This window comes from Oceanobacillus caeni (assembly GCF_019037185.1).
Lineage (GTDB): Bacteria > Bacillota > Bacilli > Bacillales > Amphibacillaceae > Oceanobacillus > Oceanobacillus caeni.
Genome location: NZ_JAHHXM010000026.1, coordinates 1 through 51,061, shown reverse-complemented (window position 1 = coordinate 51,061; position 51,061 = coordinate 1). Strand labels below are relative to the sequence as shown.

Below are 51,061 nucleotides of genomic sequence, written 5' to 3'. Positions count from 1 at the left end.
TTATATTCCTTTTCAGTTGGTTCCGGAGAAGTAAGGCCCACTCCTTCTTCCTCCATCTGATCTCGGATCTCCGTCTCATACTTTTTTATCCACTTTCTTAAAGTATCAGGATGAACTCCCGCAGCCTTAGCTGTACTTGTATACTTATTTGTTTCAAGAGCCATTCTCACGTATTTCCTCTTTAGATCCTCAAATATTTCTATGTTTTTTCTAGCCATCATTTCACCCCTTTCCCAAGTGGTACACGATTAAAAGTATTGTACTTTTTATATATTTACGTGTCCAATGGATTAAGGGGGCTTAAAAGCTCGCACTCCATTTATCAGTAATCTCCTTCCATTTATCAGCACTCAACCTCATATATCAGCAATCATCTTCCATTTATCAGCACTCAATCTCATATATCAGTAATCACCTTCCATTTATCAGCATTCGCGCCACAGAACAAATAAAACAGCTACCCATCCCACTCTACAGTCAAGATAGATAGCTTTCTTCATCTATTTCCTCGCCCTAATCATTGCCCTTACTACTTCCGGATTAGGGCCGCCTGTTATTTTTCTTCTTTCAACAAAGCACATAGGGTCTACGATTGCTGCCCAATCTTCATTCGTTAATTGGATATCTTCTAACCACTCATTCACTTGGCGAACAGATAGATCATATAATTGCTTTCCTTCCGCATTCGTCCTCTTTGCAATGACACTAGCCTTTGAATGGGCTTTTCGAAAAGGGACCCCATAATCTCTTGTAAGAACATCTGCAAGTTCCGTGATGGTAATCATATTTTCCCTAGCTTGTTGATAAGCCCGATCCGTATGAATTTCCATCGTTAGAATTACCGCTCTCATTAAACACAAGACTCGATTTGCCTTTTTATAGCCAGTATAAAGGTGTGGCTGCAGATCATCTTCCGTATCATTGATATCCCCGTATGGCGTATTATGAATCATATGAATCACTGCCATTCCTTCCGCTGCTGCACTACTACTAATTGCTCGTGAGTGTTCGATGGAAACAGGATTTCTTTTTTGTGGCATGATACTACTAATTTGTACATAAGCATCAGAAACCTGGATTAAACCAACTTCCTTTGACGCCATTCGCAATAATTCTTGAATCCACCGGCCCATGTTTGTCATTAAACTTACTAATACCTGTGCTGCTTCAATTAGATAATCTCCAGTAGCAATAGCATCGTAAGAATTTTCTACCAATCCATCAAAGCCAAGGAGCTCAGCAACCCGCATTCGATTAATGGGAAAACCAGTAGTCGTAATAGCCACCGCCCCCATTGGAGATTGATTCACTGTTTTATATGCTTCCTTTAACCTTTGGATATCTCTTCGCAGATTATCATGAATTGCGACGAAATAATGTCCAAACGTTGTGGGCTGTGCTGGTTGAGTATGTGTATGCGCGGGCATAACGGAATCAACATGTTGCTCTGCCTGATAAAGAATTGTCTCTGCTAACTTTTCCGCATTGTCAATGGTTTGCTTTAAATAATCACGAATAACAATTCGATACATAGCTTCGCCCATATCATTTCTACTTTTTGCGATATGCATTTTCCCCGCCAAATCATCACCAATCCGTTCTCCTATACGAGACTCTACTAGGAAAAATAAATCTTCGTATTCAGGTGAATACTCTATTTCTCCACGGTCCATTAATTCTACATGTTTCACCCCATCTAGAATTTTTTTCGCTTCCTCTTCTGTTAAAATCCCTTGTTCTTTAAGCATGGTCGTATGGGCTTTATGAATCAAAAACATGGAATCAAATAGATGTTCTTTTTGATCATAGAATACGGGTTTTAATAATGCTTCTACATATGTTTTTCCAGGGAACTTTTTTCCATCAACAGATTCAAACTGTTTCTTTGTCGTAACCATGAACTATGCACCTCAATCCAAGTTATAAAGCATTATCCGCCTTTACCTTAAAGAATTTACTCGAAATAATCATGACGATAGCAATTAGTCCAACCTGAATCATTCCGTATGCCGCTGCCTGCCCCATATTAAACATTCTCAGCTGATTCATGATTTCAATAGATATCGGTCGATTTCCTAATGTATAAAGAAGGACAGAGGTTGGAAATTCCCCAACTGCTTGCACAAATGCTAACAATGTTCCACTTAATACCCCCGGCATAATAATGGGGATAACTACCCTTCTAAAGGTATAAAACCATTTGGCACCTAAATTCTGTGCTGCCTCCTCAATCGAATCATCCATTTGTTCAAGGACAGCTGTTGTGGAACGGACGACTAATGGAATAAATCGAACAAAATAAGCAAGTGGTAATATCCAAAATGTACCGACTAAAATATGACCAAAAGAAAATATAGAGGCTTTGTTGAAGGCCAATATCATGTTCATCCCTACTACTGTTGCCGGTAACACCCATGGAATCATCACAAGTATATCTAATAAATTTTTACCAACAAACTTACGCTTTACCAAAGCATAAGAAGTAATAATGCCAAAAACAAATACACCAATACAAGCAATAAAGGACATGATTAAACTATTTCTAACAGGATCCCAAATATTTGGATCATCAAACAATAATCGGTAATTATCTAAATTAAAGATTTGAGGATACGTTTGCCAAGTCCATCCGCCTTCTGGAACAAGAGATAGAATAAATAAAGTAGCATGTGGTAACAGCAGAATAATCATGGCTAAAATTCCAATTGTCACCATACACCATTTTAAAAATGGATTATTGACCTCACTACGATGCGCGCCAATCCCTTTACTTGCCATCCTGTAATCTCGTCTGTTTTGATACCATCGCATAAACAGTAGGAAGGATATAGACACAACAGTTAGAATGATAGACTGTGTTGCCGCCATTTCTAGATCGCCATTCATTTTAGAAAAGTAGATTTGTAAGCTTAATACTCGGAATCCACCAGCTAATAGAAATGGTGCACTGAATGATGCCATGGAAACCATAAAGACAAGTAAGGAAGCTGCTACCAAACCAGGGGTTAATAAAGGAAAAGTAATCTTCCAGAATACTTCAAAGCGGTTTGCGCCAAGATTATAGGCGGACTCCTCCAGAGAAGGATCAATATTATTTAGTGCAGATGAAGTCGTCATATAAAAATATGGATACATCGTATAGGCGTGAACAATGAGGATACCGCTAATCCCACCGATACTAAAGGGAACCTCTGATAAACGAAATAAGTCCTTAATCATGTTAGGAATCAATCCTGCTTCTCCATATAAATACATGAATGCCATAACCCCTACAAGAGATGGTAAAACGATCGGCATAATTGCAATACTCGAGAAGAATTTCCTCCCTGGAAAATCATAGCGGTTAAAAATATAAGCTAACGGTATTCCGATTAACGCACTAAAAAACACAGATAATAAAGAAATCCAAACCGAATTCCATAAAGCCTCTAAATTGGCATTAGCCTTTTCACCAAAGAAATCTTGATAGTTTTCTAAAGAAAAGGTACCATTCCTTTTAAAACTTTCAATCATTGTTTCAATAGATGGATAAAGTACATAGCCAACTAATACGAGAATAATTGGTATCAATAAAAGAATCGTTTTTCTTTTTTGTGCATTTAACATGTGTTCTTCACATCCTTGCCTTTGGAATCACACGTATTTGATTAGCTGGTAATTGTACATTTACTTTCTTACCTTCCTGTAGATATATACTAGGGCCTTTATTCAAATCTGTTGTTCTAATGGTTACTCCATTTTCTAGTGTTACATAAGTATGAACAGAGGCACCTGTGAACTGTACTAAGGATACTTCCCCTCGAAGAATGTTTTCCCCTTCTTTCTCCTCTCCCACAATTTGAACCGCTTCCGGCCGAATGGACATGACAAGTTCATCCGAATCTTTATAATTGGCAATATGAGGTTTCTCATCTACTACATAAATCGAAACATCTAAATCTTGTGTTCGATATACTCTTTGCTTATCCGCTTGTTCTTCAAAAATGACTGGGAGTAGATTAGTCTCTCCAATAAATTCCGCTACGAAATCATTAACCGGCTCGTTATAAATCTCTATCGGACTACCAATTTGCTGACAGACCCCCATATTAAAAACAGCAATCCGGTCACTCATTGTCAACGCCTCTACCTGATCATGCGTAACATAAATGGTGGTTATCGCATAATCTCTCTGTAGACGTAAAATTTCATTTCGCATTTCATCTCGTAACCTAGCATCTAAGTTACTTAATGGTTCATCAAGCAAAAGAATATCTGGCTCAATTACCAAAGCCCGAGCCAATGCAACGCGTTGTTGTTGACCACCGCTTAGTTGACTTACTTGTCTATCCATATATTGCTCCAAACGAACTTTCTTTAGCACTTCTTCTACTCGCTTTTTCATTTCCGTTCTATTTAACTTTCTTACCTTTAGCCCAAAGGCGACATTTTCAAAAACAGTCATATGTGGAAATAAGGCATAGTTTTGAAAAACCATGCCTGTATTCCTTTTCTCCGGTGGTACGGCAGTCATATCCTTATCATTAAACAAAACTTTACCTTTCGTAGGATAGTAGAAACCTGCGATCATACGAAGAGTTGTTGTCTTACCACATCCACTCGGACCTAGAAAAGTAAAAAATTCACCTTCATTTATTAACAGATCTAGATTTTTCACAGCTGTTACACTACCAAATTGCTTTGTTATTTTAGATAAATTGACAGTTGACATACCAACAACTCCCTTTAATCTGTCATAAAGTAGACTTCATCAATGGGGGGTTTACCTTCATCCCCCTCTTCAAGTTTTTGTTAGTAAATTAAGTGGTGGAAGTATTTATTCTTCGCTTAAATCTTTCTCTGTATTTTTAATATTATTATCCCAGTATTCCATCCATTCGGATTGCTTCTCATCAAATAATTCCCAATCAATGTCCATTGGTTTAATTTCTGTTTCCGTAATCCATTCTGGAAGTTCTTCTATATCATCACGCGTCGGAATACGATAATATTTTTCTGCCAAGAGTTTTGCCGCTTCCTTTGTATTAACGAATTCATAGAAAGCCTCAGCCGCTTTAGGATGTGGCGCATCTTTTAAAATAGCAATTCCCTCCGTTAAAACTGGTGTACCGCTTTCAGGGATAACATAACCAAATGGATAGTCCTTCTCTTCTGCTAACATAACAGTATCTGGCATATTCCATACAGATAGACTACCTACCCCCTTGGCCACTTGGTTATACATTATTTCTGGGTTAGCCGAATATTCTTTGGTATTATGATCAAATTTCTCCAACCATTCATAACCTTTTTGTGGATCTTCCGTGTCTTTATAAGTTCTATAAATCATAGCTGAATAAATAGTGCGCATTGTTCCAGATGCTAATGGGTACCGAACGATAATTTCATCTTCCCATTTTGGATCAAGTAAATCATCCCAATCTTTCGGAACTTCATCTTCTGATATTTCATTTGTGTTATATAGAATTACTTCTGGTGTAATGGATGTTCCAGTCCACATAAAGTCCTCATCATAATACATTTCATCTAAAGTATCTGCATAAGATGGTTTATATTCCGCTAGTAAACCATCGGCCTTAGCCTGATCAAAATTTAATTGAGGTGCTCCCCACCAAACGTCTGCTTGAACATTATTAGCTTCCGAACGAACACGGTCCAAAATCTCTTGGGATCCCATATCTAAAAATTGCATATCAATCCCATACTCTTCCTCAAATAATTTTTCAAATTCACCAAGTATATCGCTTCCATGCGGAGAATAAACAACAACCGTATCCTCTAAATCACCGGACTTTTCCCCAGCTTTATCATTTGTTTCCGCTTCACCAGAATCACCACTTGTATGATCTGATTCTCCTGCCATACAACCGGCAAGGAATATAAATAGTCCAAGTACCATCAGATATAGCCAACTTTTTCTCATACTTCTCAAAAAAAGTCTCCCCCTTCAATCAAATGTTTAACACACTGTCATACTCCCGTAAAAACAAAGCGACAGCACCAATGACCCCTGCCTCCTCACCAAAAGTAGTTTGCACTACATCACATTTTCTTGGCGTGAATCGTTGTATGATGTCTTGCATCTTATTGCTTATGACATGGTACGATTCACTGACACCACCCCCTAAAATAATTAACTCAGGGTCTAACAAGGAAATATAATTAGCAATGCCTAATGACAAATTCTCAATCGCAATATCAATAACCTTCATAGCATCATGATCCTTTTTTAGGTAAAGCTCAAATGCCTCTTTTGCTTCTACCTTTCTCCCTAACCGTTTGGACAGCTGTTCTCCAATAGATAATCCACCAGAAACACTTTCTAAAAAGCCATATCCATCAAAAACAGGGTGATAATTTTTAGCTAATGTTCTATCGGTGACCATATAGCCGATTTCTCCAGCAGCATAAGATTTCCCACGATACAGATCACCATTAATCATGATGCCGCTGCCAATTCCAGTTCCAATAGCAATATAGATTAAATTGTCCTTTTTTCTACCAATTCCCTTCCAATGTTCCCCAAGAACACTAATATTGACATCATTGTCAACGAAAATAGGAAGGTTAAATCTACTTCTAAGCACGTCAAGTATGGGGTAATTGTTCCACTCAAGTGCAGGTGCTTCGATTACTGTCCCACTTTCTACATTAACAATTCCAGGAACACCTACCCCCATCCCCATCAATTTAGATTCGCTGATTTGTAGGCGCTCTCTAATTTGTTCCATTTCAGTTTTAATTTCATCAAATAACCGCTCCCCTTTTATTTTCTTTGTAGGGAACACCGTCATATCATAAACCTTCCCACTTAAATCAGTGATTCCAACCGCTACCTTCGTCCCACCAATATCTACACCAATAATGTAACCTTTTTGAGGATTGAATCTTAAGTTTACGGGGCGTCTACCTCCTTTTTTAGGAACCTCACCAACTCCTGTTTCATAAACCCATTCCTCCTCTAATAACTGGTCAACGATAGTAGACACAGTAGGTTTAGATATAGACAATTTTTTTGAAATAGATGCACGTGAAATAAGATCTTCTTCCATAATGCACTTTAAAATTAATTTTTTATTCATTTGCTGTATGTAAGTAGAATTAGCTGAGTTTCCCTTTAGCATTTCATAGGCCCCTTACTTATCATTTGGAATTAAGTAAGTAAAGTTTACTTACCTAATTCCATATCAACTTTTATATTAAGTGATTGGACAAACGTTTGTAAAGTACAAATTTTCGGAATTATTAGTAATAATTAGGACCTTCCTAATATTTACATTTCTGACTCATATGTTATTTTGTTTATGAAGCAGTAAATCGGCCTAGCATGTTAGTTAGTAAAACTTACTAACAACATCTAAGGAAAGGAGGAAATATTCATACAGGCCTACTTAATTAAGGATAGGAGGAGTAACAATTATGAAAAAGGGGTTCTATTTGCTTCTTTCTATTGTCCTCATCACAGCTTATTTTCCTATAACAGCATTTGCAAACAATAGCAAAGAACAAGACGTTGAACTTTGGAATGTAGTAAAACCTCTAGATACAACAATAACTTTCTTAAATACCGGAGCACATCCTGACGATGAAAGGAGTGATTTTCTCGCTTATCTTTCTAGAGGTCTTGGAGTAAAAACTGCAAGTATGATTGCAAACCGTGGAGAAGGTGGGCAAAATGAAATTGGTAGTGAATTAGGAAGTGCATTAGGTATCATTCGCTCCAATGAAATGATAGAAGCCGCAAAAATTACCGGCGTTAAAGCTTACCATTTAAGCGAAACAACAGATGATACCATTTATGACTTTGGTTTCTCGAAATCTCCAGAAGAAACCCTTGAAAAATGGGGAGAAGAAGTAACATATGAGCGGTTAATTAAATTTATTCGAACTTTTCAACCAGATATAGTGATGCCATCTTTCAGAAACGTAAATAGTCAACATGGTCACCACAGAATAATGACTATCTTAAGTGAACGTGCATTTACAGATGCCGCAGATCCAAATGTTTTCCCAGAACAGTTGGAAAATGGATTGTCTGTATGGCAAATAAAGAAACTTTACCTACCAGCTGAATCAGAAGAAACAGCTACTACATCCATAGAAATTGGTGACATGGACCCAATTTATCAGATGACCTACCCACAACTTGGGGAAGAATCTAGAATGATGCATAAGAGTCAGGGGATGGGAAAGGAAGTCCCAGCAGAACCTAGGCAATTTCATCTAGAACTTATGAACTCCTCATCTTCAGAGAAAAACACAGATCTATTCGCAGGTATTCCATATGATTTCAAAGAATGGTCAGAAGCTATTCAAAATAAGGAACTTCAAGGAAAACTAGCAAATTTACAAGAAAAGCTAGACCACATTATAGAACTTTATCCTAACCGAGAAGCCATTCTACCAGAGTCCCAACAAGCATTAAAACAAGTGCAAAAGATTTATCATTCAGTAGAGAAAGCAAAAATAGACGATGATGTAAAAAATGATCTTCTTCATAAATTAGAAATAAAAGAAGAACAACTGCAACAAGTAAGTTTTGTATCATCTAGCCTCAAGGTTGAAACGTCTATGGAAAGCTACACATTAACACGAGGAGAACAAGCAAATATTACGATGGAAATCACTAATAATGGAAAGGAGAAAATTCAACATATTAATTCATCATTAGTCACACCGGACAATTGGAAAGTGAGCGGAGATGGAAACATCAAGCACTTAAAACCGGGAGAATCGAAATCCGTAACATACACTGTCAACATTCCAGATGATGCAGAATACTTTAACCCCTATGAAGAACCCATTATTCAAACAAAAATTACATTCAAAGAAAATGGTGTAGAATCAACAAAAATACTAGATTTAGATAATACAGTTGCAGTACTGCCAGAAATTAGTATTAGTGCCGAACCTAAGAATCTGTTCGTAAATACCGATGAGATTCAGGATCAAATCCCTGTAAAGGTTAAAGTGAAAAACTATGTAAAAGGTGAAAATAAAGCCACTGTTTCATTAAATCTCCCTGAAGGCTGGAATAGTGAGCCTAAACAAAAGGAAATTAAATTTACGGAACGAATGGAGGAAAATGAGGTTTCCTTTACTTTAACACCACCTTCTAACATAGAAGAGGGAGAGATAAACATGGAAACAATCGCAGAAGCAAATGGAAAACAGTACAACACAACCATACAAGAAATTTCATATGATCACATTCGTAATTCTTACTATGCCTATAAATCCGTCATTGATGGAGAGGCATTTGAGCTATTAAAACCTGAAAAATTAAAAGTAGGATATATTGAAAGTGGTTTTGATGAAGTGAGTAATTACTTAAAAAACGCCGGATTTGATATTACCAATCTTCAAGAGGAAGACTTAGCCTCTGGTGACCTTTCTCAATACGATACAATTATAACTGGAATTAGAGCTAATCTATCACGAGAAGACCTTGTCCATCATAATGATCGCTTACTAGAATATGTTAAAAACGGCGGGCATTTGGTTGTGCAATACCACAAACCAGGAGATAACTGGGATATTGAAAAGTCAGCACCATACCCATTGGAGATAGGAAATCCATCTATAGAGTGGCGTGTAACAGATGAAAACGCCAAAGTTACCGTAACCAAACCAGATCATAAACTATTCCATTACCCGAACAAAATTACAGATAATGACTGGGATAACTGGGTACAGGAAAGAGGACTTTATTTTCCTATGAAATGGGATGATCACTACGAAACATTCGTAAAAATGAATGACCCTGGTGAGGAACCATTTGATAGTGGAATACTTTTAGCTGAATACGGTGAAGGAACCTATCTATACACCAACCTCGTATTCTATCGACAAATCGACAACCAAGTACCGGGTGCCTATAGAATCTTTACTAACCTTATTAGCTATGGTGTAGAGTAGGTTAGATAAAAAGACAGTAGACTAGCAAAACTGGTCTACTGTTTTATAGCATTATATAAAAATATACGTTGAATTTCATAGAACTATATTTATTATGAAAAAAACTTATGTACAAAAAGATTTATATCCAGAGTGACAGTCAAATGTCCCTCTTCTTCACCTTATCCAAACAATCGATTTTCACCGAACTCCCTTTAATTCTTGCATAGCACGATAAATAGAATCTTCTTTCCCAAATGCACCAGCTTTCGTTACCGCGAAATATTCCTTTTCAGTTCCAATTAAAGATCCTAATGGAATTCCCGCTTCTATCTGTTTCACCAACTGAAAACCGATACCACCCAATTGACGAGAAATATCTTTTGCCGTATCCCCACCTGTAAGTACAAAACCAGTGAGTTGCTCCGCTTCTTCCGCTACTCTAACAGTAAGTTCTCCTAATGCGTGAGATATCTTTTCCCCAATTTGGTTACCAGTTAGCTCTAAACTGTTTCCAACCTGTTTCACTACTTGTCGAATCGTTTCATTCGAAGGCACGAAAAGAACAATATCATTTCCTTGGCGTAATCCAGTTAGACATTCTTTTATATAGTGATTCTTATGTATATCCCATTCTTCAGTAAATATTTCTACCGTATTTACCTCAACAGCCGTGATATTAGATTGCTTCGCAGCATATTTGACTTGATTTTGTGTTACTTGCGACAGGCTACCACAAACGGTCATAACTTGTTGAGATATTGAAAATTCTTGCTCCCCAACCTGTTGACCGAATCCCAGTACTTCTGGAAGCACTTCTGCTAACCCAGCAGATCCTGCCCATATCACATTTTTGGATATGGAGGCGATACGTTTTGCAGCCATTCGTAAATCATCCTGTGTTTCCGCATCGCAAACAATATACGTTACGCCACGATCTTTCCAAGACTTTAGCTTTTCTTGAAATTTGGACGAGTCTTTCTCATAGTCCGCCCTTGTTAATTGACCAATTGGCTCTTTCGTTTCATTTTCAAGTAAAGCTGGAATAAAAGAAGTTGTAACAGGGTGTTTTGGATCCTTGGAAAATTCCGTATCCACTATTTTCTCCCCATTTACATAATGTATTCCATCCTTTGTTGTTCGACCAAGCGCCGGAAACGCCGGAGCAACAACAACATATTCAGGATCAAAAACTTCCCTAATTGCCTTTAACTCTAACCCTGTATGTCCTCTTAATGTAGAATCCATTTTTTTATAAATATGGTTATATCCAGCTTCTTTTAAAAACAAGGAAGCGTGTTTCGCAGCGGAAACAGCTTCTTCCTTTAATAACGCTCGAGAATTCGTGTCAATCACAATCCCACTTGATAAATGATGATGATGAGTTGGAATTTCAAAGTAAACCGATGTATGGATTCCCTTCATCGTTAATTGAATTCCACTATCATTTGCACCTGTCAAATCATCCGCAATAATTCCTATCGGTCTATCCATGTTGTTCCATCACCCTCAGCTTTTATGAATTACTTATCGACCACATAATCATCTGGCACTCGAATACCTTTTTTCTCCAGTCTTTTCACAAGAAATCCAAGATAAATAGGTAGTAAAATGGCCGTTGTCACTACAGATGCAGCAACTTGAACAGTTGCAAGTTCAACATTTGCAGCAAATGCAGAGCTAGCTGCAGCGATAGCAGCAGGTGTTGCTACAGCATTACCAGCTGTGGATCCTTCAGCAACGCCAGCAATCGGATTCCATTTCATAGCTTTAAATACAAAGTAACCCGCAGTACCAGTAACAAATACAGTTAATAAACCAACTATAATACCGGATAATCCACCTTCGATAATGCTCTCAAAGTTAATTCCCATTCCTAATGCAAATGCAAAAAATGGAATTAGTACAGAACTTCCTTGATTAAAGAAGTCGCGCATATCCTCGTCTAGATTACCTAAAACCATACCAATAACGATTGGTAATAATACGGAAATAAAGGAAACAATGGAGAACATACCATCAACAAATCCCATTGCGCCAAAAATAGCTAATGCAACCATCGTTAAAAACGGACCGTCATTTAATGCCAATAAAGAATACGCCGCACGGTCTGTCTTATCTCCGTACTGTCCAACTAACGCAACATATAAACCACCATTACTATTGGTCATCGCAGCAATAATGGCAATTGGTGCAAGTCCCAACCATAGTCCATCATCACCAGCAAACATAAACGCAATTAAACCAACAATTGCACCAACAACCCATTTCGTTAATAAGAGGGTTGCCCCTTTCCCAAGACTAACCCCTACGTTTTTTAGGTTAATTTGTGCACCTGTAAATAGTAAGAACAAAGCGATTAATGTACTTGCTCCATCCACAAATAACGCTTCTGTAAAGTTTCCTATCCTTAATAAATCCGGCGCAAACGTATTGATTGTTGCAGCAAGCAACAATGGAACAACCATCATACCACCTGGAATCTTTTCTAATGTAGCTTTAATTTTCATAAATATCTCCCCTTTTATACGAATCGTTTAATTATGTAACGATTATTATTTTATTAAGCGTTTGCATAAGCAATTCTATACTAAAAATATATATATTGCAACACTATTTATAAAAAACGAACCTATTGAATGATCTCAATAAAGATATTTTCGTTACATTTTTAAACAAATAAAAAAGGAGACAGTCTCCCATCTCTTCTTTTTATTGCTCTATGAATTTAATTTTCTCCATAATGTCGTTCGACTAATCCCTAGTCGTTTCGCCGCTTTGGTTTGATTATGATTCTCTTCTTCAAGCACTTTTCTAATAACCACTTTTTCTATTTCTTCTAATGTTTGGTTACTTGGTACATTTTCTTCAACAGTATCTCCTGTTTCTAAATGTGACAGAACGTCTATTACATGATTCAGTTCTATATATAAATCTGAAGTCGTCATACTTAATTCATTAATCACATTTTTCAACTGGGTAAAGTTCCCTGGCCAATCAAATTGTTTCAAATAATCCATCGCTTCTTTTTTCATACCTAATGTTTCATTTCCACTTTCTGCATGAAAATCGGATAGAAAATAGCCTATAAATGTTGCGATATCCCCTTTCCTTTCTCTTAATGGAACTACGTACAAAGGAAGGTTAGATAGTTTTTCATATAATTCCTTAAGAAATTGTCCTTGTTGAACCTTGGAATCCAAGGCATAATTTACTAAAGAGATTACTTTTATTTTTCCTGGAATTTGATTTAAAAGATCCAATAATTTATACTGTGTTTGTTTGGAAAGTTCTTCTATGTTCTTGATAAGAAGAGTCCCTTTCTGTATCTTGAACAATGTACGGTTGAGCTCTTCCCACTCCAAATCATTTAAACGGTTCCCCCACACAAAAACAATGGGATGATCCTGTCCAAATCGTTCAAAATGTATAGCCTGAGCTATCGTGCTTTTCCCTGTTCCGGCTTCGCCCACAATCATAATAGGGACATCCGTCAATGCATATTTATTTAAATTACTCCGCAAACTTTCCGCCTGACGACTGTCACCAATAATTGGTAAACGAGCAGAACAGTGATTGATTTGATAACTTTTCTTAACTAATTTAAAGGAGGAGTGTACAATAATTCCTGCCATCAATTTCTCTTTAACAGGAAAAACCTGTACCACATATCCTTTAGATTCCCCTTCTATTTCAGCCCATTCATTTTGTCCACGTTCTAAAACACGCTTCACAACTTTCCAAACATCAGGAATCAACACATTATGTTGAAGGAGTTCATTATCAAATAAACTATTTTTATCCAAAATTTCTTTCTCATTATTAACTAAAACAAACGGGAATGGCAGGGATTGTAAGATATGATGATATTCATTTATTTGTCTTGTTACACCTTTAAATAAACGGTATAACCGCCTAGCCTCATCATACGCATCCATAACAGCTTCTTTTCCAGACGTAATTAATATCCCCCGTAAACCTATTTTTTCCGCTTCCTGTATCGTAATCGTATCTCCTAGTACAACGGTAAATCCTTGGTTCTTCAACTTTTCCAATGTTGGGACCACGTCATTGCTATTTTTCACAGTAACCACTTGGACATCGTATTCCATTATATTACACAATATCCCAGCACCTCGGGTAATGTTTTCAAACCCTACAAGTGCCACCCCTTCATTCATTTCCCGAATAAACGTAAAAACACGAAGCAAATCATACCCACTAATATCGACATGAATAACTGGAATGGATACAATTTCCTGAATCAGCGAGGCGGTACCACCACGACTTATGATTATGTCATACTTGTCCTTTTCGGCACGTTCAGCAATATCAATCGCATCTTCTAGGTTAGCAACCTCAACATCTATATCAAAATCATTAGGAACATTGGTCTTTTTAACCGTTTCCGCTAACCCTGTATAGGGAGCAATAAAAAGTGCTTTTATCATCAGAACACACCTCGTTTGTTGCATTTTTAAACAGTGGTTTTATTATCCCATAGAACGGGAGGAGACACAAGCATAGTACGCTCCCCCCAAAAGTTAGAGTAGACATCTAACTTTTGGGTGTATTACAGATTTACTTCTGTTCCAAAGTGACATGACCAACATGACTACATGCATGCAATAAACCATCATTTTATTGATTTAAACACCATTAGTTTTTGTGATTGTTCTAACATCCATTTATTATTTTGGTGTTATAATCAATATTCTAATAAAGGGTGTGTATGATGTGAGAAGTGAATGATCACGGCACGATTAAATGGACAGCTATCGCACATTCAGGGGAATTACAGCTGCTTGTCGGTACATTTCCTAGATTTCAGCAATCAAAATATAATAGTGAAATTAAAGGTCAATTCCCTTTATACGGAATTGACCTCTTTAATCTTTCAACCTATTTTCCCAAAATCCTTTTATATCGCCGTTCAACACTAATGGCAGTCCTCCCCATTTGTTCCCCAATTTCTTTATAAGATAACCCCTTCTCACGTAACTTTATAAGTAAGGTTTCCTCTTTCGTTGTCCATTTTTGATAACGCCTTTTCTTCGTAGTACACTTATCCTTCCTTCTTTCGTTCTCTACCCATTCCGGTTCAGGGGGGATGCTGTGGGGATCAATATCGGAAAATTGAACTTTATCTTTATGTTGCTCTGCCCATTCCCAAAAATCAGACGGATCTACAAAATAGAAATATTTACGTGCTCTTGTGGCTTTTTTGAAGTATGGTAAGTTATGATTCTCCGCCCAGCCCTTGACAGTATTTCGATCTACCTTTAAAAGTGTAGCCAATTCGTGAAATGTGAGATAACCCGTCTGTGATTTTGTATTTGATAGATAAATTCTCGTCATCTTAACCCTCACAGATTCATAAGAACGATCTAGATTTTGGGCAATCGTTGTAAGTTTATATAAACCTACATTATCTTTTAAATATGTAATTTCATCCGAAGTCCAACTTCTTCTCACTCTTCTCACCAACACCTTTCTAAATAAATATTTTTTATATGAACTTTTACACCCTCCAACTGGAATTCCATGGAAAAAATTCATTCTAAAACACTATAACATAGGACAATGGGATTATGTAAGGGGATAAAATTAAAAACACAGGTATATAGACCTACAAACTTATCCGTTATTATCAAGACATGGAATCTGGCTCCGTGACTTTAATGAAACCTCTTCTTCTTTCAATCGTATGTATAGTAGGAAAACTAGGGGGAATTTTATGAAAAAAACATTTGGATTTCTTTTTATAGCCATGGCCACACTTCTTTTTCCATTACAAGTATTCGCAGTTGATTTTTCCATCAACCAATCCGATATTCATGCCTATCTAAAAGAGAATGGTAGTGTACAAGTAAGGGAGACTCACACATATGAATTTGACGGAAAGTTTAATGGAATCATACGTAGTCTTATTCCACAGGATGGAACTTCCATCACGAATTTTGAAGCCACAGAAAATGGATCACCTTTAAAGATGGAACAAGAAGGAGAAACATATAAGATTTACCGTACCGGGAAAAATGAAATGATAACGATTGAGCTTTCCTATTTGATTGAGAATGGGATCGAAGTATATTCTGATATGGCTCAATTTTATTGGCCCTTCTTTGATACGAGTAATGAGTCAGATTACGAAAATCTAACCATCTATGTTCACCCACCTCAAGAAACCGATGATGCCATTGCCATAGGTTATGACGAAGCAGAAGGCACGGAACATATGGAGGATAATGGAACGGTAATTTTTCAAATGGGAATGGTAGATAATGGCGAAAAAGGAGATATCCGTGTCGCCTATGATCAGGAATTATTTCCAACTGCCCCTGTACACAATAACGTTCCGATTCGTGAAAAACTATTATTAGAAAAACAAGCAATGATTGACAAACAAGTAGCCTTCGAAAATCGAAAAGAAGGGCTAAGTAGGATAGCTCCTTACCTATTCACGGCTTTCACACTCTATTTGTTGGTTTTATTATTCTCTGCTTGGAGGAAACGCCAACACATTGCTCTAGAAGCACAACGTAAAAATTCCTTTTATTCCTTTGTCCCTAAACAAGTAATGAGTATGCCAGCAACGGTTTACTTTTATCGAAATAATTCTATTCCATATGCAGAAATGCTAACAGTAGGGCTAATGGACCTTGTGAGAAAGGGAAATATACAAAAGAAAAAAGAGGATAATTATCATTTATTCAATCCAATGACAGACTACCATCATGAGGACCACCTTATCCACTTCTTATTTGATAAAGTGGGAAAAAACGGTGTATTTACATTCGAAAAATTGGATGAGTATGTTAATAAAGGTAAAAATCAACAAAGCCTCCAAAATCAAATACGGCATTGGCTAACGCTAGTAAAAGAAGAGATTCACTCTCACGGCTTAACTGAGAAAAAGTTAAAACTCCGTTGGTTGACAGGAATAGTTGGCTTCTTATGTATTTCAATAATGATTATCTTCATTATTCATGAATTATATATGTGGTTTTTCTTATTTGCTATATTAATGGGAGCGTTATTTATGTTTTCGATCACCTATCGCCCAATGACAGTAAAGGGATATACCATTAAAAATCAATGGAAACAGTTAAAGGAGAAATTTGAAACAACAACATCACACACTTGGGACACATGGCCAGATGATGACAAAGAGCGTGCGCTTATCTTTTGCACGGGATTAAATGATAATAAATTAATAGAAAAAAACAAATCGTTGATCTATGCGATGAATGACTCTTTGGCTAGTCCAACAAACATGTTCTTACTTTTGGCCATATCTAGTTCGGCTACCACAAGCTTTCATTCAGCAACCGAAATTTCTGCCCAATCGTCAACAGTTACACCGGGTACTGGTACAGGTGTTGGTGGAGGTGGTGGAGGTTCTGGCGCATTTTAACTTTGGACTACCGTGTTTGGTTTATGATTGATAACTTATGATTAATGAAAAGTAGAATAATTCTACTGGTTTTCGAAATGTTATTGTTCTATTTTTACATTTTAAAATAGCGTCTTCCTAAGCTACCTCTCCCATCCTCCTTTTGTTAAAGCCATTCGATGGCAATGACTTGACTGGTGATATGGCATTTTATGCCTATGGGATCTAACACCTTTTTCTAATTTTTTTATTCGCCTATTCATAATTTCGAAAGGAGACTATTCATAGCCTTAACTAAAGGGTCATTTTCTCTTTTATAACCTTTCTTATCCATCATTTCTTGAATACGTTGCTGATTCACATATGCTTGTTTGTTCGAACCTAAAATGAGCTTTTTTTCACTAGTTATAACTTTTCTTCTTGGGAAATTTAAAATAACCAAAACATCACACCCCCTTCGCTTATTGTATGATTATTTTGGTTATTTTATGATTTTCTATTTTTATTTATAATCTCATTCCATATTTTCTCATCAGCTTATACATATCTCGTACAAATGGGTCATTTTCGCGTCTGTAACCATTTTTTCTAATTTCTTCATCAACTAATCTGTCAATGTTTCTTCCAACCTCACTAGACAAATGATTTACTTGTTGATTATTGGAAGCAGAATTAACAATCCTTCTTATTCCTCGTCTTCTATTTTCTCTACCTTCTCTGTTCTTAGTGTCCAGTACTACAGATTGGGAATCAGACATAAAAATCGACCTCCTAAAAAAAATTATATCATTTAATATTCGGTAACTCCACTAGATTCAGTTGTTTCTCCGGCCTCATTTTCAACCTCTTTTCCGCTTCCTTTATACCATTCCAAATCCACAAAGTTTTCTATAATCTTTATAATAGAGTTTATAAAATCAATATCACTATCATTAAAGTAGATATGTGCAGAGTGCATACATAAAATATAATATGAATTCTGCGTTTCTTCCATATCAAATGGAGAGAATGGAATAGCTAAAGTAGCTTGCCACAAATAGGGTTGTCTCTTTCTCATCACTTCATTAAAAGCAATAGTCATTTCTTGTTGTAATTCTTTAACGGTTTCTTTTGAAGCCGCTAGATTATTATTATCAATTAATTGCAAATGATATTTGATTTTAATTTCCGACTGGCTTTTTTTATAGAAACTTTCAAAGGTTTTTAATACCCCATTAAATAACATATCCGTATTGATATTTCCATTTTGATCAATAGCAGGGCTTAATGTTTCTTCAAAGTACGCTTTGGAAGTAACAAGGTTTAGAATTGTTTCTCTCACATTAGCCATTTCGTTTATAATAGAGCGACTTTCAACAACCTCATTCAATTTTTCTCTAAATTCTGCCGTTACGCCAAAACCCGAGAATTTTTTTAATCCACTTGTAGCAAATGGGAACGTTGTGATTAACCAAACTACTGATAACAATATAAGTATACCAATATACAACAATAGGTGTAAGATTGCTTTATTGCTAATTAAATATCCCCCTAGAGTTTGATCACCTATTGGTTCTGGATAAATGATTGTATCCAAGTTTCCAATAATAATAACTACTGCAAAACCTATGCAGACAATCGGGATCATATATTTTAAAAAATCAGTGGTACTTTTTTTAAAGTATTTTTGATACACGTTATGAAGTATTAATAAAATGATTACAATAATAATTAAACCAATAGTGTAGCTTATCCAAAACTCTGACATATTATATTTCCTTTCTATAAAATTTGTAAATCTTTATAGTAAACCTTTTTTCTTTATAAGGTAGTGGAATTTGACCTATATCATCATCTTGTGACTTTCCTGTTGTAGGGTGGAAGAATCGAAGGAAATGTTTCAGAAAGCAAACTTTTTCACATCCGGGAGTATCAACTATTTGTACATTATGCCCTCCTGCAGCAGCTCTTTTTATTGCTCTTATTACTTGTTCGTAACCTAAACCGTTTCCAACCAATCCTTCTCTAACATCTAGATAAAAAATACTGAAGTATTAGGAATGTGTCAAAAAGCTAAATTATGAAAACGGATTTGTAATGAAAGGCTATTTTATTGTTTTGGTGTAGTTGGAATGTAAAATTTGGAGGGGTTGGATTGTAGATATAGAGTTTTTGCATAAAAGAGAGAGGAAAACTTTAAACAGGGGGGTAACCTTAATCTGAATCTAATGGTTCTGTATCCGAAATCCCCCCCCAACCCTTTTACATTTTGGATTTCCTGGCTCTTCTCACCTTTCTTTTTTATTAAAACCATTTATAATTATGGTAATATTTTTTTTTAGGAGTGCTGAAGAAAAGTGAAACCTATAAAGATTGAACAAGAAGATCTTAAAGAGGCAATTAAAAATGGCCATTCTTATTTTCAAGTCGACAACAAAAAGTATGTACTGTTAGAAATTGAGGAAGTAAATAAAAATGATTATTATATTGTTTCAGACTCAGTTGAGGAAAAAAAGTTACAGGAAGGTTTGAATAAACATAATCCCATTCTTTCTGAAGAAGAAATAAATGAAATGTTAAGAAGATAGCTATGAATTTACTATAAAGAAAATCAGCAATTCAATCCTTATTAGAGTTAGACGATATGAGGAATACCTTTGAACTTCCACCTATAGCGGCTTACCTTAAAGATTCCATTCAAACGTATTTTAAGAAACAAGGCTTTTCTATTTATCCAGATAATAAATATGATTACTTTATTAAACATTAACAGCTATTTATATCGAAAAATGCGAGTAGTACTGTGCAAAGGAACAAGAATCCCCATATTCACCATCATTCCCCAAAAATCCATGAGGAAATATTTCATTTCCCGGGGAATATCGACAATCCATTCAATTGATTTGTAGAAATTCGGAAATATAAAACATGTTCAACACAAAATAATAATAATAAGCACAACAGTACGACTGTGTAAGGTGGTTAGTTAAGAATCTGTTACCATTGGCCAATATGTCTCCTTTAATTTCATTGGTGGGTAAATCGCTCCATTTCCGATTCAAGTTTAGTTTATAACCCGCTGTTTAAAATAATCCTGTTGTGCTTTCAACATATTTTTCAAACTTACTAGAATATTGTCTGAGACTAGTAACGTTATCTTTAGATAATCGTCGTTGACTGAATTTAATTTCTGTTAAATCCTTTTTTATTGGTCTAATTTTTCGTTCATATTTCCTACCTCCCTTATTTTTTAAATAAAGGTCCTTATTGTCTTCATTTTCAACCTTTAAATAAAGATTCCACATCAAAAAGTCTGCAGAAATATAATTCTGCAGACTGCCAATATATTAGGTAGTTTATAAAAGTAACATTCTCAAAATAAAACTCACCACAGCATATCATATTGAATTTCCAAGAATGTTAAACTAACATTTGTCGCATTTCTTTGGCTACTTTTGCTGGATCCTCTGCCTTAGTTATCGCACTTCCGACGATAATAATATCCGGCTTTTCCTTTACAATTTCTGGGATGGTATCTAAGTTAATTCCTCCAGCAACCGCAACTTCAAAATTAAATCCATTAACCAAAGTAAATAGTTCTGTATTAAACGTTCCCTCTGTTTGCTTATCTTTCCCAACGTGTAAACTTACTAGATCAGTTCCAATATTCTCTAGCTCTCTTATTCTATCTTTGGAATGACATTCTAATAAATCAATCATGATTCGTTTGTCCATTTCCTTCGCTACATTCAACGTGTCTTTAATAGTAGGGATGGCGGAAAATGCCATGACCGTCGTAATATCTGCACCTGCATCAAATGCTTGTAGAGTTTCATGTTTCCCGGCATCACAGGTTTTCATATCAGCCAAAATTTCTTTATCAGGAAATTGCTCCCTCATGTCTCGAACAATGGACATACCGTATTCCTTAATGACACCTGTACCTATTTCAATAATATCAATACTTTCCTTTGTATCCGTTACGAGTTGAAAACATTGCTCTTTCGTTAACCTATCCAATGCTAACTGTAATTTCATGGTTGCACCTCTATTTTACCTTTCAATTGCTTCAATTTCACCTAGCTTTTCCTGAATATCTTCATAATATGGTAATCCTTCATTATCACCTAACACGCTAACTACCATTGATCCAATCGTATTAGCAAAATGTAGGGTTTTATCTAGTGTCCATCCATTTATAATGCCATATAAGAAACCTGCATTAAAGCCATCACCAGCCCCTACTGTATCAGCAACTTTGCTTGCCTTAATAGCTGGGGAAAGAATCGTTTCCCCGTCGTGATATCCAACGGAGCCTTTATCCCCTTGTTTAATGGCAACATAGGAGATACCAAGTTCTTTAGCCTTTTCAATGATACGGTCAGGATCCTTTTCTCCAATAATGATATCCATTTCCTCAGCGCCGGCCAATAAAATATCAACATGTGGGAGAATTTCATATAAGACCTTACTAGCTTCTTCTTTACTCCACATGCGAAGTCGAATATTCGGATCAAAGGAGATCTTTAAGCTATGTTTCTTTGCTAAATCAATGGCTTTAAAAATAACCTGTTTATTAATTTCGCCGATTGCTGGATAGATACCAGTAAGATGTAAGATCTTTGCTTGCTTAAAAAATACTTCATCCAAATCAGTTGGACCTAATGTCAATGTTGGTGATTGGTTACGATAATAGAATGTCTTTCCACTTCCATCTTCTCTGATTTCTTTAAAGTTCAAGGAAGTTGGATACCCATTCACGTGTGCTACTTGTGATACATCAATTCCTTCGCCACGAGCAAAAGTTTTAATATATTTTCCAAATTCATCATTTCCTAATCGACTAATCCAACCAGCTTTCAGACCTAATCGGGAAACACCGATGGCTAAATTTAGCTCTGCTCCTCCTACCTTTTTTTCAAATCGATTAATAAATTTCAATGGACCAGTTGATTCGGGATTAAATGTAATCATTGCTTCCCCAATTGTAATTACGTCATTCAACCTAGCTACCTCCAAATCCCTTTTCATTTGTCAATATTTTTATATCATTATTAACAGAAACAATGACTTGATCTGCCATCGAAATAAATAGACCAGTTTCAACAACACCTACTGTTTCTTTCAATGATTCATGTAGTTCTTTTGGGTTGCTTATTTTTTCAAACTTACAATCTAGAATATAATTACCATTATCCGAGATAAAGATTTGATTTTTCCCTTTTCTTAACGTTGGGGCACATCCCAGTGCCTCAAGTTTTCTAGCGGTCACTTCCCAACCGAATGGTACAACTTCAACTGGTAATGGAAAATCACCTAATGTAGATACTATTTTTTTATCATTAACTATGATAATCAGCTTATCACTGGCTGAATCCACGATTTTCTCCCTAACAAGGGATCCACCCCCACCTTTCAAAAGGTTTAGATTTCCATCCACTTCATCCGCACCATCAATTGCGATATCAACCTTTGTTACCTCGGAAAAGTCTGTTAAAGGGATACCCAATTCTCTTGCTAGGCGCTCCGTCCTTTGTGAGGTAGGGATACCCTGAATAGATAGCCCGTCTTTAACAAGTTCACCTAGTTTTTTTAACATCCAATTAACCGTGGAACCTGAACCTAATCCAATAACCATTCCGTCTTCCACATATTCTAGTGATGCTTCCGCGGCTAACTTTTTATCAAGAATCTCTTTATCTATCATTTACAGAACTCCTTTTATTAACCAAATAGGCTAGGATTCAACCATTTTGGGATAGCAAATGCCAAGCCCGGTAGAAAAGCTATTAATAATAAGATAACTAATATAATCGCTAAATACGGAAGAACAGCAACAAATGACCTTTCTATAGATAAGTTTCCGATTTTAGCTGAAATTAATAAGACAAGCCCATATGGCGGGGTAGCTAGTCCAATTGCTAATGTAATAACGATAATTAATCCTAATTGAACTGGTTCTATTCCAAACTCAATAGCAGTTGGTAAAATCATTGGAACAAATAAAATCATTGCTGGAATCGCATCCATAAAAGTACCAATAAATAAGAAGAAAAGTATAACAATAAGAATGAATATCCAAGATGAACCTACATTATTAGCGAAGAAGTCTTGTGCAATCGTTCCCAATTGGTAGTAGCTCATTAATTCACCAAGTGCACTTGCTGTTGCCAAGGCAAATAACGAAAGAGAACTTAGTGCGAGCGTGTCCATTATTATTCTTGGAAGATCATTGAGTTTCAATGTTTTATAGTAAAACATACTAATTAATAATGTATAAACGGATGCAACAGCTGCTGCTTCTGTAGCTGTGAAAAACCCACTGATTATTCCACCAATAATGATAATAGGTGTGAATAATGCAGGTAAAGACTCTAAAAATAATTTAGCAATTCTCTTTATCGGAACACGTTTTTCTTTTGGATAATTTCTTTTTATAGCAATAAAATAAACGAATAACATCATCCCAAGACCGATTAAGATTCCAGGAACGATTCCACCTAGGAATAAAGCACCAATAGATGCATTTGTTAATCCCGCGAAAATGATCATTGGTATACTTGGCGGAATTACTACTCCAATCGTAGAGGATGCAGCCGTTACCGCAACAGCTGTCTCCTTGTCATAGCCTTTCTTCACCATACTTGGTATAAGAATTTTACCCATACCTGCAGCGTCTGCTTGAGCTGCACCTGAAACCCCAGCAAACATCATGGATACCAAAATATTCGCATGTGCCAATGCCCCACGAATCGGTCCAACAATCGACATAGCAAAGTCGATTAACTTTTCTGATATTTTTCCGGAATTCATCAAGTTGGCGGCTAGAATAAATAATGGAATAGCTAGCAGTACAAATGAATCCAGACCATTCACCATTTTCATTGGTACGGTAGCTTCCGGTGTATATGGCATTCCGAAGATACCTAATAAGGCTACTATCCCAATTACAAAAGCAATTGGAACACCGATGAACATTAGAATAAGAAATAATCCTACTAATAATATAGCCATTAGCTACTTACCTCCCCCGATTTTAACGCCTTCATATGATTCATTAAATGAGAAAAGGAATAAATAATCATGGTTCCAGCCATTATTGGAATAGCAATCCAAATATAACCCATCTTCATTTCGGGGATCGTTACCCATGTATAATTCCAGAACTCTGTTACAACTTGAATACCTAATAAAAAGATAACAATATTAAATGCAACAAGAATCAAATCAATTACTATATTCAATGTTGCACCTTTAGCCCCCGTTAATTTTCGTTGAATAAAGTCAAAATTAAAATGTTCTCTACGATTTACCATCACAGAAGATCCCATCAATATCGCCCAAATAAAAGAATAGTTTGCTACTTCTTCTGTCCAAATAACAGAAATTCCTAAATGCCTTGTGACAATTTGTAATATAATAACGAGGAAGAAAATACATAGAAATATAGAACCAACAATCATTTGTATCTTATCAAGCGCCTGTACGAAACGTTTCACGGTATTACCTCCTTATGATAACGCTTTATTTATCTAGTTCATAAATATCCTTTAATAAATCTTCTACACCTATCTCTTTTGCGAAATCATTCAAGATTGGTCTAGCAATCTCAATAAATGGTTGTCTATCAATCTCATTAACAATCGCACCATCATCAATCGCCTTTTTCTTATATTCTTCGTCCTGCAAAAGTGTTGATTCTCTCTCTGCTTCAATAGATTCCTTTGCAGCTTTTAGAATTATTTCTTGCTGTTCGCCGGAGTACTGATCAAACTTTTCTCCATTTATTAAGAAAAATCTGGTTGTATAATCATGTGCTGTTTCTGTAATGTATTTGCCGTTTGAAGTGGTATGATGAGCTTGTTGCACAAAGAACGGATAGGCGTTTTCTGAAGAATCAACAACATCTTGCTGCAAGCCTTGGTAAAGTTCCCCCCAAGAAATAGAGGATGGAATTGCACCAGTTGTAGTCCAAAAGTCGGAAACAACTCCAGATGTTTGGGTACGAAGTGAAACACCTTTAAGATCTTCTACTGTTTCTATCGGTTTCTTTCCATAATAATGTCTAACTCCAGCTGTCCAATAACCTAGTACTTTAAAGGAATTATTTGATTTTTCATTGATAATTTCCGCCATCTTATTTCCTACTTCACCATCAACCGCTTGTAACCAATGGTCGTAACTATTAAATAAATATGGCGCTGAAAATAAATCTACTTCCTTGATCCCTGTTTGCGTCATAAAACCAGGTGAAACAACGATGACATCAGCAGCACCCAATTGAAGTTTCTCTACAAGCTGTGATTCTTCGGTTCCAATTGTCCCAGCATGTACTTCAACTTCAATTGTCCCATTCGATTCTTTTTCGGCAACTTCCTTAAATTTTAATAAACCAGTCTGATATGGATTATCCGGTGATGTTTGGTTATGAGCTGCAATAATTTTAATTTTTCCATCCCCATCCGCATCGACCTGTTGTGTATTACATCCAGTCAAGACCATAATACCTAAAAGAATAGCCGCAATGAAAGCACCCTTAAATTTATTCATCTTTTTTGCCTCCCTTTTTCGTCAGAAGTTATCATTCAAGTTCTTTTAGCTTACTAGTATATTGATTAGCTCTTTTCGTTAAATCATTATAGTCTTCTTTGGTCTTTAATTTGCTTGCATTTACTAGATTACTGCCAATTCCTACAGCGACACTTCCTTTAGCAAGATATTCATTCATATTCTCAATTGTAATCCCACCTGTTACCATTGCTTGTACATATGGAAGTGGTCCAAGAATATTTTTAATATAATTTGGTCCTAAAATTTCTGCTGGAAATACTTTGACCATTTGTGCCCCATTTTCATAAGCAGTTAAGATTTCACTCGGTGTCATGACGCCAGGTATATTTAAAATGCCATAACGATTGGTCAGCTTTAACGTCTCTGTATTCAATGTTGGAGAGACAATAAATTTGGCACCTGCCATGATTACTGTTCTTGCCGTTTCCGGATCTAATACAGTCCCTGCACCGATATTAACTTCTTCTCCAATTTGATTTACAGCGGTTTCAATTATACTCCCAACATTTGGTGTCTCCGCTGTAATTTCAACAGATTTGACACCACCGTTGGATAAGGCTTTAAGAATAGGGACGATATTTTCTTTATTTGATTTACGAATTACAGCAACAATCTTATTCTTTTTAATTTCATCTATAATTGACATGAATTCATATCTCCTATCCTTATTCTAAATTTGCATGTTTTTGATTTAAATTTTGACTTTCCTTTGGATAATGTTGTAATAAATAAACAACAATCGCATCTAATAATAAGTGGGCCGACTGATCAAATTGACTTCCTAATGGTTGAATTGTATTTGGCTCTGTTTCCAAACGTTTCTTAGTTGCAGCTGGAATCCGTACAGATTGATCGGCGATTTGACCAATAGCGGAATCCTTATTGGTTGTTACTAGTGCTACTTTTGCATCTGCTTCTTTTGCCTTTTTTGCATACTGTACAAGTGAACCCGTGCTTCCGGATCCGGAAATAATAAGCAAAAGATCATTTGGTTCAATACTAGGTGTAATGGTTTCACCTACAACATAGACAGGGTAATCACTGTGCATTAAACGCATAGCGAATATTTTTCCGACTAATCCGGAACGACCTGTACCTGAAATAAAAATTCGCTTTGCCTTCTGAATCTCTTCTGCTAATACCTTTGTTTCATCTGCGTCTATTTGCTGTACAATCTCATTAACTTCAGTTGCAACTGTTTTTATCATTTGTTCCATCGTTATTTCCCCTTTTGATTTAGCATGATTCCCTTGAATTTAACTTCGGTTCAAACCGATAAATTTTAGGACCCGTACAATTATTTTTATTTGTAATTCGATTAAATAATAATTCTGCCGCCTTTTTTCCCATATCAAAAGCCGGCTGTTGAATAGTGGTCAATGCCGGACTATAGATTTTTGCATAGGATACCTCATCAATTCCAATTACCGCCAAATCTTCCGGTAAATGCATTCGATGTTTTTTTGTAAAGGCTAATACTTCATGTAAAACTCTATCATTTAGGGCTAGGAGCGCCTTCGGAGGGTTATCTTGTTCTAACATTTTCTTCATGGCCCCCTGAATATTATTAATTTCGTCAACCATAAGATAGTTTTGATTAAATAAAATTTGGTTATTGTCTAATGCCTTTTTAAAACCATTTATTCGCTCCATTCTTGGTGTAACATTTTCTCTTAGTGGAGGAGATAACATTCCTATTTCCCGATACCCTTTCCTTAAAAACTCTTCCACGGCTAGAAAGGAGGCCTTCTCATTATCCAGCGCAACCGTATCAATTTCTAACCCAGGAATAATTCTGTCCATAAAAACCACGGGAAATTGGACCTCGATTAATGTTTTATATAGCTCCACATTACCTCCCGTTGGAAATGCAATAATTCCATCCACTTGCTTAGATTGAAGCATTTCAATATAACGCTTCTCTTTCTTAGGATCATCATCAGCATTACAGATAATTACATGAAAGTCTTTCTCATTACAGAAATCCTCAATAGCGCGTATAACCTGTGTCGAAAAAACATGTAAAATATTTGCTACAATCACACCTATTGTCATTGTTGATTTCTGCTTTAAACTTCTTGCAATTATATTTGGACTATAGCCCAACTCCTTTACTGCTTGTTCAATACGTTCTTTGGTTTTTTGTCCCATATAATCATATCGTTTATTCAAATACTGAGATACCGTACTTTTAGATACACCCGCATGCTCAGCTACATCAGAAATTGTAATCCTCTTCATATATAATTCTCCCATATTCTAGTTGCTAAACCGGTTTAGTAAATCGATTTAGTAAAAGTATAATATAAATGTAACCGTTTTACAACCACTTTTTAATTTAAATTAAACTCCCCTTATGTAACAGACCCTGTTGAACAACTTAAAATTTCCTAACTTTCTATTCATCTATGATTTAACTATTATTACCGAATTGGAAGAGAAAGAAGGTGAAATATAAGGAAAAGATAGTTTCTTTCAAAAAGAATAAGGATGCGTTTTAGAAAGAGAGGAATACACTTACTAACCAAATAACAGAACTAATTGAAAAGTTACATTTCATTTTAATTGGATAATAAAGACTAGACAGCATAGACCTGATTAAAAAGGAAGACCCCCATTTTGATTAATCGTTATACTCATGCAAAAAAACGACTACAAACCATTGTAATCGTTTTATAGTCCCTTTTTATTCATACCCTTACATAGGGATAACGCATCATTAGCAATTAACGTAACATTTAGTGAGAATTAATGCATAAAAGAACTCTTCCCACGCCATTAAAAATACCATAATACCAGTCGCACTGTACCTCTTATGACTAAAGTCACGAGATTCTAAGAAGATCTTTATTCCGTATCTTTACTAGTTTGCTCTGGTAATGTATCCCAGAAAGATACGTCTTGTTCGTTCACGGATCCATTTGCAACAGCTCTTAGTGTGGAATCAAGTGTGTTGATAGTCTGTTTTATTAAGTAACCATTACTCTTTTGGCCAAGTACGGATGATTCATTAGAATGGTCAGACATACCACGCATTTCGAATAATAGAGTGGCAATATCGTATTGGACGGCAATTCCATTACGAGCAATTGTTTCAGCGCTTCCACCTTGGTATTTTCCAATATTTCCCCAACCAGTTGAATTAATTTCATTGTAGACTACAGCACCCAATTGTTTAGACTTATGCACGACCTCTGGATCGACATTAGGTGTAGTTGGGTAAAGAATGGAACCAGAAACCAATTCATCCCCATTAATTACCCTGTCAGCCCCTTGATGATGTAGGTCAATCATGTAATCTATATCATATTTTTGTAAAACATTTTCATGCAAAGCTTGCGTTTCTGGTTGGATTTTATCAATATGATCACGATTTAGATCCGTACCAGTAGCATTGTATCTAGTTAAATGACGATCGCCACTTGCAATATAATCGTCTAATGGAAAATCAACGTCTCCCATGGCACCATCTGCATTTAGCATTGGTAATACTAGAACGTTAACGTTATCTAATACACCTTTTGTTTTTCCTGTTCCAAGATGTTTTATGAATTCTAGTGCTCCTTCTGTAGTTAATTGTTCATTCCCATGTTGTTGGGTTACATATAGAATCGTTGGATTTTCAGGATTAGAGATATATTTCACAAGGTGAATATCCCGGCCTTTTACAGTTTGGCCAATGACTTCTAATTCCATCTTTTCTTGTTTTGCTTCTTGTTTCTTTAGATAATCTACCAACTCCTGATAGGTAGAAAGGATAGAGGTATTTACGGTTTCATTGCCGCCATAATTGGGACCATTCCCAACCGCATTGACTACCGGAGAAGCGATAGATGTTCCACCAAGTACGATGGCCCCCGTAAGACTTAATGTTAATAATCTTTTGTTCATTTTATTCATGAAAACCCTCCATTTTTTATTAATCTATAGTTATATTCTAGTTATTTTGTTAGAACCCTCCAAATAATTCGAAAATAATAGATATTACCTATTTACATATGCCCATTTGCAGTTATAGTCAATGAATTAGTAGACTATTGGGGGATCACCAAAAAAAACAACACCAAGGAAAATACCCCCAGTGTTGTTTTAATCGTCCTAATCAAACAACTTCATTATATTCTTCTTTATTTCCTTGCTTTGAATTTTTACCAGACCCTATGAAGTATAGTGCTAATCCGATTAGGTACCATCCTCCGACGATTAGCCATTCAATAGGCCATAACAAGGATGAAGGCATTCCTGGCAAATATAGTGTTATAAATAGTGCACTTAAAACAATTGCTAGAATTCCAGTAGTTTTCCAGTACTTAATTTTATATGGACGTTCTAATTTTGGTTCTGCCTTTCGTAGTTTCATAAAAGAAAGTGATACAATCAAGTATCCGACTACAATTCCAATTCCGCCTGCATTTACAAACCAATTTAACGCTGAATGTCCTAATAAAGGGGCAAGAAATCCGAGCAATCCTAAGAAAATAATGCCGTGGGTTGGTGTATTATATTTGGGATGAATATAAGCAAACCAGCTTGGAATCATATCTCGTATTGCCATCGCATATAGGATACGACTTCCACCGATAATAAATGCATTCCAACTCGTAATAATACCAGCAACCCCTGCGATAACGATAATATTAGCAAATACCCGACTATTAAATAGATTCCCCATCGCATCTGCAGTTGCTAGATTTGTAGTTGTTAGTTCTGCTGGTGATAAACCAACAGATACACCGAAGCCAATTAATACATAGAAAACAATCGATACAATAATCGATATAATTAATATTCGGCCGATAAATTTGGGTGGTGCTTTTACTTCTGATGCAATCTGTGGTATGACATCGAATCCAACGAATAGGAATGGAACCATAATAAGTACGGTCATTACACCACCTATTCCGTCCCCATGTAATGATTGGAGAATCGGTGTGTTACCGCTTCCAAATCCGCCAACAACTAGTACTAAACCAATAAGTACAACCGCTGCAGTTAAAATATTTTGCATAATAGTTGCAGGTTTAACTCCAAAATAGTTAAGAGATGTAAGTATAATAGCTCCCACGGAACCAATCAATGCCCAGGTAAGATAGATATCAAATCCTCCCATGGACCATAAATATCCAAAGTGATTAACTGGAATCACGTAATCGATAACAGTTGGCAATGCTACCGCTTCAAATGTGATAACGGATACATATCCAAACAGTACACTCCATGCAGCGATATATCCTAATCGCTTATTAAAGGCACGTACAACGAATACTAAGCCACCACCTGTTTCTGGTATTGCTGCTGCAAGTTCGGCATAGGTTAGCCCGATAAAAATAACCAATAAACCACCTAAACCAAAAGCAATTGCTGTTCCTAAGAAACCAGCTTGACTAATCCAATCACCTGATAAAACCACCCATCCCCAACCAAGCATTGCCCCCATGGAGAGGAATAGGACGTCCGTCATTGACATCGACTTTGTTAACTTTTTTTCTTCTTTCATCCAAACACCCTTTGTTATATTGTTCGTGCGTTTTTTATCATTGAAATAAGACCATCCAAATACGAAGGAAGGATCTGTACATTAACGAAAAGAAAATGTTTCAACCTTCTATATCTATAATAATAAGGGAGAAAAGATCCCCCCTATTAAGAGAGATCTTTATAAATTCCCGATAGATAAATATTTCGTTTCCAGATACGGTTCAATACCTTCTATTCCACCTTCACGTCCAATTCCACTTTCTTTCACACCGCCGAATGGTACATGCGCAGCGGAAGGAGCACCATCATTCCATCCAACGATTCCAAATTCTAGATTTTCATTCAGATACACACCTGTACGATAATCATTGGTAAAGAAGTAAGAAGCTAAGCCATAAGGTGTACCGTTAGCAATGTCTACAGCTTCTTCTAACGTTTCAAAAGTCGTGATAGGTAGAACAGGGCCAAATGTTTCTTCTTGCATAATGTTCATATCAAGATTCACATTTTTAAGAACGGTTGGGTACACGAAGAAAAAGCCTTTTTCTGCATCGGCATTATACTCGTTTCCACAAATTACTTCAGCACCTTTTGCAGTGGCATCTTCAACCTGGGAAACAATCTTGTTAAAGCCCTTTTCATTAATTACAGGTCCCACTTGTGTATCTTCATTTAATCCGTTTCCTACTTTTAATTCACGAACTTTCGCAGCTAATTTTTCAGAGAACTCATCAGCAATACTCTCGTGAACAAGTAAACGATTGGCACAAATACATGTTTGTCCAGCATTGCGAAATTTCGATGCGATTGTTTGGTCAACAGCTAAATCAACATCGGCATCTTTTGCAACAATAACTGGGGCATGTCCGCCAAGTTCCATGGACACATGTTTGACAGTATCTGCACTGTTTTTTATTAACAGTTTTCCAACGGGAGTAGAACCAGTAAACGTAATTTTTCGGATATATTTACTGTCCGTAAACAATTTTCCTACTTCACTACCATATCCATTCACACATTGAACGACATTTTCTGGAATACCTGCTTCATGTGCAAGTTCAATTAATTTGATTGTAGTCAGTGGTGTATCTTCCGCTGGCTTCACAATAAAAGTACATCCAGCAGCAAGTGCTGGCGCCGCTTTTCTTGTCATCATAGCAGCAGGAAAGTTCCATGGTGTAATGGCTGCAACCAGACCTACTGGCTTACGCGTAATTACAATTCGCTTCGATTCCGTATTTGCAGGAATAGTGCGGCCATATAATCGTTTGGCTTCTTCTGCATACCAATCGATATAACTTGTCGCGTAATCCACTTCACCAAGGGATTCTTTAATCGGTTTTCCACTCTCTAACGTCATAACCTTTGCAATTTCTTCTTTATTATTTTGAATAAGATCAGACCATTTTTTTAGGAGTTTTGAGCGTTCATGAGCATTTACATTGGACCATGTTTTAAAACCTTCGTGGCCTCTTAAAATAGCTTCATTAATTTCTTCTTTGGTATTGACTTTTACTTCGCTTATTCGTTCACCAGTTGCTGGATTTTTAACCTGAATCACAGTCATTTGTTTTCCCCCTTTACGCATTGTGGAAGGCATCTTCTAAAATATCCAACCCTTTATTTAATTCTACATCTGTCGTTACAAGTGGTGCAAGGAAACGAACGACATTACCCTTAATCCCTGCGGAAAGTAGTAAGAGACCATTTTCATTAGCGTATGTTGTTATTGCTCCTGTTCTTGCTTTATCCGGATTTTTGTCTATTTGGTTATCCACGATTTCCACCGCTACCATGGATCCTAAACGACGAATATCACCAACGAATTCATATTTTTTTCGAAGTTCTTGAAGTTTGTCTTCCAATTTTTGTCCAAGAAGTTCAGATTTGGTGAGTAAATCTTCTTCCTCAATTATATCGATAACCGCTAATGCAGCAGCACAAGCTACAGGGCTACCAGCATAGGTTCCGCCGAGTTCTCCAGGGTTCGCTGCATCTAAAATTTCTTTTCTACCAACGACACCACTTAGTGGGAGTCCTGCAGCAAGTGACTTGGAAACCGTTACAAGATCAGGTACGACATCAAAGTGTTCCATTGCAAAAAGTTTTCCTGTACGTCCAAAGCCAGTTTGGATTTCATCTGCTACAAAAACAATGCCATGTTCGGAACAGAAATCTCTTACTTCTTGAACAAATTTCTTCGGAGGAATAATAAATCCACCTTCACCTTGAACTGGTTCCATAACCACACATGCAACGTTTTCCGGTGCTACCGTTTCTACAAAGAAATCTTTGAAGTTTTGAATGGTTAGATCCACATATTCATCATCCGTTAATCCTGCTGGTTTCTGATATAAATATGGAAATGGCGCTTGATACACTTCTGGTGCAAAAGGGCCGAATCCAAATTTATATGGTTTCACTTTACTTGTCATGCTCATTGTCATGTTGGTTCTTCCATGAAACCCGCGAACAAATGAAACAACAGCTTGCCTTCCTGTATATTTACGTGATACCTTTATTGCATTTTCAACAGCTTCTGCTCCTGAATTTAAGAGAAGTGCCTGCTTATCAAAATTTCCTGGTGTAATTTCACATAATTTTTCTGCCAAGTTAATGTATCCATCATACATCATGACATTGAAACCAGGATGCAAGAATTTATCCACTTGTTCTTTTACGGCAGCCGTTACCTTAGGATGAGTATGACCTACATTTAATGTTCCAATGGCCCCAGCAAAATCAATCCACTCTTTCCCGTCCATATCTGTAATGGTTGCATCTTTCGCGTAACTTGCCACATTCAAATTACCATTACTTACACCTTTAGGTATATATTTTTTCCTTTTTTCTTGAAGTTCTTCCATTCCAACTGTTGTTGTCATCATTATTCGCCCCCTAAAATGTTAATATGTTATAATTTTACAATTTTCTGTTATAATGAAAAGTACCAGAATTCAAATTCCAAAGGTACCAGATTGGAGCGAGAGAATGATTTTTATTAAAATCAACACCAATAATCAAAAAAAGTTCATCTATCAACAAATCTATACGGAAATTAGGAAATTGATTTTAAATAAAAAGCTTCTCACCGATGAAAAACTCCCTTCTAAAAGGAAATTAGCGGAGGAACTGGGGGTAAGCATCAATTCGGTTTCTAATGCATATGAACAGCTACTTGCTGAAGGATATATTTATACCATTGAAAGAAAAGGATACTATGTAGAAAAAATAACGAAATTTGAAAGTCCAAATGAATTTTCCAAACAGATGGATTTCCCACTTGATTTAAGGGAAAAGCATACAGAGGATAAATCAGCTTGGCTTTCTTTATCCCATATGACGGCGGATATTACCATGTTTCCCTTCAAGGAATGGATGAAATGCGAAAAGATGGCAATTAAAAATCACGGAGAAGAGCTTTCGGAAATCGCCCATCCACAAGGTCCTTATCTTGTTCGTCAAACTATTTCACGTTTAATTGCAAGGAGTCGCGGGGTAGTTTGTGAACCAGAACAAGTCATTATTGGACCTGGAACACAACCACTTATTCGTCAACTAATGAGTATGCAAAAGCAAAACACAAAAGTTGCTATGGAAAATCCCGGTTACTTTCGCTTCTACCAACTGTTAGAGAATATGAATTTTAGAGTCACACCGATTCCGTTAGATGAGCAAGGCATTAACGTAGAAAAAGTCGAAGCATTGAACCCTAACTTTCTTTTTATTACACCATCTCATCAATTCCCAACAGGCAATATTATGCCTATATCAAGAAGAATTGAAATACTAAATTGGGTTGTTAATGCTCATGATGCCTATATTGTGGAGGATGATTATGATAGTGAATTTAAATATGGAACCGATAACATCCCTTCCTTACAAAGTCTTGACCGCAATCAACGTGTCATCTACGCCGGTACCTTTTCCAAAACAATGCTGCCAAGTTTTCGGATAAGTTATCTTGTCTTGCCTATAAAACTATTAAGAGAATATAAACGTCATTATTCCAGCTGGATACAAGGAAGCAATTCATTAAATTTGTTCACGCTCCATTATTTTATAGAAACTGGGGAGTATGCAAAGCACATCAAACGAATGAACCATCATTATGAAAATAAAAGAAAACAACTTATTCAAAAGCTTAGGTTTCGATTCAAACAAGACATTACCATCCAGGATATTCCAGCGGGTCTTCATTTTCTTGCCGAATTCAAAACAAACAAAACCTATGAAGAAGTAGAGGCAAAGGCTAAAGAGGAAAAACTAGAAATCTATTCCCTTACCCGATTTATGTTAAAAGAGATTCCTGCAAATGAAAATAAAATAACGTTAATCATTGGGTTTGCAACTATCCAAGAAGAAGATATTGGAGAAGCTGTGGAGCGGTTGTATCGGGTAATTTATTAGGGAAAATTGGGGATCACGGAAATATCCCTTTTTCGAGTTGGGAATCTCCATAGTCTCATTTTTAGAGGATAGTAGTGTTACTACCCTCTAAAATGGGGCAAATCTTAATTCTATCTTTTTGAAAGTAAAATACTAATTTCAGAGAAGTTAATTTCCTAATTGGAATTATTTAATTCTGAAACAACTAACAACGTTGATCACGCATCCATCGTTTCGTTGGTCTGCACTTCTTCCGGTTTTTCCGTTCGATCCATCATTGAAACAACAATCATCACAATAATATTGACAGCGATTCCATATAATATCGGGTTACTTGAAGAGAGCCCTTCAATAGCAAGGCCGGCTAAAACAACCACCGCACTAATCACAATCGAATAAAATGCAGCTTTTGCAGTAGCTCTTTTCCAAAACAAACCAAACACTATCGGAATGAAAATGGATCCCGCTAACAGGGCATAGGCTACATCAATTGCAACAAGAAGCTCTTGAATCCATAGTGCAATAACAATGGCAACGATACCAATAACCAACGTAGTTACACGTGATAGTAACAAAAATTGCCTATCCGATATATCTTTAAAAAAATGATCCTTTAAAATATCTTTAGTAATTAAGGTTGAAGAAGCCAATAATGTACCAGATGCGGTTGACATAATTGCTGCTGCCACTGCCGCAAAAACGATGCCTAGAAGCCCCGTAGGTAATGTTTCAAAGGCCATACTTGTAAAGACATTTTGTGTATTCTCTATACTTGGAAGGACAATAAGCGCACACATACCAATAATAACCATTGCTAAAGAATATAATAGACTATAGACTCCGACAAGTATTCCCCCAGTACGGGCTGTTTTAAGGTTCTTTGCAGTAAAATAGCGCTGCCAAATATCCTGCCCTACCATCATTCCAAGTGTAAAGGTCAAGAGATATTGGATAATTTCCTTAAACCCAATAGCAGAAAAATCAAAGTACGAGCTAGGCAATTGTGCTGTTAATTCAGCAAAACCTCCTACTTTTGACAAGCTGGTTGGTAGCATGATTAAAAATATACCAGCTGTCATGATCGAAAACTGGATAATATCTGTCATGGACACAGACCACATACCACCAAGAATGGTATAGAAAAACACGACTCCCCCACCGATTAACATGGAGAAAACCAAATTCCAATCGAAAATAGCACTTAAAAGCGCACCAATAGCAATTACTTGGGTAACACTTACCATTAGGGCATAAATAGCGGCGATTACAGCTCCAATTAATTTTGATTCAACATTAAAGAGTTTACCAAGTAACTCACTAATAGTCATTAATTTATAGCCAGTTACCTTTTTAAGCAAAAAAATACCAAAAAAGGTAATACCTAGGCCCATTGAAAAGACAAACCAAACTCCTGAAAATCCAATTTCATAACCGAGTTGGGCTGACCCTATTGTCGAAGAACCACCAAGAAAAACAGCAGTCAAACAACCAAAGAGCATGAAAACGCCAAGATTTCTCCCTGCTAAAATATAGATTTCTGATGTTTTCGCTTTAATGGTACCAATTATACCGACTACAACAAGGATAGCGAAATAAATAATAATAATCATCATATCAATCCATGTCATTTCCGTCTCACCTTCCTTATAACTTTTTTAATATAGATCCACAACAGAATATTCAGAAAACCACATCCGTTATTTATAATAATTCCCTACCATTTGAATGAATATAATAGAAGGAGGTAAAGAACCCTATAAGTAGAAATTCTCACCTCATAATACCTTTATTTATTTTCTTCTTGCTGTGTACGTTTTTTCATAGCTATCAAACTGATCATCTCAAAAATGATTGAAGATGCTGCTACAGCTGTAATTTCACCACTGTCATATGTCGGTAAAACTTCAACAAGGTCAAAACCTTTAATATCAAGCCCGTGTAAACCTCTGACATATTCTAGCCCCTCATAACTAGTTGGACCGCCTACCTCAGGTGTACCTGTTCCTGGTGCATAGGCAGGATCAAGGAAGTCGATGTCATATGTAACAAATACCGGTCTATCTCCTGCGCGGGCATGAATTCGCTCAATCACCTTTTCATAACCGATTTCTCTTACTTCCTTCATTGGAATAACTTCGTATCCAAGCTTCCTCGCATCTTCAATATCTTCTGGACCATAAAGTGGCCCACGCATACCTACCTGAATGGAATGATCAACATCAATCAATCCTTCTTCTACAGCTCGACGGAATGGTGTTCCGTGCATATACTTTTCACCGAAATAATTGTCCCATGTATCACCGTGCGAATCAAAGTGAACAAGTGCAATCGGTCCATATTTTTTTGCAAAAGCTCGTAAATGACCCAATGAAATAGAATGATCGCCACCCATTATAACCGGAATTATCTCTTTATCTAGGACTGGTTCAAGTGCATTTACAATGTTATCGTAAGTTCGATGAATATTTCCTGGAATGACATCTACATCCCCGTAATCTACTCCAGAACAATAATCAAAAATATTTATATCCTGATCAGGGTTATAAGGACGAAGCAATACAGAAAAATCCCGAATATGTTGTGGGCCATATCTTTGTCCAGTTCGGTTAGATGCAGCTGTATCGAATGGTACCCCCATAACTACAAAATCTACATTGTCTGTTGTTTCAATATGTTCCAATCGCATAAATGTACGCGGTCCTGTAAAGCGCGGTGATTTTGATGAATCTTTTGGTTGATACATTTTAATTCCTCCCCAAATTATTATTTTTGTAAATTATAGATTGCAAATTTCATGCCAATTATAAAAAGTTGTATTATCAAGCTACTTCTTTAAAAAATCAATTCATTATTGAATCAAAACATAATCTATTAATTCAAAATGAATTATTTGATTCATTTTGAATTAATATTGTACTTTTTCAAACGGCGGACAACTGTCGGCTGACTCAAGCCAAGATAATCGGCCATTTCGTACGTAGTTTTATATTGTCTATAAGCACGTCTCAACCAACTTTTTTCAACTTCTTCCAATGCTTCCTGCAATGTCAATCCTCGTTGTTCAAAGGTTTCAAGCGGCCATTCCTCTCTATATTGCTCAAACGTTTCCATCTCTTTGACAAAGGGTAGACTGGACGGATAAATTACGTTTGTATCGGAAGTTAATACTAAACGTTCAACAAGATTTTCAAGTTCTCGGACATTTCCAGGCCATTCATATTGCTGAAAAGCATCTATTGTCGACGAATGAAAAAATTTTTTCATGTTATATTTCTTATTGAAAATAGACAAATAATTTTGAGCTAGATGATAAATATCGTCTTTCCTATCACGCAATGGAGGAATTGTAATCGGTATCACATTCAAGCGATAAAATAAGTCCTTTCTGAACTTCCCTTGATTAACCATTTCCTCCAAGTCCTGATTGGTTGCAACAATAAGCCTGAAATCAACATTCTTTGACTTAGAACCGCCAATACGGGTAACCTTCCTATCTTGTAGTACTTTTAATAATTTAACTTGAATCGCAAGTGGTAATTCAGCAATTTCGTCAAGAAATAACGTTCCTTGATGGGCAAGCTCAATCATCCCTGCTTTACCATTTTTACTAGCACCAGTAAAAGACCCAGGTTCATAGCCGAATAATTCAGATTCAAAAAGCGTCTCCGGAATCGCTCCACAATTTACCTCGATAAACTCAGCCTTATGTCTATCACTTCCATCGTGTAAAGAACGGGCAAAGACATTTTTCCCAACTCCTGACTCCCCAAGTAAAACAACAGTTGCATCCGACTTTGCTACACGATTCAATAATTCACGTATTTCCATCATCGCTTTACTTTTAATGACAACTTGATCAGGTTTTGATTCTTTTTCTCTTAATTCTTCTATCTCGGACTCATATTTCACCATTTTTGTACGTAATTGTTCATAGTCTTCTTTTAACTGTTGGATTTCCGTTAAATCATGGGAAAAACTAATAACCCGAACAATATCACGTTTCCAGTCAAATACAGGAATCCCAGTAGCCATAATAACCTTACCAGTCGGGGTCCTTTGCATGACCTGAACTTCCTTTTTCTCTTTTAAGACGAATGCCGTTACCGAGGGATAAAAAATGTGCTCCTTTTCTAAGTGGAATATCGTTTTACCAACTAAATCGTCCTGTTCCTTTCCATAAATGCTGGTACAATTGGAACTAACCCGTAGAACCCTTCCTTCTCCATCTGTTACAACAATATTATCGTTGGATGCATCAAGGATCCCATCCAATTCCATTTTTAGAAGCTCTAATTCATTCACCAACCTATCACCTCTTTTTGACAAATTTCTAGATATACTTAGCGCTATTGTACCACTATTTATATAATTTTAAATAGATTAATAACATTGAAAACCAAGCAACAGGTGAATATTCGGAATTTAATTAGAGAAGAGTTAAGGAATACTTCTTTTTTCCATGGAACACAGTGACAGTTTTGAGACCATTGAAAAGCCCTTTTTCAGCACCCTTTTCCGGATCCAGAAATAAATTTTGTAAAACTCAGCAATTTAACCTACGAATTTCAAAAGATTGACAATAAACTAAGTGGTTGGGGCTGACCCTAATTCCTACAAAATATATTGACCTCATACAAAAGAGCGTTTACAATAACAGTACAAGTTAATTGTGATGGAGATTTGGAGATTCAACTAATAATTGTACACCCAACAAGTGTGTAGATTTTAGTTGAATTTTTTTCGTTCTTTCTATTACAAAGGGGGTTAGAACTTAATTAGTTTCTTTTTTATTCCTCGCAATTAACAACATTTCATCTATTTGTATATTTCATCTATTTGTATATTTCATCTTAGGAGGGTTAGTATGTTAAAACTTTTTAAACCTGCTCCAGCAGTGAAAAGATTACCTGAGGATCAAATTGATTCTGAGTATAAGAAGCTAAGGTTACAGGTATTTATTGGTATCTTTATCGGTTACGCAGCTTATTATTTAATTCGTAAAAACTTCTCTTTAGCAATGCCATATCTACAAGAAGAAGGATTTTCAAAAGGGGAATTAGGGCTGGCCTTATCAGCTATATCTATTGCATATGGAATTAGTAAATTTGTAATGGGTACTGTTTCGGACAGGAGTAACGCCAGGATATTTTTAGTAGCTGGTTTAATCTTATCTGCTATCATTAATTTATTAATGGGATTTGTTCCATTCTTTACATCGACAGTTGCTATTATGTTTATTATGTTATTTATAAATGGTTGGTTTCAAGGTATGGGCTGGCCACCATCAGGTCGCGTGTTAGTACACTGGTTCAGTGTTAATGAGAGAGGTAGTAAAACCGCAATATGGAATGTGGCACACAATGTTGGTGGAGGGCTAATGGCTCCATTGGCTATTGCAGGTGTTTCCATAATCTCCACATATTTTGGTGCACACTTTATCGGATATGAAGGGGTATTCATTATACCTGCAATTGTTGCTATTTTAGTAGCCATTGTTGCATATATGCTTATTCGTGATACTCCACAATCAGTTGGTTTACCGTCAATTGAAGAACATCGTAATGATTATCCAAGTAAATCGAAGAAAACGTTTGAAACAGAGTTAACTACAAAAGAAATTTTATTTAAGTATGTATTAAATAACAAATGGGTTTGGGCAATTGCAATTGCGAACATTTTTGTTTATTTTGTTCGCTACGGCGTTCTAGACTGGGCTCCAACCTATTTAAGTGAAGAAAAAGGCTTCAATATGAATGAATCTGGTGTCGCTTATTTTTTATATGAGTGGGCTGGTATTCCAGGTACATTATTATGTGGCTGGATTTCTGACAAATTATTTAAAGGGCGCCGTGGACCAGCTGGTGTGGTTTTCATGCTAGGAGTATTAATTGCAGTTCTTGTTTATTGGTTAAATCCTGCTGGAAATCCATTGATTGACCATATTGCATTAATTGCTATTGGATTCTTAATTTATGGGCCAGTAATGTTAATCGGTTTACAAGCACTTGACTTTGTTCCTAAAAAAGCTGCAGGTACCGCTGCTGGATTAACCGGTTTATTCGGTTACCTTGGTGGTTCTGTTGCAGCAAACGCTATTATGGGGGCAGTAGTAGAAGGATCTGGTTGGAATGCTGGATTTATTCTTCTAACTATTTCTTGTGCCCTAGCTGTTGTTTTATTTGCTCTTACATGGAATGTCCGTGGACAAGAAGTCATTAAAAAATACTAATAATCTTAGGGTAGCTGTCTAATATTTTATTAGGCAGCTTTTGTTATTTTATCTGTAAGTTAGTAATTCTCACCTATTTTCAAGAAATAACATCCGCAAACTTTGCCCGACAAGCTTTAGCCAAATCTTGTGGTGCTATTATTAACTGCATTCCAATTTTTCCTGCACTAACAATCATAAACTCCAACTTTTCTGCACTTACATTAATATAGGTTGGAAACAGCTTTTTCATACCGATTGGTGAGCAACCACCACGAATATAACCAGTTAGATTTAGTAAATCCTTCATTGCAAGCATTTCAATTTTCTTCTCACCTATCGCCTTAGCTGCTTTTTTCAAATCCAATTCCTTTGCAACAGGCACAACAAAGACGTAGTAACGATTTGCACCAGCTGTAGTAACTAATGTTTTATAAACGTATTCATGAGGATAACCGATTTTTTCAGAAACAGAAATACCATCTACCGGTTTTCCGTCTTCAGTGTTATATTCTAATAATTCATAGGGAATCTTTTGCTGCTCAATCAAACGAACTGCATTTGTTTTGGTTACCTTTTTTGCCACATTCTTTTCTTCCTTTCCACAGGTTCACACCTTCTTATAGCTTATTTCAGACTTGTAAAATGGTTATGCATTTTGAACTAGCAGACCTTTCAGCCGTTAGCGCTACGATGGATTCGGGGGCCTGTCCCTACAAGTCTCTACGTTCTAGCACCATGTCCTTCGCTTTAACAAGTAGTCCGTTATTTTCCCTAAACTTTAAAAATCCCCTGCTGCACGATAAGCCAATTGGTGCTACACCTAATAACCTCCAACCCCTCTTATAATATTTCCATTTTGGATGAGATTAACGAAGGTAAATATTTTAGAGGACAGAATAAAAATTACGCAGCAACTAGAAAACGAGTAGCCACTATTGCTACTCGCTTTCCTTTACGTCATCCATTTTAAAACCTTTCCCCTTCGAAATTACCAAGGAACCTGTGAAGGATGGCATTTAAACCAACCAAGCCATTCTGATAATGCACACCCCGCCTGGAATCCAATCTCACCATCTCTCCACTTACTTCCAAGGGAGGTAGATCCTATCGTTTTACTAGTTGACGCTGCTTCTACCGTATTTGCAGAGAAGTTAGTTCCAATAACTAAAGCTCCTGCTATTACTAAAACAGCTGTGATTCTACCTAATTTTTTCAAGTTTCCCATCCTCTCCAAGTATTTTTCACAAATTTCACCTAAAATATCATTTAGGCGACTTTTTAAAAGACAGATAATGTTAATCCACGCTTCCCTATCCATCATTATAGAAAAGGGAGCCATTCAGGAATAACGACCATCTAGGATGAGGGTAACACAAGCTGCGGAAGATTGACCATAGCCAAATTTTCCTAAATCACAACAAGTCATAGCTAGAGAAGACTTTAACATTTATGGTGATAATTACCATTTATTTAGAACTATTTACTACAATTTCATAGTAAATTAGACATATTAAACCAATGAACTCCTAATAAATCAAACGTTCGTTTTAATTATCAGTAATTTTAATATAAACATCCCTGTCCCTCGGATCGTACATTCCTCAAACAGTTGTTTCTCCTTTTGATTTACGATCTGGATATAATAGACTAAATACAATTCCAACTGCTAGGCACACAAAAAAGGTTCCAGCTCTGGCTGATACGATAGCCTCCAGTGGAGAAAGAGTCCAAATAATCGCGCTAAAAAAGCCTGTTATGATTGTTGCTATGACACCAATTCCAGATGCTTTTTTCCAAAAGAACGTTAAAAGTACGACGACAGAAAATGTATTCCCTATTCCAGCCCAAGCAAAACCGACGACACCACCGACAAATGATTCGGATAACAATGAAATAGCAATTCCAAGTATCCCACTTACAATAACCGTAATCCTTGATATTCTTAAAATGTTGCGTTCGTTAGCTTTAATTCCAAATGTCTTATGAATAATATCCTCACTAACAGATGTCATCACAACTAATAATTGAGAGGACGCCGTCGACATAATTGCAGCTAAAATAGCAGCAAAAATGATTCCTGCAATCCAAGGTGGCAATAGCTCAGAAACCATGTGAGGTAAAATCATTTCCGAATCTGCAATCGTGCCTTGTTTATATAGAACCGATCCGAAAATACCTACCAAGAAAGCACCAATATACACGACAATGGTCCATAAATACGCCACCCATTTCGCAGTTTTTAGTTCTTTCTCGTTTTTAATTGCCATAAAGCGTGTACTCAATTGTGGTTGACCACCAAGAAAGCCAAAAAACCAAGAAAAGTTTGTTAATAACATCGCTCCAAGTGCTAATCCAGAAAGGCCACCTAACCACCTGTTTCCTCCATTACCCATCGAAGCTAGCGACTCGCTTATCGATAAATTGTTTTGCTGTATTTCTATGAAAGCTACAATTGGCACGATAATAAAGGCAAGTAACATTAGTGCACTTTGAACAGCATCTGTCCACGCAACGGACATAAATCCACCCATGCAGGAATATGCAATAACAATTATAGCGACAACGATTGTGCCTAAAGTAATATCAATACCAGAAATCGAATACAACGTTTTTCCTGTTCCTGAAAACTGCCCCGCTATGTAAAATAGGGAAAATGCTCCCATAATAATGGCAGATAATAGTCGAATCGCTCTACCATGCTCTGGGTATTTTACTGCGAAATAATCTGGCAATGTATAGACATTATACCTTTTCCTCTCTTGGTAAAATCTTTTTGCTAAGAAACTCCAAGAAAATATAATCCCGATAAACATTCCAGACAATAGCCAAACCCCAGACAAACCAGCTAAATAAATGAAACCAACCGCCCCTAAGAACATATAAGCTGATTCTGCAGTTGCTCTCTCAGAGAAGGCTAAAACCCATCCAGGTATCTTATCCCCACCTAGAAAGTAGTCGGATGATTGCATCTTTTTTCGACTGAAATATACACCGATTCCTAATACAATAAGAAGATAAATAGCTATTTCTGCATAAATGATAATGCTCTCTGTTGTCAAATTCATGATTACTCCTCCACAATTCCTAGTAAACGGATATATTTACATTTATAATAGAATTAGTATAATATAGATAAGAATATTGTCAATCTATTAATTTGAAGGAAGTGTATTATTTTGAGTGAAACAAAAGTTCATATACCACCATTGTCAATGGATAACATTACTGCCAAACTTTTTACACACTTAGAAAAATCAGTCATCACCCAGTTTGGAGAAGAAGGAAAGGCTTTGTTTCAACAAGGAGTTCAAAAATTCGGATATAAAGATGCGGAAGAAATTGCTCTTCAGGCTACTAAAGAAGGCGTAATTCATCGATTATATAGCTATATTCCTAGAAATCACCAAGCGGAGAGGAAATATGAAAATCTAACAAATTATGCTTTAATGGCAAAGCTCTTTGCACAAATCTCTAAAGTTATTGTTGATAGATTCGGAGAAAAAGGAAAAGATGCAATCCGGGAAGGTGTCCGTACTTTTGGTGAGGAACGCGGTCGCGGAATCGCACAACGCGCTCGCGCAAATGGAGAAGAAAATACGAGAGAAAACTACCTAACAAACTATGATATGGGTAGAAGTGAACTATTCACCTACACAACGGAATATAAAGAAGGAGAAATTGAACAAAACTTCACCGTATGCCCCTTTGGCCAACAATGGGCAGATGATGATATGCATGAATATGGAATTTTATATTGTGAAATGATTGATCCTGCAGTAGCTAGAGGATTTAATCCCGATTTCAAAGTGGAACATGATAAATATATTTTAAAAGAAGGTAACTGCCATTTCCGGTTTATATTGGAGGACAATAAAGCCAATGAATAATCGGCCGATTCATGAATAACTTAAATGAATTGGCGAAAATTGGTCATAATTGAAAACAACTAAAATGCTAATAAAGCGTATAGAAAAACTAGAAAAATAACTTTATAGGAGATCCATTCTGAAAACGTTTGTTTAAAAAGCTATTCTCTGTTTATTTAGAGAATAGCTTTTTCTATTTAGTCTTTTTTTCACCTTTTAAAGCCGAGATACCATTTACACGGTTGTCCCCGAGTACTGATATCCCTACGGTGTATGCTGATATCTTACACATGAGTACTGATATTACTACGGTGTTTACTGATTTCTTGACCGTGAGCTGATATTCCAAGGTTTATACTGATGTCTTGCTCATGAGTACTGATATCCCTACAGAGTTTACCGATTTCTTGACCATGAGTGCTGATATCTCAACGATATTTACCGATATCTCGCCCGTGTGTGCTGATATCCCAACGATGTTTACCGATATTTCGCCCATGACTGCCGATATTCCTACGGTGTTTACTGATATCTTGTACATGAGTACTGATATCCCAACAATGTTTACCGATATCTCGCCCGTGTGTGCTGATATCCCAACGGTGTTTACCGATATCTCGCCCGTGTGTGCTGATATTCCAACGGTGTTTACCGATATCTTGACCATGTGTGCTGATATCCAGATGACAATTCCTTTTCAGTAAGCTGGGATGAGGTACCCCCCACAACTCCGCCGCTTCACCTACTTTTACAATCCACTCAATATTAAGTTGGTTTCCACTATTTTACTAAAAATAAATTTTTAAAAAATATTGACGATACTAAAAAGTAGTGCTATTATACCTAACAAACGTTAGGGAGGAAAAAATGACAAAGGACAGAATTATCGAAGCGACAATTAGGAATTTTGCAGAACATGGTTATCAAGGGGCTTCAATGCGAAAAATAGCGGAAGATGTAGGAATTAAGCCAGCATCGATTTATCATTTTTTCGAAAACAAGCAGAAATTGTTTATCGAAGCGATAAAAGTAATTCTAAACCATCACTTTTCTAGCATGAAAGAGACCTTTGAACAATATCAAAGTGATTCATTGCACATATTATTTTCTGAATTATTGAACAAGATAACTTTCCATCATACTTCAAACCAGGAAGAGACTAAAGCATATGTGTTAATGGTGAACTCCTCAATTCCTGATATAAAAGAAGAGGTACGTCACTATTTAGAAACCTATGATTCTTGGTTGGTTACCCAATTGATGGAAATAATCGTTATAAGATATCCACATTTAGACACAGAAGAAATAAAAGAAATCATCGATTATTTTATTTTTCTCGGAAATGGTTTATTTTGGGGAATTATCATTTATGAAAAGGACGATATCCAAAGGAATCTGAAACAAGCGACATATTTAATGAATCAATACTTAATTCATAGGTTTGGAAGTGATATAGATGAAGGACAAAAGTTTAATTGAGGATTTGGATTATTTACAAAAACAGGTGCATCAGGTATCGATGCATTCTTAGTAGCTTTTATCATCCAAATCATTATTGGATTTGTTCAAAAAAATAAAAATGCAACTATCAAGGAGGATGCAGCATGAGATTAATCGGGAAAGAAGAAATAGAAAATATTGCTATCGGAGCAGCTTTATTAGGTACTGGTGGTGGTGGAGACCCATTCGTTGGAAAAATGATGGCACTTCAAGCCATTGAAGAACACGGACCAGTGAAATTACTTGATGTCGATGAAATAGAAGATGATGATATGATTGTCCCATCTGCAATGATGGGCGCCCCTACTGTATTAGTAGAGAAAATCCCTAGCGCCGATCAAGCACAACAAGCTTTTAAATCATTAGAAAAAGTATTAAATAAAAATATTAAAGCAACGATGCCAATTGAAGCTGGTGGTGTGAACTCCCTGTTACCACTCGCATTAGCTGCATCTATTGGATTACCCGTTGTCGATGCAGATGGTATGGGACGAGCCTTTCCAGAGTTACAAATGGTTACTTTTTATTTAAATGATGTCAGTACAACACCAATGGTTCTGGCTGATGAAAAAGGAAATAATATGGTATTAAATACAGTGAATGGAAAATGGGCAGAAAACATAGCTCGTTCTGCAACAATGGTTATGGGTGGATCGGTCATAAACGCTATTTACCCAATGACTGGAAAACAAGTAAAAGAATCAAGTATCTACCGTTCCTTAACATTGGAAGAGGAAATCGGCCGTACCATTCGAGAAGCAAAACAGAATAAACAAAATCCAATCGACGAGATTTTAAAACTTTTAGGTGGATTTAAACTATTTACTGGAAAAGTTACTGATATTGAACGGAAAACGGATGGTGGCTTTGTACGCGGGATGGCAACCATCGAAGGACTAGGTCAAGATAAAGGGGAGCAATGTTATTTGGAATTTCAAAATGAAAATCTTATGGCAAAAACAAATAACAATATCCTCTGCATGACACCTGATTTAATCTGTGCATTAGATACGGAAACTTCCCTTCCTTTCACAACAGAAGGATTGAGATATGGAGCAAGAACGACAATAATTGGCATTCCTGCTGATAAAAAATGGCGTACCGAAAGAGGAATTGAAGTTGCTGGTCCACGTTATTTTGGATATGACAACGACTATACACCAGTAGAAGAATTGAACAGAAAGGCAGGAAAATAAATCATGAATTATCGTTTAGGTATTGATGTAGGTGGTACAAATACGGATGGAGTTCTTTTAGACCGAAATATGAAGGTTATTCATTCCTTAAAAACTCCAACTACAGAAGACGTAGAAACAGGCATTTATAATACAATCCATCAACTTGTAGAAGAAGCTAAAGTAAATGTTGAAAATATTGAATTTGCCATGCTTGGTACAACCCAATGTACGAATGCTATTGTAGAAAGAAAAAAACTAAATCGAGTAGCCACTATCCGAATCGGTGCTCCTGCCGCGACAGCCATTAAGCCACTTGCCGGTGTACCAGAAGATTTACAAGCAATTCTTGGAGGACACACCTATATGGTTGAAGGCGGACACGAATATAATGGAGACGAAATTAATACGTTAAATGAAGACAGAATTCGCTCCATTGCGGAGGAAATTAAAGGAAAAGTAGATTCGATTGCTCTTACGTCCATCTTCTCCCCTGTAGACCAAACACATGAAACGAAGGCCGAGGAGATTTTACGTGAAGTATTAGGAAATGATATTTCGATTTCTCTTTCTAGTGAAGTAGGAAGCATTGGTTTACTAGAAAGAGAAAATGCAACCATATTAAATGCTTCTATTATCAATGTAGCGAAAACAACTGCAGAAGGTTTTGAAAAAGCACTTCAACATAACGGTATTCATGCTAAAGTCTTTTTCTGTCAAAACGATGGAACATTAATGTCCAAAGAATATACGTTAAAATATCCAATTCTAACCGTTGCATGTGGGCCGACAAATAGTTTACGTGGAGCATCATTTCTATCGGATAATAAGGATGCAATTATTGTTGACGTCGGAGGTACCACATCAGATGTTGGTGTATTAGTAAAAGGATTCCCAAGACAATCATCTCTCGCGGTCGAGTTAGGTGGCGTTCGTACTAATTTCCGTATGCCAGATATTAATTCCATTGGATTAGGAGGCGGAACCATTATTCGCGTTGCTGAGGACAATACATTTACAGTTGGTCCTGACAGTGTAGGTCACCGCCTTCTGGAAGAAGCACTTGTATTCGGCGGTTCCACTCTAACTACGACAGATGTAGCAGTTGCCCTAGGTAAAGTAAAACTAGGAAATCCGGAAAATGTCGCACAACTTGACAAAAATCTATTAGAAGCGATTTACAAGCGTATGGTGGAAATGATAGAAGAAGCTGTTGACAAGATAAAAACAAGCGCAGCCGATATGCCAGTAGTTTTTGTCGGTGGAGGAAGTGTCTTATTTCCAAATGAAATTAAAGGCGCATCTCAAGTATACCAACCCGAAAATGGCGGTGTTGCAAATGCAATTGGTTCAGCTATTTCACAAATCAGTGGGGAAATTGAAAAAATTTATTCCATCAGCAAAGAAAATAGAGAAGAAATACTAAAACAAGCAAAAGAGCTCGCTATTTCAGAAACGATTAAAGCTGGAGCAGATAGTGAAAAGGTAGGAATTGTAGATATGGAGAGCGTACCACTTGCTTATCTTCCTGGTAATGCAACAAGAGTTAAAGTTAAAGCAGCTGGGGACTTGGCAATTCAGGTATAGCTAGCGGGAAGCAGGAATGGTACCACTCCTGCTTCTTTTTTTGAACTACTCTCTGTCATACTAATACTAATCAGCCACGTAACCGACCTTGCTTCAGATAAAAAACAACTCTCCAATCAACTTTCTTCAACGATTTAATTAAAAATTGGAGAAGACCCTTTCTCAAAATACCTTCTCATACATTGAAAACTCATCTAAACCAACATTAATGTGTGGATGCCTATTAAATAAAAGCATAAAAAGATGCGGACCAGATCCGAAAATTCCTAATAGTGCGCACTCAGAGCAAGTTGGGACGAAGGGTCTGTCCCTGTAGATCCCTTGTTATTCACTATTCATTTCACCTTTTTCTTCACCAAGAAGTATTTTTATATAATCTCGTTTTGAATAAAGAATTCGATAAATGGATACATAGACTTTATCTAATTTGTAAAAAACAAGGTAATTTCCACAAATTAAATATCTATAATCTGTTGGAACATCCATTTTCGATGATAACTCAATACCTAGCATAGGGAAACCCTTCAGCTTTTCGTAACACCCCATGATATTTTCAATTGTATCTACCCCAGCACCAGGATTGTCAAGCTCTTTGGTAATGTATTCTCTGATATCAAACAAGTCTTGTTTTGCAAGGGGATTGATTCTTAATTGACACATAAAATTATACTCCTAAGTCTTTTTTAACTTGTTCCTCAGTTAGCCATTCATCCCCCTCTTTTATGGCCCTCTCAGCCTCCATTAATTTTGAAAGAAGCTTGATTGTAGATTGGTTTTTTTCATATTCCTCTATATCAAGAATAGCAAATCTCCCTCTTCCATTTTTTGTTAAAAAAACTGGATCACCCATAGATATATCTTTTAAAACATCATTATAATTTCTTAAATCAGACACCGGCTTAATATTAGGCATAATATCAACTCCTTTTGTTAGTATTATACCATTATTTTACGTAAAATTATACGTGGATTTCACAACACTTCATTCTATATAAAATTATAAAAGTTTAAC

46 protein-coding genes are annotated in these 51,061 nt (G+C 36.4%); 11 read left to right on the top strand and 35 right to left on the bottom strand.

What is annotated here, in order from left to right; translation table 11 throughout:
* From KM885_RS13220 to KM885_RS13195, 6 genes are all read right to left on the bottom strand, one after another.
* On the bottom strand, positions 1-221 hold a 221-nt coding region (locus KM885_RS13220; protein ID WP_216884136.1), incomplete at its 3' end, for a helix-turn-helix domain-containing protein.
* Between the two features lie 279 nt (positions 222-500).
* A complete protein-coding gene (gene argH, locus KM885_RS13215) occupies positions 501-1,898 on the bottom strand; it encodes an argininosuccinate lyase (RefSeq protein ID WP_216884135.1) in 1,398 nt (465 codons plus the stop codon).
* A gap of 22 nt (positions 1,899-1,920) precedes the next feature.
* Positions 1,921-3,606 (bottom strand): ABC transporter permease, encoded by a 1,686-nt coding sequence (locus KM885_RS13210; RefSeq protein WP_216884134.1) that lies wholly within the window; start codon positions 3,604-3,606, stop codon positions 1,921-1,923.
* 7 nt (positions 3,607-3,613) lie between these two features.
* Positions 3,614-4,711, bottom strand: a complete 1,098-nt coding sequence (locus KM885_RS13205; protein ID WP_204797735.1) for an ABC transporter ATP-binding protein — start codon at positions 4,709-4,711, stop codon at positions 3,614-3,616.
* A 105-nt stretch (positions 4,712-4,816) separates the two neighbouring features.
* Positions 4,817-5,923, bottom strand: a complete 1,107-nt coding sequence (locus KM885_RS13200; RefSeq protein WP_244987020.1) for an extracellular solute-binding protein — start codon at positions 5,921-5,923, stop codon at positions 4,817-4,819.
* 28 nt (positions 5,924-5,951) lie between these two features.
* Entirely contained in the window at positions 5,952-7,124 is a 1,173-nt protein-coding gene (locus tag KM885_RS13195) for an ROK family transcriptional regulator (protein ID WP_204797736.1), read from the bottom strand.
* A gap of 295 nt (positions 7,125-7,419) precedes the next feature.
* On the opposite strand from KM885_RS13195, the gene KM885_RS13190 reads away from it, so the two are divergent.
* Positions 7,420-9,918, top strand: a complete 2,499-nt coding sequence (locus KM885_RS13190) for an NEW3 domain-containing protein (RefSeq protein ID WP_216884133.1) — start codon at positions 7,420-7,422, stop codon at positions 9,916-9,918.
* Positions 9,919-10,098: 180 nt separating this feature from the next.
* Here KM885_RS13190 and KM885_RS13185 read toward each other — a convergent pair whose 3' ends face one another.
* The 4 genes from KM885_RS13185 to KM885_RS13170 form a co-directional block, all read right to left on the bottom strand.
* The gene (locus KM885_RS13185; RefSeq protein ID WP_216884132.1) at positions 10,099-11,391 is read right to left on the bottom strand and encodes a four-carbon acid sugar kinase family protein; all 1,293 of its coding nucleotides are present in this window, start codon (positions 11,389-11,391) and stop codon (positions 10,099-10,101) included.
* Positions 11,392-11,420: 29 nt separating this feature from the next.
* On the bottom strand, positions 11,421-12,407 hold the full coding sequence (locus KM885_RS13180) for a 2-keto-3-deoxygluconate permease (protein ID WP_216884131.1): 987 nt from the start codon (positions 12,405-12,407) through the stop codon (positions 11,421-11,423).
* A gap of 210 nt (positions 12,408-12,617) precedes the next feature.
* Positions 12,618-14,348, bottom strand: coding sequence for a sigma-54-dependent Fis family transcriptional regulator (locus KM885_RS13175; protein ID WP_216884130.1), 1,731 nt, complete (start codon positions 14,346-14,348; stop codon positions 12,618-12,620).
* Between the two features lie 451 nt (positions 14,349-14,799).
* Entirely contained in the window at positions 14,800-15,372 is a 573-nt protein-coding gene (locus KM885_RS13170) for a helix-turn-helix domain-containing protein (protein ID WP_216884129.1), read from the bottom strand.
* A 262-nt stretch (positions 15,373-15,634) separates the two neighbouring features.
* Here KM885_RS13170 and KM885_RS13165 point away from each other — a divergent pair, with 262 nt between their 5' ends.
* Positions 15,635-17,314 carry a DUF2207 domain-containing protein gene (locus tag KM885_RS13165; protein ID WP_216884128.1) on the top strand — a complete coding sequence of 560 codons (1,680 nt, stop codon included), beginning with the start codon at positions 15,635-15,637 and terminating at the stop codon, positions 17,312-17,314.
* Between the two features lie 238 nt (positions 17,315-17,552).
* Here the strand turns inward: KM885_RS13165 and KM885_RS13160 are convergent, their stop codons facing one another.
* The 3 genes from KM885_RS13160 to KM885_RS13150 form a co-directional block, all read right to left on the bottom strand.
* The gene (locus KM885_RS13160; RefSeq protein ID WP_060668891.1) at positions 17,553-17,735 is read right to left on the bottom strand and encodes a hypothetical protein; all 183 of its coding nucleotides are present in this window, start codon (positions 17,733-17,735) and stop codon (positions 17,553-17,555) included.
* Between the two features lie 64 nt (positions 17,736-17,799).
* Complete coding sequence (locus KM885_RS13155) at positions 17,800-18,051, bottom strand: hypothetical protein (RefSeq protein ID WP_047186602.1); 252 nt, start codon at positions 18,049-18,051, stop codon at positions 17,800-17,802.
* A gap of 32 nt (positions 18,052-18,083) precedes the next feature.
* Positions 18,084-19,040 carry a hypothetical protein gene (locus KM885_RS13150; protein WP_047186601.1) on the bottom strand — a complete coding sequence of 319 codons (957 nt, stop codon included), beginning with the start codon at positions 19,038-19,040 and terminating at the stop codon, positions 18,084-18,086.
* Between the two features lie 589 nt (positions 19,041-19,629).
* Between KM885_RS13150 and KM885_RS13145 the strand changes: the two genes are divergently transcribed.
* Positions 19,630-19,860: a hypothetical protein gene (locus KM885_RS13145; RefSeq protein ID WP_047186599.1), complete on the top strand. Its 231-nt coding sequence runs from the start codon at positions 19,630-19,632 to the stop codon at positions 19,858-19,860.
* Between the two features lie 56 nt (positions 19,861-19,916).
* Positions 19,917-20,042: a hypothetical protein gene (locus KM885_RS18130; protein ID WP_255449110.1), complete on the top strand. Its 126-nt coding sequence runs from the start codon at positions 19,917-19,919 to the stop codon at positions 20,040-20,042.
* A gap of 313 nt (positions 20,043-20,355) precedes the next feature.
* Here KM885_RS18130 and KM885_RS13140 read toward each other — a convergent pair whose 3' ends face one another.
* From KM885_RS13140 to gabT, 14 genes are all read right to left on the bottom strand, one after another.
* Positions 20,356-20,577, bottom strand: a complete 222-nt coding sequence (locus tag KM885_RS13140) for a hypothetical protein (protein ID WP_216884127.1) — start codon at positions 20,575-20,577, stop codon at positions 20,356-20,358.
* Positions 20,578-20,692: 115 nt separating this feature from the next.
* Positions 20,693-21,310 carry a 3-hexulose-6-phosphate synthase gene (gene hxlA / locus KM885_RS13135; protein ID WP_047186597.1) on the bottom strand — a complete coding sequence of 206 codons (618 nt, stop codon included), beginning with the start codon at positions 21,308-21,310 and terminating at the stop codon, positions 20,693-20,695.
* 15 nt (positions 21,311-21,325) lie between these two features.
* Positions 21,326-22,276 (bottom strand): sugar kinase, encoded by a 951-nt coding sequence (locus KM885_RS13130; RefSeq protein ID WP_083452602.1) that lies wholly within the window; start codon positions 22,274-22,276, stop codon positions 21,326-21,328.
* Position 22,277: 1 nt separating this feature from the next.
* Positions 22,278-22,979, bottom strand: a complete 702-nt coding sequence (gene rpiA, locus KM885_RS13125) for a ribose-5-phosphate isomerase RpiA (RefSeq protein WP_216884126.1) — start codon at positions 22,977-22,979, stop codon at positions 22,278-22,280.
* Between the two features lie 17 nt (positions 22,980-22,996).
* Positions 22,997-24,286 (bottom strand): TRAP transporter large permease, encoded by a 1,290-nt coding sequence (locus KM885_RS13120; protein ID WP_216884125.1) that lies wholly within the window; start codon positions 24,284-24,286, stop codon positions 22,997-22,999.
* Positions 24,286-24,771: a TRAP transporter small permease gene (locus KM885_RS13115; protein WP_338113681.1), complete on the bottom strand. Its 486-nt coding sequence runs from the start codon at positions 24,769-24,771 to the stop codon at positions 24,286-24,288. Before KM885_RS13115 ends, KM885_RS13120 begins: the two co-directional genes overlap by 1 nt.
* 25 nt (positions 24,772-24,796) lie before the next feature.
* The gene (locus tag KM885_RS13110; protein WP_216884124.1) at positions 24,797-25,822 is read right to left on the bottom strand and encodes a TRAP transporter substrate-binding protein; all 1,026 of its coding nucleotides are present in this window, start codon (positions 25,820-25,822) and stop codon (positions 24,797-24,799) included.
* Positions 25,823-25,853: 31 nt separating this feature from the next.
* Positions 25,854-26,489, bottom strand: coding sequence for a bifunctional 4-hydroxy-2-oxoglutarate aldolase/2-dehydro-3-deoxy-phosphogluconate aldolase (locus KM885_RS13105; RefSeq protein ID WP_216884123.1), 636 nt, complete (start codon positions 26,487-26,489; stop codon positions 25,854-25,856).
* Positions 26,490-26,508: 19 nt separating this feature from the next.
* Positions 26,509-27,060, bottom strand: a complete 552-nt coding sequence (gene hxlB / locus KM885_RS13100) for a 6-phospho-3-hexuloisomerase (protein ID WP_216884122.1) — start codon at positions 27,058-27,060, stop codon at positions 26,509-26,511.
* 19 nt (positions 27,061-27,079) lie between these two features.
* Positions 27,080-28,084, bottom strand: a complete 1,005-nt coding sequence (locus tag KM885_RS13095) for a LacI family DNA-binding transcriptional regulator (protein ID WP_145542968.1) — start codon at positions 28,082-28,084, stop codon at positions 27,080-27,082.
* Positions 28,085-28,690: 606 nt separating this feature from the next.
* The gene (locus KM885_RS13090; protein WP_216884139.1) at positions 28,691-29,734 is read right to left on the bottom strand and encodes a M14 family zinc carboxypeptidase; all 1,044 of its coding nucleotides are present in this window, start codon (positions 29,732-29,734) and stop codon (positions 28,691-28,693) included.
* Positions 29,735-29,945: 211 nt separating this feature from the next.
* Entirely contained in the window at positions 29,946-31,340 is a 1,395-nt protein-coding gene (locus tag KM885_RS13085) for an APC family permease (RefSeq protein ID WP_216884121.1), read from the bottom strand.
* Positions 31,341-31,499: 159 nt separating this feature from the next.
* Positions 31,500-32,888, bottom strand: a complete 1,389-nt coding sequence (locus KM885_RS13080) for an NAD-dependent succinate-semialdehyde dehydrogenase (RefSeq protein ID WP_216884120.1) — start codon at positions 32,886-32,888, stop codon at positions 31,500-31,502.
* A gap of 13 nt (positions 32,889-32,901) precedes the next feature.
* Positions 32,902-34,209, bottom strand: a complete 1,308-nt coding sequence (gene gabT, locus KM885_RS13075) for a 4-aminobutyrate--2-oxoglutarate transaminase (RefSeq protein ID WP_216884119.1) — start codon at positions 34,207-34,209, stop codon at positions 32,902-32,904.
* Positions 34,210-34,312: 103 nt separating this feature from the next.
* On the opposite strand from gabT, the gene gabR reads away from it, so the two are divergent.
* Positions 34,313-35,731, top strand: a complete 1,419-nt coding sequence (gene gabR, locus KM885_RS13070) for a MocR-like transcriptional regulator GabR (protein WP_216884118.1) — start codon at positions 34,313-34,315, stop codon at positions 35,729-35,731.
* Between the two features lie 197 nt (positions 35,732-35,928).
* Here the strand turns inward: gabR and KM885_RS13065 are convergent, their stop codons facing one another.
* From KM885_RS13065 to KM885_RS13055, 3 genes are all read right to left on the bottom strand, one after another.
* Positions 35,929-37,338: a sodium:solute symporter family protein gene (locus KM885_RS13065; protein WP_216884117.1), complete on the bottom strand. Its 1,410-nt coding sequence runs from the start codon at positions 37,336-37,338 to the stop codon at positions 35,929-35,931.
* 158 nt (positions 37,339-37,496) lie between these two features.
* A complete protein-coding gene (gene speB / locus KM885_RS13060) occupies positions 37,497-38,453 on the bottom strand; it encodes an agmatinase (RefSeq protein WP_216884116.1) in 957 nt (318 codons plus the stop codon).
* A 152-nt stretch (positions 38,454-38,605) separates the two neighbouring features.
* Positions 38,606-39,988 carry a sigma-54 interaction domain-containing protein gene (locus tag KM885_RS13055; RefSeq protein ID WP_216884138.1) on the bottom strand — a complete coding sequence of 461 codons (1,383 nt, stop codon included), beginning with the start codon at positions 39,986-39,988 and terminating at the stop codon, positions 38,606-38,608.
* A 586-nt stretch (positions 39,989-40,574) separates the two neighbouring features.
* On the opposite strand from KM885_RS13055, the gene glpT reads away from it, so the two are divergent.
* Positions 40,575-41,939, top strand: a complete 1,365-nt coding sequence (glpT, locus tag KM885_RS13050; protein ID WP_216884115.1) for a glycerol-3-phosphate transporter — start codon at positions 40,575-40,577, stop codon at positions 41,937-41,939.
* Positions 41,940-42,018: 79 nt separating this feature from the next.
* On the opposite strand, the gene ybaK is transcribed toward glpT, so the two are convergent.
* The 3 genes from ybaK to KM885_RS13035 all read right to left on the bottom strand — a co-directional run bounded on the left by ybaK (position 42,019) and on the right by KM885_RS13035 (position 44,986).
* On the bottom strand, positions 42,019-42,504 hold the full coding sequence (gene ybaK / locus KM885_RS13045) for a Cys-tRNA(Pro) deacylase (protein WP_216884114.1): 486 nt from the start codon (positions 42,502-42,504) through the stop codon (positions 42,019-42,021).
* Positions 42,505-42,909: 405 nt separating this feature from the next.
* Positions 42,910-43,137 (bottom strand): hypothetical protein, encoded by a 228-nt coding sequence (locus KM885_RS13040; protein ID WP_060669237.1) that lies wholly within the window; start codon positions 43,135-43,137, stop codon positions 42,910-42,912.
* 385 nt (positions 43,138-43,522) lie between these two features.
* Positions 43,523-44,986: a sodium/proline symporter gene (locus KM885_RS13035; RefSeq protein WP_216884113.1), complete on the bottom strand. Its 1,464-nt coding sequence runs from the start codon at positions 44,984-44,986 to the stop codon at positions 43,523-43,525.
* Between the two features lie 111 nt (positions 44,987-45,097).
* On the opposite strand from KM885_RS13035, the gene KM885_RS13030 reads away from it, so the two are divergent.
* The 5 genes from KM885_RS13030 (at position 45,098) to KM885_RS13010 (ending at position 50,049) form a co-directional block, all read left to right on the top strand.
* Positions 45,098-45,808, top strand: coding sequence for an L-2-amino-thiazoline-4-carboxylic acid hydrolase (locus tag KM885_RS13030; protein ID WP_244987017.1), 711 nt, complete (start codon positions 45,098-45,100; stop codon positions 45,806-45,808).
* A 350-nt stretch (positions 45,809-46,158) separates the two neighbouring features.
* Positions 46,159-46,491, top strand: coding sequence for a hypothetical protein (locus KM885_RS13025; protein WP_216884112.1), 333 nt, complete (start codon positions 46,159-46,161; stop codon positions 46,489-46,491).
* A gap of 163 nt (positions 46,492-46,654) precedes the next feature.
* Positions 46,655-47,266: a TetR/AcrR family transcriptional regulator gene (locus KM885_RS13020; protein WP_047186571.1), complete on the top strand. Its 612-nt coding sequence runs from the start codon at positions 46,655-46,657 to the stop codon at positions 47,264-47,266.
* Positions 47,267-47,391: 125 nt separating this feature from the next.
* Complete coding sequence (locus KM885_RS13015; RefSeq protein WP_216884111.1) at positions 47,392-48,483, top strand: DUF917 domain-containing protein; 1,092 nt, start codon at positions 47,392-47,394, stop codon at positions 48,481-48,483.
* Between the two features lie 3 nt (positions 48,484-48,486).
* Complete coding sequence (locus KM885_RS13010; protein ID WP_216884110.1) at positions 48,487-50,049, top strand: ROK family protein; 1,563 nt, start codon at positions 48,487-48,489, stop codon at positions 50,047-50,049.
* 324 nt (positions 50,050-50,373) lie between these two features.
* Here the strand turns inward: KM885_RS13010 and KM885_RS13005 are convergent, their stop codons facing one another.
* On the bottom strand, positions 50,374-50,709 hold the full coding sequence (locus KM885_RS13005; RefSeq protein ID WP_060669186.1) for a type II toxin-antitoxin system RelE/ParE family toxin: 336 nt from the start codon (positions 50,707-50,709) through the stop codon (positions 50,374-50,376).
* A gap of 4 nt (positions 50,710-50,713) precedes the next feature.
* On the bottom strand, positions 50,714-50,962 hold the full coding sequence (locus tag KM885_RS13000) for a type II toxin-antitoxin system prevent-host-death family antitoxin (RefSeq protein WP_047186567.1): 249 nt from the start codon (positions 50,960-50,962) through the stop codon (positions 50,714-50,716).
* Positions 50,963-51,061 lie beyond the last annotated feature (99 nt).

Bases quoted from the DNA above. Each gene is read 5' to 3' on its own strand.
- argH (WP_216884135.1), bottom strand. From the start codon at position 1,898: ATGGTTACGACAAAGAAACAGTTTGAATCTGTTGATGGAAAAAAGTTC.
- KM885_RS13210 (WP_216884134.1), bottom strand. From the start codon at position 3,606: ATGTTAAATGCACAAAAAAGAAAAACGATTCTTTTATTGATACCAATT.
- KM885_RS13205 (WP_204797735.1), bottom strand. From the start codon at position 4,711: ATGTCAACTGTCAATTTATCTAAAATAACAAAGCAATTTGGTAGTGTA.
- KM885_RS13200 (WP_244987020.1), bottom strand. From the start codon at position 5,923: ATGAGAAAAAGTTGGCTATATCTGATGGTACTTGGACTATTTATATTC.
- KM885_RS13195 (WP_204797736.1), bottom strand. From the start codon at position 7,124: ATGCTAAAGGGAAACTCAGCTAATTCTACTTACATACAGCAAATGAAT.
- KM885_RS13190 (WP_216884133.1), top strand. From the start codon at position 7,420: ATGAAAAAGGGGTTCTATTTGCTTCTTTCTATTGTCCTCATCACAGCT.
- KM885_RS13185 (WP_216884132.1), bottom strand. From the start codon at position 11,391: ATGGATAGACCGATAGGAATTATTGCGGATGATTTGACAGGTGCAAAT.
- KM885_RS13180 (WP_216884131.1), bottom strand. From the start codon at position 12,407: ATGAAAATTAAAGCTACATTAGAAAAGATTCCAGGTGGTATGATGGTT.
- KM885_RS13175 (WP_216884130.1), bottom strand. From the start codon at position 14,348: ATGATAAAAGCACTTTTTATTGCTCCCTATACAGGGTTAGCGGAAACG.
- KM885_RS13165 (WP_216884128.1), top strand. From the start codon at position 15,635: ATGAAAAAAACATTTGGATTTCTTTTTATAGCCATGGCCACACTTCTT.
- KM885_RS13155 (WP_047186602.1), bottom strand. From the start codon at position 18,051: ATGTCTGATTCCCAATCTGTAGTACTGGACACTAAGAACAGAGAAGGT.
- KM885_RS13150 (WP_047186601.1), bottom strand. From the start codon at position 19,040: ATGTCAGAGTTTTGGATAAGCTACACTATTGGTTTAATTATTATTGTA.
- KM885_RS18130 (WP_255449110.1), top strand. From the start codon at position 19,917: ATGAGGAATACCTTTGAACTTCCACCTATAGCGGCTTACCTTAAAGAT.
- KM885_RS13140 (WP_216884127.1), bottom strand. From the start codon at position 20,577: ATGTGGAATCTTTATTTAAAGGTTGAAAATGAAGACAATAAGGACCTT.
- hxlA (WP_047186597.1), bottom strand. From the start codon at position 21,310: ATGAAATTACAGTTAGCATTGGATAGGTTAACGAAAGAGCAATGTTTT.
- rpiA (WP_216884126.1), bottom strand. From the start codon at position 22,979: ATGATAGATAAAGAGATTCTTGATAAAAAGTTAGCCGCGGAAGCATCA.
- KM885_RS13120 (WP_216884125.1), bottom strand. From the start codon at position 24,286: ATGGCTATATTATTAGTAGGATTATTTCTTATTCTAATGTTCATCGGT.
- KM885_RS13110 (WP_216884124.1), bottom strand. From the start codon at position 25,822: ATGAATAAATTTAAGGGTGCTTTCATTGCGGCTATTCTTTTAGGTATT.
- KM885_RS13105 (WP_216884123.1), bottom strand. From the start codon at position 26,489: ATGTCAATTATAGATGAAATTAAAAAGAATAAGATTGTTGCTGTAATT.
- hxlB (WP_216884122.1), bottom strand. From the start codon at position 27,060: ATGGAACAAATGATAAAAACAGTTGCAACTGAAGTTAATGAGATTGTA.
- KM885_RS13095 (WP_145542968.1), bottom strand. From the start codon at position 28,084: ATGAAGAGGATTACAATTTCTGATGTAGCTGAGCATGCGGGTGTATCT.
- KM885_RS13090 (WP_216884139.1), bottom strand. From the start codon at position 29,734: ATGAACAAAAGATTATTAACATTAAGTCTTACGGGGGCCATCGTACTT.
- KM885_RS13085 (WP_216884121.1), bottom strand. From the start codon at position 31,340: ATGAAAGAAGAAAAAAAGTTAACAAAGTCGATGTCAATGACGGACGTC.
- KM885_RS13080 (WP_216884120.1), bottom strand. From the start codon at position 32,888: ATGACTGTGATTCAGGTTAAAAATCCAGCAACTGGTGAACGAATAAGC.
- gabT (WP_216884119.1), bottom strand. From the start codon at position 34,209: ATGATGACAACAACAGTTGGAATGGAAGAACTTCAAGAAAAAAGGAAA.
- gabR (WP_216884118.1), top strand. From the start codon at position 34,313: ATGATTTTTATTAAAATCAACACCAATAATCAAAAAAAGTTCATCTAT.
- KM885_RS13065 (WP_216884117.1), bottom strand. From the start codon at position 37,338: ATGACATGGATTGATATGATGATTATTATTATTTATTTCGCTATCCTT.
- speB (WP_216884116.1), bottom strand. From the start codon at position 38,453: ATGTATCAACCAAAAGATTCATCAAAATCACCGCGCTTTACAGGACCG.
- KM885_RS13055 (WP_216884138.1), bottom strand. From the start codon at position 39,988: ATGGAATTGGATGGGATCCTTGATGCATCCAACGATAATATTGTTGTA.
- glpT (WP_216884115.1), top strand. From the start codon at position 40,575: ATGTTAAAACTTTTTAAACCTGCTCCAGCAGTGAAAAGATTACCTGAG.
- KM885_RS13035 (WP_216884113.1), bottom strand. From the start codon at position 44,986: ATGAATTTGACAACAGAGAGCATTATCATTTATGCAGAAATAGCTATT.
- KM885_RS13025 (WP_216884112.1), top strand. From the start codon at position 46,159: ATGAGTACTGATATCCCTACAGAGTTTACCGATTTCTTGACCATGAGT.
- KM885_RS13020 (WP_047186571.1), top strand. From the start codon at position 46,655: ATGACAAAGGACAGAATTATCGAAGCGACAATTAGGAATTTTGCAGAA.
- KM885_RS13015 (WP_216884111.1), top strand. From the start codon at position 47,392: ATGAGATTAATCGGGAAAGAAGAAATAGAAAATATTGCTATCGGAGCA.
- KM885_RS13010 (WP_216884110.1), top strand. From the start codon at position 48,487: ATGAATTATCGTTTAGGTATTGATGTAGGTGGTACAAATACGGATGGA.
- KM885_RS13005 (WP_060669186.1), bottom strand. From the start codon at position 50,709: ATGTGTCAATTAAGAATCAATCCCCTTGCAAAACAAGACTTGTTTGAT.
- KM885_RS13000 (WP_047186567.1), bottom strand. From the start codon at position 50,962: ATGCCTAATATTAAGCCGGTGTCTGATTTAAGAAATTATAATGATGTT.